59 protein-coding genes (2 of these 59 only partly in view) are annotated in these 55,553 nt (G+C 59.0%); 38 read left to right on the forward strand and 21 right to left on the reverse strand.

Annotated features, from left to right (window positions below):
- From pdxA to ACTJK5_RS07105, 3 genes are all read left to right on the forward strand, one after another.
- Positions 1 to 696: the 3' portion of a 4-hydroxythreonine-4-phosphate dehydrogenase PdxA gene (gene pdxA, locus ACTJK5_RS07095; RefSeq protein ID WP_440612574.1), read on the forward strand. 321 nt of this gene lie to the left of the window's left edge; the window shows 696 of its 1,017 coding nt (coding positions 322-1,017); its start codon lies off the left edge, out of view; its stop codon occupies positions 694 to 696.
- On the forward strand, positions 696 to 1,526 hold the full coding sequence (rsmA, locus tag ACTJK5_RS07100; RefSeq protein WP_440612072.1) for a 16S rRNA (adenine(1518)-N(6)/adenine(1519)-N(6))-dimethyltransferase RsmA: 831 nt from the start codon (positions 696 to 698) through the stop codon (positions 1,524 to 1,526). Before pdxA ends, rsmA begins: the two co-directional genes overlap by 1 nt.
- A gap of 122 nt (positions 1,527 to 1,648) precedes the next feature.
- Complete coding sequence (locus ACTJK5_RS07105) at positions 1,649 to 2,212, forward strand: alpha/beta hydrolase (RefSeq protein WP_440612073.1); 564 nt, start codon at positions 1,649 to 1,651, stop codon at positions 2,210 to 2,212.
- On the opposite strand, the gene gmk is transcribed toward ACTJK5_RS07105, so the two are convergent.
- The 7 genes from gmk to fabD form a co-directional block, all read right to left on the reverse strand.
- Positions 2,213 to 2,875, reverse strand: coding sequence for a guanylate kinase (gene gmk, locus ACTJK5_RS07110; RefSeq protein ID WP_062425619.1), 663 nt, complete (start codon positions 2,873 to 2,875; stop codon positions 2,213 to 2,215). It lies immediately after the preceding gene.
- A 5-nt stretch (positions 2,876 to 2,880) separates the two neighbouring features.
- Positions 2,881 to 3,768, reverse strand: coding sequence for a YicC/YloC family endoribonuclease (locus ACTJK5_RS07115; protein ID WP_274103756.1), 888 nt, complete (start codon positions 3,766 to 3,768; stop codon positions 2,881 to 2,883).
- 54 nt (positions 3,769 to 3,822) lie between these two features.
- A complete protein-coding gene (gene mltG, locus ACTJK5_RS07120; protein WP_062425621.1) occupies positions 3,823 to 5,040 on the reverse strand; it encodes an endolytic transglycosylase MltG in 1,218 nt (405 codons plus the stop codon).
- Between the two features lie 309 nt (positions 5,041 to 5,349).
- Positions 5,350 to 6,612 (reverse strand): beta-ketoacyl-ACP synthase II, encoded by a 1,263-nt coding sequence (fabF, locus tag ACTJK5_RS07125; RefSeq protein WP_062425622.1) that lies wholly within the window; start codon positions 6,610 to 6,612, stop codon positions 5,350 to 5,352.
- A gap of 165 nt (positions 6,613 to 6,777) precedes the next feature.
- A complete protein-coding gene (locus tag ACTJK5_RS07130) occupies positions 6,778 to 7,014 on the reverse strand; it encodes an acyl carrier protein (protein WP_027675866.1) in 237 nt (78 codons plus the stop codon).
- Positions 7,015 to 7,397: 383 nt separating this feature from the next.
- The gene (gene fabG / locus ACTJK5_RS07135) at positions 7,398 to 8,135 is read right to left on the reverse strand and encodes a 3-oxoacyl-[acyl-carrier-protein] reductase (RefSeq protein WP_440612074.1); all 738 of its coding nucleotides are present in this window, start codon (positions 8,133 to 8,135) and stop codon (positions 7,398 to 7,400) included.
- A 31-nt stretch (positions 8,136 to 8,166) separates the two neighbouring features.
- A complete protein-coding gene (fabD, locus tag ACTJK5_RS07140; RefSeq protein WP_440612075.1) occupies positions 8,167 to 9,111 on the reverse strand; it encodes an ACP S-malonyltransferase in 945 nt (314 codons plus the stop codon).
- A 226-nt stretch (positions 9,112 to 9,337) separates the two neighbouring features.
- Here fabD and ACTJK5_RS07145 point away from each other — a divergent pair, with 226 nt between their 5' ends.
- The 5 genes from ACTJK5_RS07145 to rplI all read left to right on the forward strand — a co-directional run bounded on the left by ACTJK5_RS07145 (position 9,338) and on the right by rplI (position 13,125).
- Positions 9,338 to 10,381, forward strand: coding sequence for an aldo/keto reductase (locus tag ACTJK5_RS07145; protein WP_440612076.1), 1,044 nt, complete (start codon positions 9,338 to 9,340; stop codon positions 10,379 to 10,381).
- Positions 10,382 to 10,669: 288 nt separating this feature from the next.
- On the forward strand, positions 10,670 to 11,107 hold the full coding sequence (gene rpsF, locus ACTJK5_RS07150) for a 30S ribosomal protein S6 (RefSeq protein WP_062425625.1): 438 nt from the start codon (positions 10,670 to 10,672) through the stop codon (positions 11,105 to 11,107).
- An 11-nt stretch (positions 11,108 to 11,118) separates the two neighbouring features.
- On the forward strand, positions 11,119 to 11,367 hold the full coding sequence (gene rpsR, locus ACTJK5_RS07155; RefSeq protein ID WP_003502063.1) for a 30S ribosomal protein S18: 249 nt from the start codon (positions 11,119 to 11,121) through the stop codon (positions 11,365 to 11,367).
- A 189-nt stretch (positions 11,368 to 11,556) separates the two neighbouring features.
- On the forward strand, positions 11,557 to 12,534 hold the full coding sequence (locus ACTJK5_RS07160; RefSeq protein ID WP_312805040.1) for a DUF2232 domain-containing protein: 978 nt from the start codon (positions 11,557 to 11,559) through the stop codon (positions 12,532 to 12,534).
- Positions 12,535 to 12,549: 15 nt separating this feature from the next.
- Positions 12,550 to 13,125, forward strand: coding sequence for a 50S ribosomal protein L9 (gene rplI / locus ACTJK5_RS07165; protein ID WP_062425627.1), 576 nt, complete (start codon positions 12,550 to 12,552; stop codon positions 13,123 to 13,125).
- A 76-nt stretch (positions 13,126 to 13,201) separates the two neighbouring features.
- On the opposite strand, the gene ACTJK5_RS07170 is transcribed toward rplI, so the two are convergent.
- Entirely contained in the window at positions 13,202 to 14,125 is a 924-nt protein-coding gene (locus ACTJK5_RS07170; RefSeq protein WP_112359600.1) for an EamA family transporter, read from the reverse strand.
- A gap of 317 nt (positions 14,126 to 14,442) precedes the next feature.
- On the opposite strand from ACTJK5_RS07170, the gene ACTJK5_RS07175 reads away from it, so the two are divergent.
- Positions 14,443 to 14,955: an ArsR/SmtB family transcription factor gene (locus tag ACTJK5_RS07175; protein WP_440612610.1), complete on the forward strand. Its 513-nt coding sequence runs from the start codon at positions 14,443 to 14,445 to the stop codon at positions 14,953 to 14,955.
- A gap of 69 nt (positions 14,956 to 15,024) precedes the next feature.
- Here the strand turns inward: ACTJK5_RS07175 and ACTJK5_RS07180 are convergent, their stop codons facing one another.
- Genes ACTJK5_RS07180 through ACTJK5_RS07190 form a run of 3 tightly spaced genes read right to left on the reverse strand, consistent with a single transcriptional unit; the run spans position 15,025 to position 18,269 of the window.
- Positions 15,025 to 16,092: an HlyD family secretion protein gene (locus ACTJK5_RS07180; RefSeq protein WP_112359598.1), complete on the reverse strand. Its 1,068-nt coding sequence runs from the start codon at positions 16,090 to 16,092 to the stop codon at positions 15,025 to 15,027.
- Between the two features lie 18 nt (positions 16,093 to 16,110).
- The gene (locus tag ACTJK5_RS07185) at positions 16,111 to 17,817 is read right to left on the reverse strand and encodes an MFS transporter (protein WP_425532532.1); all 1,707 of its coding nucleotides are present in this window, start codon (positions 17,815 to 17,817) and stop codon (positions 16,111 to 16,113) included.
- Positions 17,814 to 18,269, reverse strand: coding sequence for a MarR family winged helix-turn-helix transcriptional regulator (locus ACTJK5_RS07190; RefSeq protein ID WP_062437939.1), 456 nt, complete (start codon positions 18,267 to 18,269; stop codon positions 17,814 to 17,816). Before ACTJK5_RS07190 ends, ACTJK5_RS07185 begins: the two co-directional genes overlap by 4 nt.
- Positions 18,270 to 18,589: 320 nt before the next feature.
- Here ACTJK5_RS07190 and ACTJK5_RS07195 point away from each other — a divergent pair, with 320 nt between their 5' ends.
- Positions 18,590 to 20,086, forward strand: a complete 1,497-nt coding sequence (locus tag ACTJK5_RS07195) for a replicative DNA helicase (RefSeq protein ID WP_062425631.1) — start codon at positions 18,590 to 18,592, stop codon at positions 20,084 to 20,086.
- A 65-nt stretch (positions 20,087 to 20,151) separates the two neighbouring features.
- Here ACTJK5_RS07195 and ACTJK5_RS07200 read toward each other — a convergent pair whose 3' ends face one another.
- The 3 genes from ACTJK5_RS07200 to ACTJK5_RS07210 form a co-directional block, all read right to left on the reverse strand.
- Positions 20,152 to 20,454 carry an AzlD family protein gene (locus ACTJK5_RS07200; RefSeq protein ID WP_335322694.1) on the reverse strand — a complete coding sequence of 101 codons (303 nt, stop codon included), beginning with the start codon at positions 20,452 to 20,454 and terminating at the stop codon, positions 20,152 to 20,154.
- Positions 20,451 to 21,161, reverse strand: a complete 711-nt coding sequence (locus ACTJK5_RS07205; protein WP_335322695.1) for an AzlC family ABC transporter permease — start codon at positions 21,159 to 21,161, stop codon at positions 20,451 to 20,453. Before ACTJK5_RS07205 ends, ACTJK5_RS07200 begins: the two co-directional genes overlap by 4 nt.
- Positions 21,162 to 21,235: 74 nt before the next feature.
- On the reverse strand, positions 21,236 to 22,093 hold the full coding sequence (locus ACTJK5_RS07210; protein WP_335322696.1) for an AraC family transcriptional regulator: 858 nt from the start codon (positions 22,091 to 22,093) through the stop codon (positions 21,236 to 21,238).
- Positions 22,094 to 22,172: 79 nt separating this feature from the next.
- Here ACTJK5_RS07210 and alr point away from each other — a divergent pair, with 79 nt between their 5' ends.
- The 5 genes from alr to ACTJK5_RS07235 all read left to right on the forward strand — a co-directional run bounded on the left by alr (position 22,173) and on the right by ACTJK5_RS07235 (position 28,046).
- Complete coding sequence (gene alr / locus ACTJK5_RS07215) at positions 22,173 to 23,348, forward strand: alanine racemase (RefSeq protein WP_335322697.1); 1,176 nt, start codon at positions 22,173 to 22,175, stop codon at positions 23,346 to 23,348.
- A 111-nt stretch (positions 23,349 to 23,459) separates the two neighbouring features.
- The gene (gene radA, locus ACTJK5_RS07220; protein WP_062437950.1) at positions 23,460 to 24,863 is read left to right on the forward strand and encodes a DNA repair protein RadA; all 1,404 of its coding nucleotides are present in this window, start codon (positions 23,460 to 23,462) and stop codon (positions 24,861 to 24,863) included.
- A gap of 93 nt (positions 24,864 to 24,956) precedes the next feature.
- Positions 24,957 to 25,544: a CvpA family protein gene (locus tag ACTJK5_RS07225; RefSeq protein WP_062425636.1), complete on the forward strand. Its 588-nt coding sequence runs from the start codon at positions 24,957 to 24,959 to the stop codon at positions 25,542 to 25,544.
- A gap of 138 nt (positions 25,545 to 25,682) precedes the next feature.
- Positions 25,683 to 27,176: an amidophosphoribosyltransferase gene (purF, locus tag ACTJK5_RS07230; protein ID WP_062425637.1), complete on the forward strand. Its 1,494-nt coding sequence runs from the start codon at positions 25,683 to 25,685 to the stop codon at positions 27,174 to 27,176.
- Positions 27,177 to 27,305: 129 nt separating this feature from the next.
- On the forward strand, positions 27,306 to 28,046 hold the full coding sequence (locus ACTJK5_RS07235; RefSeq protein WP_113260786.1) for an SDR family NAD(P)-dependent oxidoreductase: 741 nt from the start codon (positions 27,306 to 27,308) through the stop codon (positions 28,044 to 28,046).
- Here the strand turns inward: ACTJK5_RS07235 and ACTJK5_RS07240 are convergent.
- Positions 28,024 to 28,257, reverse strand: coding sequence for a hypothetical protein (locus tag ACTJK5_RS07240; RefSeq protein WP_162741857.1), 234 nt, complete (start codon positions 28,255 to 28,257; stop codon positions 28,024 to 28,026). The genes ACTJK5_RS07235 and ACTJK5_RS07240 overlap by 23 nt on opposite strands.
- Between ACTJK5_RS07240 and cysS the strand changes: the two genes are divergently transcribed.
- From cysS to rarD, 6 genes are all read left to right on the forward strand, one after another.
- A complete protein-coding gene (gene cysS / locus ACTJK5_RS07245; RefSeq protein ID WP_113260787.1) occupies positions 28,256 to 29,641 on the forward strand; it encodes a cysteine--tRNA ligase in 1,386 nt (461 codons plus the stop codon). The genes ACTJK5_RS07240 and cysS overlap by 2 nt on opposite strands.
- Before the next feature lie 46 nt (positions 29,642 to 29,687).
- The gene (locus ACTJK5_RS07250) at positions 29,688 to 29,843 is read left to right on the forward strand and encodes a DUF559 domain-containing protein (RefSeq protein ID WP_113260846.1); all 156 of its coding nucleotides are present in this window, start codon (positions 29,688 to 29,690) and stop codon (positions 29,841 to 29,843) included.
- Complete coding sequence (locus ACTJK5_RS07255; RefSeq protein ID WP_112359593.1) at positions 29,840 to 30,313, forward strand: GFA family protein; 474 nt, start codon at positions 29,840 to 29,842, stop codon at positions 30,311 to 30,313. Before ACTJK5_RS07250 ends, ACTJK5_RS07255 begins: the two co-directional genes overlap by 4 nt.
- Positions 30,313 to 30,783: a GFA family protein gene (locus ACTJK5_RS07260; protein WP_113260788.1), complete on the forward strand. Its 471-nt coding sequence runs from the start codon at positions 30,313 to 30,315 to the stop codon at positions 30,781 to 30,783. The genes ACTJK5_RS07255 and ACTJK5_RS07260 overlap by 1 nt, the downstream gene beginning before the upstream one ends.
- An 18-nt stretch (positions 30,784 to 30,801) precedes the next feature.
- On the forward strand, positions 30,802 to 31,758 hold the full coding sequence (pip, locus tag ACTJK5_RS07265; protein WP_113260789.1) for a prolyl aminopeptidase: 957 nt from the start codon (positions 30,802 to 30,804) through the stop codon (positions 31,756 to 31,758).
- A 344-nt stretch (positions 31,759 to 32,102) separates the two neighbouring features.
- Entirely contained in the window at positions 32,103 to 33,017 is a 915-nt protein-coding gene (rarD, locus tag ACTJK5_RS07270; protein WP_440612077.1) for an EamA family transporter RarD, read from the forward strand.
- A gap of 16 nt (positions 33,018 to 33,033) precedes the next feature.
- Here rarD and ACTJK5_RS07275 read toward each other — a convergent pair whose 3' ends face one another.
- Entirely contained in the window at positions 33,034 to 33,654 is a 621-nt protein-coding gene (locus tag ACTJK5_RS07275) for a TIGR00730 family Rossman fold protein (protein WP_112519243.1), read from the reverse strand.
- A 155-nt stretch (positions 33,655 to 33,809) separates the two neighbouring features.
- Here ACTJK5_RS07275 and ACTJK5_RS07280 point away from each other — a divergent pair, with 155 nt between their 5' ends.
- The 5 genes from ACTJK5_RS07280 to ACTJK5_RS07300 all read left to right on the forward strand — a co-directional run bounded on the left by ACTJK5_RS07280 (position 33,810) and on the right by ACTJK5_RS07300 (position 40,033).
- Complete coding sequence (locus tag ACTJK5_RS07280) at positions 33,810 to 35,861, forward strand: LysM peptidoglycan-binding domain-containing protein (RefSeq protein WP_440612078.1); 2,052 nt, start codon at positions 33,810 to 33,812, stop codon at positions 35,859 to 35,861.
- Between the two features lie 116 nt (positions 35,862 to 35,977).
- Complete coding sequence (locus tag ACTJK5_RS07285) at positions 35,978 to 37,864, forward strand: ABCB family ABC transporter ATP-binding protein/permease (protein ID WP_440612079.1); 1,887 nt, start codon at positions 35,978 to 35,980, stop codon at positions 37,862 to 37,864.
- 247 nt (positions 37,865 to 38,111) lie between these two features.
- Positions 38,112 to 38,810: a phosphatidylserine decarboxylase gene (locus tag ACTJK5_RS07290; protein ID WP_062437972.1), complete on the forward strand. Its 699-nt coding sequence runs from the start codon at positions 38,112 to 38,114 to the stop codon at positions 38,808 to 38,810.
- Positions 38,811 to 38,833: 23 nt separating this feature from the next.
- Entirely contained in the window at positions 38,834 to 39,694 is an 861-nt protein-coding gene (gene pssA / locus ACTJK5_RS07295; RefSeq protein WP_062425647.1) for a CDP-diacylglycerol--serine O-phosphatidyltransferase, read from the forward strand.
- Between the two features lie 204 nt (positions 39,695 to 39,898).
- Positions 39,899 to 40,033: a hypothetical protein gene (locus tag ACTJK5_RS07300; protein WP_272865808.1), complete on the forward strand. Its 135-nt coding sequence runs from the start codon at positions 39,899 to 39,901 to the stop codon at positions 40,031 to 40,033.
- 112 nt (positions 40,034 to 40,145) lie between these two features.
- Here the strand turns inward: ACTJK5_RS07300 and ACTJK5_RS07305 are convergent, their stop codons facing one another.
- Positions 40,146 to 40,901 (reverse strand): SOS response-associated peptidase, encoded by a 756-nt coding sequence (locus ACTJK5_RS07305; RefSeq protein ID WP_113272211.1) that lies wholly within the window; start codon positions 40,899 to 40,901, stop codon positions 40,146 to 40,148.
- Positions 40,902 to 40,905: 4 nt separating this feature from the next.
- Complete coding sequence (locus ACTJK5_RS07310; RefSeq protein ID WP_113265987.1) at positions 40,906 to 41,229, reverse strand: YnfA family protein; 324 nt, start codon at positions 41,227 to 41,229, stop codon at positions 40,906 to 40,908.
- Between the two features lie 148 nt (positions 41,230 to 41,377).
- Here ACTJK5_RS07310 and ACTJK5_RS07315 point away from each other — a divergent pair, with 148 nt between their 5' ends.
- From ACTJK5_RS07315 to ACTJK5_RS07360, 10 genes are all read left to right on the forward strand, one after another.
- Positions 41,378 to 42,058 (forward strand): glutathione S-transferase family protein, encoded by a 681-nt coding sequence (locus tag ACTJK5_RS07315; RefSeq protein ID WP_113272210.1) that lies wholly within the window; start codon positions 41,378 to 41,380, stop codon positions 42,056 to 42,058.
- A gap of 36 nt (positions 42,059 to 42,094) precedes the next feature.
- Positions 42,095 to 42,517, forward strand: coding sequence for an NUDIX hydrolase (locus ACTJK5_RS07320; RefSeq protein WP_440612080.1), 423 nt, complete (start codon positions 42,095 to 42,097; stop codon positions 42,515 to 42,517).
- Between the two features lie 58 nt (positions 42,518 to 42,575).
- The gene (locus tag ACTJK5_RS07325) at positions 42,576 to 43,001 is read left to right on the forward strand and encodes a TIGR02301 family protein (protein ID WP_113272208.1); all 426 of its coding nucleotides are present in this window, start codon (positions 42,576 to 42,578) and stop codon (positions 42,999 to 43,001) included.
- A 105-nt stretch (positions 43,002 to 43,106) separates the two neighbouring features.
- Entirely contained in the window at positions 43,107 to 43,364 is a 258-nt protein-coding gene (locus ACTJK5_RS07330) for a hypothetical protein (protein ID WP_062425653.1), read from the forward strand.
- Between the two features lie 14 nt (positions 43,365 to 43,378).
- Positions 43,379 to 44,128 (forward strand): hypothetical protein, encoded by a 750-nt coding sequence (locus ACTJK5_RS07335; RefSeq protein ID WP_440612081.1) that lies wholly within the window; start codon positions 43,379 to 43,381, stop codon positions 44,126 to 44,128.
- Between the two features lie 191 nt (positions 44,129 to 44,319).
- Positions 44,320 to 45,168 carry a CAF17-like 4Fe-4S cluster assembly/insertion protein YgfZ gene (gene ygfZ / locus ACTJK5_RS07340; RefSeq protein ID WP_440612082.1) on the forward strand — a complete coding sequence of 283 codons (849 nt, stop codon included), beginning with the start codon at positions 44,320 to 44,322 and terminating at the stop codon, positions 45,166 to 45,168.
- A gap of 3 nt (positions 45,169 to 45,171) precedes the next feature.
- Complete coding sequence (locus ACTJK5_RS07345) at positions 45,172 to 45,783, forward strand: YfbR-like 5'-deoxynucleotidase (RefSeq protein ID WP_440612083.1); 612 nt, start codon at positions 45,172 to 45,174, stop codon at positions 45,781 to 45,783.
- On the forward strand, positions 45,780 to 46,310 hold the full coding sequence (locus ACTJK5_RS07350; protein ID WP_440612084.1) for a tyrosine phosphatase family protein: 531 nt from the start codon (positions 45,780 to 45,782) through the stop codon (positions 46,308 to 46,310). Before ACTJK5_RS07345 ends, ACTJK5_RS07350 begins: the two co-directional genes overlap by 4 nt.
- Positions 46,311 to 46,375: 65 nt before the next feature.
- Positions 46,376 to 47,212, forward strand: a complete 837-nt coding sequence (locus tag ACTJK5_RS07355) for a mechanosensitive ion channel family protein (RefSeq protein WP_440612085.1) — start codon at positions 46,376 to 46,378, stop codon at positions 47,210 to 47,212.
- A gap of 64 nt (positions 47,213 to 47,276) precedes the next feature.
- The gene (locus tag ACTJK5_RS07360) at positions 47,277 to 48,218 is read left to right on the forward strand and encodes a bifunctional helix-turn-helix transcriptional regulator/GNAT family N-acetyltransferase (protein WP_440612086.1); all 942 of its coding nucleotides are present in this window, start codon (positions 47,277 to 47,279) and stop codon (positions 48,216 to 48,218) included.
- 143 nt (positions 48,219 to 48,361) lie between these two features.
- Here ACTJK5_RS07360 and ACTJK5_RS07365 read toward each other — a convergent pair whose 3' ends face one another.
- From ACTJK5_RS07365 to ACTJK5_RS07375, 3 genes are all read right to left on the reverse strand, one after another.
- Positions 48,362 to 49,180 carry an ABC transporter permease gene (locus ACTJK5_RS07365; RefSeq protein WP_062437994.1) on the reverse strand — a complete coding sequence of 273 codons (819 nt, stop codon included), beginning with the start codon at positions 49,178 to 49,180 and terminating at the stop codon, positions 48,362 to 48,364.
- Entirely contained in the window at positions 49,177 to 49,965 is a 789-nt protein-coding gene (locus ACTJK5_RS07370) for an ABC transporter ATP-binding protein (RefSeq protein ID WP_162692916.1), read from the reverse strand. Before ACTJK5_RS07370 ends, ACTJK5_RS07365 begins: the two co-directional genes overlap by 4 nt.
- A gap of 249 nt (positions 49,966 to 50,214) precedes the next feature.
- Complete coding sequence (locus ACTJK5_RS07375; protein ID WP_440612087.1) at positions 50,215 to 51,255, reverse strand: ABC transporter substrate-binding protein; 1,041 nt, start codon at positions 51,253 to 51,255, stop codon at positions 50,215 to 50,217.
- Between the two features lie 284 nt (positions 51,256 to 51,539).
- On the opposite strand from ACTJK5_RS07375, the gene ACTJK5_RS07380 reads away from it, so the two are divergent.
- Together ACTJK5_RS07380 and ACTJK5_RS07385 are read left to right on the forward strand one after the other, a co-directional pair.
- The gene (locus ACTJK5_RS07380; protein WP_440612088.1) at positions 51,540 to 53,105 is read left to right on the forward strand and encodes a VOC family protein; all 1,566 of its coding nucleotides are present in this window, start codon (positions 51,540 to 51,542) and stop codon (positions 53,103 to 53,105) included.
- Between the two features lie 98 nt (positions 53,106 to 53,203).
- A protein-coding gene (locus ACTJK5_RS07385; protein WP_440612089.1) for a DUF2339 domain-containing protein crosses the window boundary here: on the forward strand, positions 53,204 to 55,553 show its 5' portion. The gene runs 446 nt beyond the window's last position; 2,350 of the gene's 2,796 nt are visible here — the first part of the coding sequence; its start codon is at positions 53,204 to 53,206; the stop codon falls past the right edge of the window.

Consider the following 55,553-nt stretch of genomic DNA (forward strand, 5'->3'; position numbering starts at 1 on the left):
GTCTCGTTGACGATGGCGAGAAAGGCGGCTGCCGTCGTTACCAATCCGATCGCCAAAGCCGTGCTTTACGAAGCCGGCTTCGGCTTCCCCGGCCACACAGAATTCCTTGCGGATCTCGCGCTCAAGCACACAGGCCAGGCAGCGCGACCGGTCATGATGATCGCCGGGCCAAAGCTGCGTGTCGTGCCTGTGACGATCCACATTCCCATCAAGGATGTGGCATCTGCTCTGACGGAGGAGCTCATCATCGATACATGCCGGATCGTTGCCAACGACCTGAAGAGCAAGTTCGGCATGGATGCGCCAAGACTGGCAGTCGCTGGGCTAAACCCACATGCGGGCGAAGACGGTGCGATCGGCACGGAAGATCGCGATATCATCCATCCGGCGACCATGCAGTTGCGCAAGGATGGCATCGACGCATTCGGCCCTCTGCCGGCCGACACCATGTTCCATGATGCCGCGCGCAAGCGTTATGACGTTGCGATCTGCATGTATCACGATCAGGGCCTGATTCCGGCTAAGGCACTCGGCTTCGATGACTCGGTCAATGTGACGCTCGGCCTGCCCTTCATCCGCACGTCACCCGATCATGGCACCGCCTTCGGTATTGCCGGACAGGGTATCGCCAACTGCTCAAGCCTTGTGGCGGCGTTGAAAATGGCGGCCGACATCGCTGTACGGCAGGTTTTCTGATGGCAGCAATCGATGGTCTTCCGCCGCTGCGCGACGTCATCCAGCGCCACGGCCTTGATGCGAAGAAGTCGCTCGGTCAGAACTTCCTTTTCGACCTTAATCTGACGCAGAAGATTGCGCGGACCGCCGGTCCTCTGGACGGCGTTACGGTCTTTGAGGTCGGGCCTGGTCCAGGTGGCTTGACCCGGGCCATTCTCTCGCTTGGCGCAAAGAAGGTGATTGCCGTAGAGCGAGACAGCCGCTGTCTTCCGGCACTGGCGGAAATTGCCGATCATTATCCCGGACGGCTGGACGTGATCGAAGGCGACGCGCTCAAGACCGATTTCGAGGCCCTTGTTCCCAAGGGCGAACCGGTCCGCATTATCGCCAACCTCCCCTATAATGTCGGCACCCAGCTTCTGGTCAACTGGCTTCTGCCGAAGGAGTGGCCACCATTCTGGCTCTCCATGACGCTGATGTTCCAGAAGGAAGTCGGACAGCGCATTGTTGCCGAAGAAGGCGATAACCACTATGGCCGCCTGGGTGTGCTCACGGGCTGGCGCACCGTGCCGGAAATGGCTTTCGACGTGCCGCCACAAGCCTTCAGCCCACCCCCGAAAGTCACCTCGACCGTCGTGCATCTCCTGCCCAAGGAAAAGCCGCTGGCCTGCGATGTTGAGAAGCTTGAGAAGGTCACGGAGGCCGCTTTCGGCCAACGCCGCAAGATGCTGCGCCAGAGCGTGAAAAGCATCGGCGGAGAAGCCCTGCTTGAAAAGGTGGGCATCGACCCAACGAGACGCGCCGAGACGCTGTCGGTCGAAGAGTTCGTGCGGCTGGCGAACAGCTTGTAATCCTGCTACGGGCATTACCAAGCAGACATTGATCTTGTTTTAGACCCTGCCGAGAGGGCCGCCATGAACGATGCCGGTTTCCAATATGAGCTTGCTCTCCCATCAGGAACCGCAACTGCGTCGTGGTGCTTCTCCATGGGTCAGGACGGGATGAGAACGACCTCCTGGCCTTCGGCCGGGCGGTGTTTCCCAATGCCGTTCTTTATACCCTGCGCGGCGCCGTATCCTGGGAAAATGGTTATGCATTTTTCCGCAGAAAGCCCGACCGGCAAATCGACGTGGATGATCTGAAAGCGCAGGCGACTAGGCTCTGCATGTTCATGGATTTTGTCATCCGTCAGACAGGCGAGATGCCGTTTCTCGTCGGCTATTCAAATGGTGCGATCATGGCGGCTGAGGTGCTGTGCCAGAATGGCAGCCTGGCGCGGGGAGCCATCCTCTTGCGGCCGCTCTCGCCTAGAAGACATGAAGAACTTCCTAGCCTCTCCGGCTTTCCCGTCCTACTGCTTACAGCGAGGCAAGATGAAAGGCGGGCGGAGAACGACGCGCGTGATCTGGCCGACCAGTTCACTAGTGCTGGCGCGGATGTTCGTCTCGAAATGCTCGAGGGTGGTCACGGCTGGGCGGAAGACGCAGCCGATGAGAAGCTGTCGCGTCAGTGGCTGGCAACCAAAGAACCGGGCTGATTAAAGCTGCGGCTCTTCCTCCAACAATCCCCTGACGAAATCGAACATACCGTGGCGACGGTTGCGGCGGACACGTTCGGCCTTGACGATGGCTTCGACAGCCGAAAAGGCGGCCTGGAGATCGTCATTGAGGATCACATAGTCATAGTCGCGCCAATGCTCGATCTCGGCGCGGGAATTGGCAAGGCGTGTGCGGATCACCTCTTCGGTGTCTTCGGCGCGGCGATGCAGGCGCGACTGCAGTTCGGTCATGGTCGGCGGCAAAATGAAGATCGACACCACATCTGCCTGCATCTTGTCCTGAAGCTGTTCTGCGCCCTGCCAATCGATATCGAAGAGCATGTCGCGACCTTCAGACATGGCCTGCTCAACCGGCGCGCGCGGCGTTCCGTAGAAATTGCCGTGTACTTCCGCCCATTCCAGCAGTTGATCGCTGTCTCGCAACACCTCGAATTCACGCTTGGTGATGAAGTGATAATGAATGCCTTCGATCTCGCTCTGCCGGCGCTGGCGCGTCGTGACACTCACCGACAGGCTGATATTCTTGTCCCGATCCAGCAGGTTTCTGGCGATGGTGGACTTGCCCGCACCCGATGGCGAAGACATGACCAGCATCAACCCTCTGCGGGCGATATGAACGGGGGAGCTATCTGCTGGTACCATGGAGCCTACTCCAGATTTTGAACCTGTTCGCGGAATTGGTCGATCACGACTTTCAATTCGATACCAGCAGCGGTTACAGCACTGGCATTGGATTTGGAACAGATCGTATTCGACTCCCGGTTAAATTCCTGTGCAAGAAAATCGAGCTTGCGCCCGACAGGCCCGCCGGTGGCGAGAAGTTCACGCGCCGCTGACACATGCGAGGTCAGCCGGTCAATCTCCTCGCGCAGATCCGCCTTGGTGGCCAGCAATGCGGCTTCCGCATAAAGGCGCTCGCGATCAAGACCTCCATTGCCATCGCCGATCAAGGCGATCTGCGCTTCCAGCCTCGCCCGGATGTGCTCCGGCTGGCGGGAGGGATCGGCTTCGATGATAGATGTCAGCTGTTCGATACGGTCGATATGGGTGGAAAGCAGCGTGTAGAGCGATGCACCTTCCCTTTCACGCATGGCTTTCAACGAAGCGACGGCCGCGGAGAATCCGTCGACGATATCGGCGTTGCGGGCAGCTTGCGCATCTTCCGTTTCCTCTGGCTCGCGAAACTCAACGAGACCGCGCACCGACAGCAACGTATCAAAGCTGAGCGGCGCGTCGCTGACCGCATTTCCCAGTTCCTGCTTCAAGGCAAGGACCGCATCCAGCGCGTCACGGTTGACGACGGCCTCAAGCTTGGTCTCTGATGCAGAGACCGAGAGCCCGGCCTGAATGTTACCGCGCGACAGGCTTTTCGATGCGATGTCACGCAGCGCCGTCTCGAGTGCCTCCATGCCCGATGGCAGGCGCAGCCTTAGATCCAGCCCCTTGCCATTGACGGAGCGCAACTCCCAGGCCCAGCGATATCGTCCGGAGGAGCCTTCGCTGCGCGCGAAGCCCGTCATGGATTGCAATGTCATTCGAATGTCCCCCAGGGGCTTGAGTGCGGCCACGCAGCCGCAGCCATCCCTCTATTAATTCGCCGGTTTCTCTGCCTGATTGCCGCCTGGCTGACCGTCGACAACGGTTTCGGAGTTTCCGCCGCTAGCAGCCTTTTCGGCTTCGATCTTTCTCCAGCGGCGGACATTGGCGTTGTGCTCGTCCAGCGTCTTGGCAAAGACGTGGCCGCCGGTGCCATCGGCTACAAAGTAGAGATCGTCTGTCCGCCAGGGATTGGCCGTTGCCTCAAGCGCTGCCCGACCGGGATTGGCGATCGGGTGCGGCGGCAGGCCGCGGATGATATAGGTGTTGAACGGCGTCTCTTTTTGCAGATCCGACTGATAGATCGGCCGGTCGGATGGTTTGCCCTCACCACCGAACAGACCGTAGATGATCGTCGGGTCGGATTGCAGACGCATGTTCTTCTTCATCCGGTTATAGAAGACGGAAGCAACATGGCCGCGCTCATCATCCTTGCCGGTTTCCTTTTCAACGATAGAAGCGAGTGTGACGAATTCCTCGACGGTCTTCAGCGGCAGGTCCGGGTCGCGCCGCTGCCACAGCATGTCGACGAGCTTTGTCTGGGCCGCGCGCATCTGGCGCACGATTTCTTCCCGCTTGGTGCCGCGGGTAAAGGGGTAGGTGTCCGGACGCAGGCTGCCTTCCGGTGGCAATTCGGTCGGAAGATCACCTTCGAGCACAGGGTCGGATTCAAGGCGCGCGAACATCTGTTTGACCGTCAGGCCTTCCGGGAAAGCAACTGTGTAGAGGATCGACTTGCCCGATTCCAGCAAGGACAGAATATCCTTCATCGATGCATGGGCCTTGATCTCATATTCGCCAGGCTTCGGCGTCTGACCGGCTTCCATGTAACGATCTGCCATCAGGCGGAAGATGCGTCCGTTGGAAATGGCGTCGCTTCGCTCCAGCGTATTGGCAATCTCCGCCAGACCGGCGCCATTGCGCACCGTGATGGTGGTGTTGGTCGGCAACGGGCCAGGCTCATGAAACGAGTGGATCATGTAGTAGAAGCCCGCGATACCCACCACGGTGACGGCCACGATCAGCGTCATCAAAAAATTCAGGAAGATCACTGTCTGGCTGTGGGCCTTGCGCGAGCGCTTCGGCGGCTCAGGCACTTTTTCAGGTCTCAGAGCCTCGGTCGGCGATTTAGGAATGATCGGTCCACCCTTGCTCTCATAGGAGCTGTCGCGGTCGTAGGGCGGCTGATTGTTCTCTCTGTTATCGCTCACCGGCGGTCCTTTTCAGTTCGGCATTACAACGGCTTATTTGAGCAGGCAATGCGGCAAAAACAGGTTCGGCAGGCTATTCTGCACTCTCAACCGGTGGAGGAATCAAACACATCTTCGTTGACGAAGCGAGGTTCCTCCACCGTTCCAGTTCATCGAAAACGGACGCGCTCGCATCCTTGGTTTCGAAGAGCTGGCAGATCAGGCAATCCCGGCATCTCGCCGGGAAAGCTGAAAACGTTCTGATCGATTCTTGGAAGGGCGGCAAGTGGCCGCCCCATGCTGACAGACTTAGAGGGTCAGTCCAGACACTCAGCCTTCGTAACGGCGCAGGACCAGAGATGCATTCGTGCCGCCAAATCCGAAGGAGTTCGAAAGCGCCACATTGACGTCGCGCTTGCGCGCCTTGTGCGGCACCAGATCGATCGCGGTCTCGACATCGGGATTGTCGAGATTGAGCGTCGGCGGGACGATGTTGTCGCGGATGGCGAGCGTCGCGAAGATCGCTTCGATCGCGCCTGCTGCACCGAGAAGATGGCCTGTCGCCGACTTGGTGGACGACATGGAAATCTTTGAGGCAGAGTCACCCACCAGACGCTCGACCGCGCCAAGCTCGATCGTGTCGGCCATGGTGGAGGTGCCGTGGGCGTTGATGTAGTCGATGTCGGCTGGCGTCAGGCCGGCACGCTTGAGCGCCATGGCCATGCAGCGATAGGCACCTTCGCCGTCCTCGGAAGGAGCGGTGATGTGGTATGCATCGCCGGAGAGGCCATAGCCGACGACTTCGGCATAGATCTTTGCGCCACGTGCCTTTGCATGTTCCAGCTCTTCGAGAACGACAATGCCGGCGCCCTCGCCCATCACGAAACCGTCACGGTCGCGGTCATAGGGGCGCGATGCCTTCTGCGGATCATCATTGTGCTGGGTGGACAGCGCCTTGCAGGCGGCAAAGCCAGCGAGCGAAATACGGCAAACGGGCGATTCAGCACCACCTGCAACCATCACATCGGCGTCGCCAAGCGCGATCAAACGGGAAGCATCACCAATGGCGTGCGCACCGGTGGAGCATGCCGTGACGACCGAATGGTTCGGGCCGCGCAGCTTGTGCCTGATGGACACCTGGCCGGAAACGAGATTGATCAGACGACCGGGAATGAAAAAGGGCGAGACGCGGCGCGGGCCTTTATCGCGAAGCGTGTAGCCTGCTTCCACGATGCCTTCGAGGCCACCGATACCGGAGCCGATCAGCACACCGGTCATGATCTGGTCTTCGTCAGTTGCAGGATGCCAGTTGGCGTCGTTCAGCGCCATCTCGGCGGCGGCCATGCCATAGATGATGAAGGGATCGACCTTGCGCTGTTCCTTCGGCTCCATCCAGTCATCGGCATTGAAGGTGCCATCGGTGCCGTCACCGACAGGAATGCGGCAGGCAATTTTCGCGGGCAGATCTTCGACTTCGAATTCCGTGACGAGACGGGCGCCATTCTGACCGGCCAAAAGCCGCTCCCAGGTCACTTCCGTTCCACAGCCAAGGGGAGATACCATGCCGGTACCCGTGATAACGACACGTCTCAAAGTCAATTGTGCGCCCTCATAGTCCAATCATAGGTGTTTGGTATATGTCATCTTGCGTGCGACAAGCTTCATCCGGCCCAAAGAGACCGCATGATAAAATATTGGCCCGGACAGGCCGGGCCACATCGGGAAGGCTTTTAGGCCTTCCCTTGATCCATTCAAAGATTAGGCCTGAGCCTTTTCGATGAACTTGACAGCGTCGCCAACAGTCAGGATCGAGTCAGCTGCGTCGTCTGGAATTTCAACGCCGAATTCTTCTTCGAACGCCATAACCAGTTCAACGGTGTCGAGCGAGTCAGCGCCCAGGTCGTCGATGAAGCTTGCGCCTTCAACGACTTTGTCGGCGTCAACGCCAAGATGATCAACTACAATTTTCTTTACGCGTTCTGCGATATCGCTCATGTCGGTTTCCTCGACCTTTACTTTGAAAGGAATGCCCCTTCAGGCACCCTGCCCTGTTAAAACCCCCAAGCGCCCCATTAAGGCAGGCACCGTGGGCAAACCCGTTCAACCCGGTCAAGCTAACATCGTCGCAAGAAATCGCAACGGTCGCCTGTCACTCCGGGACGACTGTTCACAGTCTTCGCCCGCTTAACATGCTTTCCTGCGGGAAAAAAGCCTTAAAATAGCGCTAACACACGCGCTCTACAGGCAATTTTCTTTTCGATACATGTCAGAAGTCGAAGTGTGCAAGCGCCACCACAGCAAGATGCAAGGCGCTTTCACCTGTTGGATCGTCCAATCACCCCTCACGAAAATCGCAGCGGATTTTCATGCAGGATGGATCAGATCATGGCCATGCCGCCATTTACGTGCAGAGTCTGACCGGTCATGTAACCGGCCTCGTTAGAGGCAAGATAAAGCACGGCAGAAGCGATTTCAGCGCCCGTACCCATACGCTTCATCGGGATCGCTCCCATGATGCCTTCCTTCTGCTTGTCGTTCAGCTTGCCGGTCATCGCGCTTTCGATGAAGCCCGGTGCCACACAGTTGACGGTCACGTTGCGCACAGCGATTTCCTGCGCGAGCGACTTGGAAAAGCCGATCATGCCGGCCTTGGAGGCACAGTAATTCGTCTGGCCCGCATTGCCGGTGACGCCGACGATGGAGGTGATGTTGATGATGCGGCCGAAACGGCGGCGCATCATCGGGTGGGTCAGCTCACGTGTCAGGCGGAACATGGACGTCAGATTGACCTCGAGAACATTGTCCCAGTCCTCATCGCTCATGCGAACGAAAAGACCATCCTTGGTGATGCCGGCATTGTTGACGAGGATGTCGACGCCTTCGAGTTCGGCTTCGGCCTTCTCGCCAAGTGCCTTTACCTCTGCGCGGTCAGCGAGGTTGGCCGGGAAAATCTTGACGCGCTCGCCAAGCTCGGAGGCCAATGCCTCGAGCTTTTCGACGCGGGTGCCGTGAAGGCCAACGGTTGCGCCCTGCGCGTGGAGCATACGGGCGATCTCTTCGCCGATGCCGCCGGTCGCGCCGGTAACGAGAGCCTTGCGGCCAGTCAGATCAAACATGCTGTTCGTCCTTTTATTTTTTCTCTTGAACTCAGCCGAGAAGCGTCTGAAGTGCGGCTTCGATATCCGCAGGGGAATTGACGGCAACGCCGTTGACGGTCTTGTCGATGCGGCGAGCGAGACCCGTCAGAACCTTGCCGGAGCCGATCTCGTAAAGTGTCGTCACATCATTTGCGGCAAACCACTCGACCGTTTCGCGCCAGCGAACCTGGCCTGTCACCTGCTCGACCAGCAGCGCGGCAATCTCCTCGGCATCCGACACAGGTGCTGCGCGCACATTGGCGACAACCGGAACGACCGGATTGTTCTTCTGGACCGAAGCCAGCGCTTCGCGCATCGCCTCTGCGGCAGGCGCCATCAGGGCCGAATGGAATGGTGCGGAGACCGGCAGCATGATGGCGCGCTTGGCGCCCTTCTCCGAGGCAAGGGCTGCTGCCTTTTCCACCGGTGCCTTCGCGCCGGAAATGACCAACTGGCCGCCGCCATTGTCATTGGCAATCTGGCAGACGCCGCCGCTCGCCGCTTCGGCGCAAATGGCCTCCACATCGCCATGCTCAAGGCCGATGATCGCCGCCATGGCGCCCTGACCTACGGGAACGGCAGCCTGCATGGCATTGCCACGGATGCGCAAAAGACGGGCGGTATCGGCCAGCGAGAAGGTACCAGCTGCACAAAGCGCCGAATATTCGCCAAGCGAATGGCCGGCAACATAGGACACTTTTTCAGCGAGCTTCAGGCCACGCGCTTCCAGGACGCGCATCACGGCGACGGAAACCGCCATCAGCGCCGGCTGTGCATTGGCGGTCAGCGTCAGCGTCTCTTCCGGACCATTCCACATGATGTCGGACAGTTTCTGGCCCAGCGCTTCATCGACTTCCTCGAAAACGGCGCGGGCTTCTGCAAAATTCTCCGCCAGATCCTTGCCCATGCCGACAGCCTGGCTGCCCTGACCGGGAAATGTGAATGCGATAGCCATGGAATGCGGTCCTTCTTTTTGGGCCTGTTCTCGGGCCTTCCCTTCCATTGTGGGGCTTTCCATTCACATTCCAGCCCGCAAAGTCAAGGCTTTGCGCCGCTTGCGACGCCTTTGCCACCTGTTTCGCCGTCCTCTTCCACAGAGATTGAGACGGAATGTTTTTTCTTGCGCTGCGGCAATTCCGCATTACTTTCTGCCCACCTTCCAAGCAAAACGAGACATTTCCATGAAACAGAACACGTTGGGACGCACGGGCATTTCCGTGTCGGAAATCTGCCTTGGCACGATGACATGGGGCACGCAGAACACCGAGGCCGAGGCCCATGAGCAGATGGACTACGCACTCGAGAACGGCGTGAACTTCTTCGACACAGCCGAGCTCTACCCGACGACGCCGGTCTCTGCCGAAACCCAAGGGCGCACGGAAGACTATATCGGGACATGGTTCGAGAAGACCGGCAAGCGCAGCGACGTGGTTCTTGCCACCAAGGTTGCCGGCTCCGGCCGCGACTACATTCGCGGTGGGCGCGATATCGATGCCGCAGCCATTCGCGAAGCGGTCGACACCAGCCTCAATCGCCTGAAGACCGATTACATCGACCTCTACCAGATCCACTGGCCGAACCGCGGCACCTATCATTTCCGAGGGGCCTGGAGCTTCGATGCGTCCAAGCAGAACAAGGAAAAGACGCTCGAAGAATTCAACGAGAAGCTCGAAACACTGGGCGAGTTGGTAAAGGTCGGAAAGATCCGCGCCATCGGTCTTTCCAATGAAAGCGCCTGGGGCACGCAGAAATATATCGATATCGCGGAAGCCAAGGGGCTCCCACGCGTCGCCTCCATTCAAAACGAGTACAATCTTCTCTATCGCAGCTTCGACCTCGATCTTGCCGAAGTGGCCCACCACGAAGATGTCGGCCTGCTTGCCTATTCGCCGCTCGCGGGTGGCATCCTCACCGGCAAGTATCAGAACGGTGCGCGCCCGGAAGGATCGCGCGGGTCGATCAATCACGACATCGGCGGACGGCTTCAGCCTCTGCAGGAAGCGCCGGTGAAGGCCTATCTGGAACTTGCCTATGAGGCTGGTATCGATCCTGCCCAGCTCGCGATTGCCTTTTGCCTTACGCGCCCCTTCATGGCATCCGTCATTATCGGTGCAACGACGATGGAGCAGTTGAAGACGGATATCGCCGCGGCCGATGTCACACTCTCCGACGAGGTGCTGAAGGGCATAGCCGATATCCATCGTCAGTACCCGATGGCAATCTGATCGAGGCCCTTAAACCAGGCTTTTTCGGGCAGCGCGCTTGCATTCGCAGCAAAATTCAGTATAAGCGCGCTGTTCACAACACCCGGTCTTATGGCTGGTGGCTGAACGGAGGGCTGGTTTCGGTCTCGAAACAGCAGGAACCATAAGGTTTTTCCGGCCTCCCGTGTCTCCGCTCTCGACCGTCTCGAACAACGCTTTTCTTGCCTCCGGTTTTCCGATCAAGAGCAGTCGTTGAGGCTTAGCGCCGTTGCCGGGTGATGAATGAAACGCAAGAAAGGCAAAGCTTAAATGGCTCTTTACGAACACATCTTCCTTGCCCGGCAGGATATCACTGCCCAGCAGGTCGACGCACTTGTCGAACAGTACAAGGGCGTTATCGAATCGTTCGGCGGTAAAGTCGGACGCATCGAGAACTGGGGTCTGAAGTCCCTCACCTACCGCATCAAGAAGAACCGCAAGGCTCACTACGCTCTGATGGACATCGACGCTCCGGCGGCTGCTATCCACGAAATCGAGCGCCAGATGCGCATCAACGAAGACGTTCTTCGTTACATGACCATCGCTGTGGAAGCTCACGAAGAAGGCCCATCTGCCATGTTGCAGAAGCGCGACCGTGACGACCGCCCACGCCGCGACGGCGACCGTCCTGACCGTGGCGACCGTGGTCCCCGTGATGGCGCACCGCGCGAAGACCGTCCGCGCCGTCCGCGCGAAGACCGTGCATAAGGAGAAACATAATGGCTGACGCATCCTCTTCCCAGGCACGCCGCCCCTTCCACCGCCGTCGCAAGACGTGCCCCTTCTCCGGCGCAAACGCTCCGAAGATCGACTACAAGGACGTTCGTCTCCTGCAGCGCTACATTTCCGAGCGCGGCAAGATCGTTCCTTCGCGCATCACCGCCGTTTCTCAGAAGAAGCAGCGCGAACTCGCTCAGGCGATCAAGCGTGCACGCTTCCTCGGCCTGCTGCCTTACGTTGTAGCGTAATTTGCCTTTCGAGGTCGCGGTTTCACGCGACCTCGTTCTTCCTCTCGAAGCAGCCAACTCTCAGTCAGCCTCTTCAAGAGCTCCAATTCCTTCCGCGTTGGGCGCGGATCGACTGACACCAAACCCCATGTTGGGGACGACGTTCAAACGAACGGTCCTCTAACTGCTAAGACAAGCAGGACAGCGACGTTGAGACAATTGAACCAGACAGTGCTGATCGCCGGCATTCTTGCCGGCATATGCGCCGCGTTTCTAACGCTTGGCGCAACGGCACAGTCGTCGATGTCCTTCCTTCTCTATGCGGCTTCCGCCATGCCGGTCCTCGTTGCCGGTCTCGGCTGGGGCAATGCCGCGGCCATCGTCGCCGTTCTCTCCGCAGGCTTCCTCGGCGCCCTTGCCGTCTCCCCGCTTTTTGCCGTGACGATCGCGATCTTTACACTGATCCCGGCTGGCTGGCTGTCTCACCTCGCAAACCTCGCGCGGCCTGCCGCTGAAATCGGCGGCCCGGAAGACCTGATGGCCTGGTACCCGCTGTCCGGCATCGTTCTGCATCTTTGCGGCCTGATCACGGTCTCGGTCATCATTCTCGGCGCGATGATCGGCTATGGTCCTGAACTCGTTTCGCAAATGGTCGACCTGATGATGGCCTCGGTCCAGGCAAGCGAATCGACCTTCAAGCCAGATCCGGCAGCCCTTTCGCAAACAAAGTCGCTTCTGGTTCTGATGCTGCCGATGATCCAGGGCGGCCTCTGGGTTATGCTTTTGTTTGCGGCCTACTATTTCGCAAGTCGCATGGTGCGCTCCTTCGGCAAGGGTCTTCGCCCGCGCGAAGATATCGCAGCCGCACTTCGCATGCATCGCAACGCGATCTTCATTTTCCTTGGAGGCATCGTCCTGACTTTCTTTGGCGGTGTTCCCGCCATGGTCGGTGCGGTTCTCTGCGGTACATTCGGCGCGGGATTCATCATGGCGGGTTACGCCTCGCTGCATCACCGTTCAAAGGGCAAGGACTGGCGGCTGCCGGTTCTCATCCTCGCATACCTTTCAGCGATCTTCATGTTTCCGCTGTTCCTCATCCTCCTCCTGGGTCTCAGCGACGTGCGCAGCACGATCTCTCTGACACCTGCGCGGAACTCCGATAAATCGAACGAAACCAACTCCAAATAAGAAAGGATCAAGAAGATGGAAGTCATTCTTCTCGAGCGTATCGCAAAGCTTGGCCAGATGGGCGAAACCGTAAAGGTTCGCGACGGCTACGCACGTAACTTCCTGCTGCCGCAGGGCAAGGCACTGCGCGCCAACGCTGCCAACAAGACCCGTTTTGAAACCGAGCGCGCAACGCTCGAAGCCCGTAACCTCGAGCGCAAGTCCGAAGCCCAGAAGGTTGCCGACGCACTCGAAGGCAAGAGCTTCATCGTTGTTCGTTCCGCTGGCGAAACCGGTCAGCTCTACGGTTCTGTTGCTGCCCGTGACGTCGTTGAAATCCTCGGCGCTGAAGGCTTCAACGTTGGCCGTAACCAGGTCGAACTCAACACGCCGATCAAGACCATTGGTCTGCACAACGTCACGCTTCACCTGCACTCGGAAGTCGAGCTTCAGGTTGAACTGAACGTTGCCCGTTCGGCGGAAGAAGCTGAGCGTCAGGCCAAGGGTGAAAACCTCACCTCCGCTGACGCCATCTACGGCGTTGACGAAGATGCACTTCGTCCGGAAGACTTCTTCGATCCGGAAGCTGACCGCGACGGCGACGACGACTAATATCTTGAGGCCTTTTGGCTCAAAGACAAAACCCCGGATGGCGACATCCGGGGTTTTTGTTTGGGCGTTGCGAAAACTATTCGCCCGTGGCTTTCGCCGCTGTCCTTACTCTGGTCGGCATCCGTGACGGCAGCGTCATGGCGATGACGCCAGCCAGAATACACACGAGCCCGATCATCGTGCTCACCTGCAGTTGCTCACCAAGGAAAACCACGCCGATCGCCACGCCCACGGGCACGCGCACATAGGCCTGCGCCGTCGTTCCGAGAGATCCAAGCGTGCGGACGAGGCGGAAGTAGATGGTAAAAGCGAGCGCGGTGGAGAATATCGAGAGCCCGATCAGGGCCGCAATCGAACGCGTTGAGGGTGCAAGCTCCCATGGGCGGTCTACCACCAGGCTGACAGGAATGAGAATGATCGCCCCGCAGATCAGCGAGGCTGCAGCGGGGATCATCGAATCGATGCCCTTGAAGTTCTTCCCGAAAATTGCCGCGCCTGCATAGAATGCGGTGGCAAGAATGACAGCCATTTGTGCCAGCACCACATCGCCCAGACCATTCAGCGCCTGAACGCCGATCATGACCACGGTTCCGATAAGACCGATCATGACGCCGAAGAGCTTCCGGCCATTCACCACCTCATGCCGGGTGATGATCGCCGTCAGCAGAAAGGTGAAGACCGGCGTCAGCGAGTTGAGAATGACTGCAAGCCCGGCATCGATGTAATGCTCTGCCCAGGCGATCAGCGTGAATGGAAGGACGCTGTTCAGCACCGCCTGGATGGCAAACATCTTCCACAGCGCTGGATCCTTCGGCAGCCGCAAGCCTCGCCAGAGAATGATGACGGTGAGGATGCTGCCGGCTATCGCGGTGCGAGCCGCAATCAGCGTCAGCGGCGGGATCGTCTCTATGCCGATCTTGATGAAAGTGTAGGAACTGCCCCACAGGCACCCCAGCAACACAAGCAGGGCAAGTTCGGGCAGCAGCTTTTTGTCGGTCATTCTGTCAGTCTCTCCGTCGAAGCGATCCCTCTTTATAGAGTTGCGCTGCGATGGGAAGCTTCGGTATCGGCCGAACAATGGCCCGCTGACGAAGGCGTGCTCGGATGATAGTGTTTCTCCCATGACCGGTATCGCCTCCCCCAACACCATTGCCGCCATCGCCAACCTGATTGGCGATACCACGCGCGCAAACATGCTCTGCGCCCTTATGGGTGGGCAAGCGCTGACAGCAGGTGAGTTGTCCCGGGGTGCGGGTGTAACACCGCAGACAGGCAGCGAGCATCTGGCGAAAATGGTGGACCAATCTGCTGACGACTGTGAAACAAGGCCGCCATCGCTACTACCGGCTTGCGTCTGCACAGGTTGCCCATGGTATCGATGCGCTGATGTCGATTGCCGCAGCCGGGCCGAAACGGCATCATCCCGTCGGGCCGAAGGAAAAGGACATGCGGCTTGCCCGCAGTTGCTACGACCACATTGCAGGCCGGCTCGCGGTGGTAATGGCCGACAGTCTCAGCGGCAGGGGACACATTCTGCTTTCCGACGAAGGTGCACTGGTGACGGAACAGGGCAAGGCCTTCCTGGTGGATTTCGGCATCGATCTCAACGATGGCACCCGGTCGAAGCGACCGCTTTGCCGCACGTGCCTGGACTGGAGCGAGAGACGGCACCACATTGCGGGACACGTCGGTACTGCACTTTTTCAGCGCACGCTTGAACTTGGTTGGGTGACGCGCCGGACCGATAGCCGCGCATTGAGGATCACGCCTGCCGGCGAAAAAGGGTTTCGAGACATCTTCTGCCTGCCCGCTGAGTGGCGGGAAGGCTGAGCGGACGCGACCAGATCAACAACATAAAGCCCTCCAACTCTCGATTTGAGATGAAAGGCTTGCCGAAGACTACTTGGCCGCCGTTTGTTCAGCTACCGGCGGCTTGCTCGTATCGACGCGCACCACCACCGACAGTCCGGGAGACAGTTCCGTCGCGGCCGGCTGATCCGGATCGATCGACACGCGTACGCCGATTCTCTGCGCGATCTTGACGAAATTGCCCGTGGCATTGTCCGGCTTGATCACCGCAAATTCTGAACCCGCGGCGGGCGAGAAACGCTCGACCCTGCCCTTCAATTTGCGATGATGCAGCGCATCGACAGAAATCGAGACAGGCTGCCCTACCTCCATGCCCGCAAGCTGGGTTTCCTTGAAATTGGCAACGACCCAGACCTCATGCGGCACGACCGCCATCAATTGGCTGCCAGCGGCGACATATTGGCCGACACGCGCGCCAACCTCGCCCAGTTCGCCATCGCGCGGCGCCTTGATCTCCGTATTTTGCAGATCGATCCGGGCGAGTTCAACTGCGGCTTGCGCATTGGCGACGGCGGCCTGAAGCGAGCTGCGGTTGACGATGATGGTCTGTAAATCCTGACGCGCGACCTCGAGTGCTGCCTTGGCCTGCGACAGCCCGGCACGGGACTTTTCGAGATTGGCTTGCGCTTCTTCCTGAAGACTTGAAGTGCCGACACCGCTACGGATCAGGTTGTCCTGACGGTCGGCAGCAAGCTGCGCCTGTTTCAAGGACGCTTCGGCACTATCCACCGCGGCCTGGCTGGACGCGATATTGGCGCGGGCAGCGTTTTCCTGCTGGCGGGAATTATCCGAGGCTGCCGTCTGGCCGGCGAGTGTGGCTTCGGCCTGGGCCAGTCTTTGGCGGAAGATGCGGTCATCGATCTTGACCAGCAGGTCACCCTGCTTGACCTCCTGATAATCCTTGACCGGCACATCCACGACATAGCCGCTGACCTGTGGGCTCATCGTGGTGACGTAACCGCGCACATAGGCATTGTCGGTCATTTCGACATGGCTCGAAAAAGGTGGCAGGCGCCAGGCATAGAGAACCAGCGCGACCCCGGCGATGCCGCCGAGAAGAACGATAAGAGTAACGGGTGTGAAAATCTTTTTTAGCATTTTGGGGTCTCTGAAGGATCAGGATTGGGAAACGGCGGCGGCGCTCTCGCCGCCCGTCATCAATGGTTTGATACGCAGCCACGCCAGGTGAAGGAGCAGCATCACGAGAGCGACGGCGGCGCAGACGGCGATCAGCAGGAATGTGTCGTTGTAAGCCAGGATATAAGCCTCTCTCGACACCTGCTGGGCAAGAAGGGTCACGCCCTCCGCTCGCAGAAGCGTCGGATCGGTCAGCACATGGCTGTAGGCGCCGGAAAGCTGGCTGATGCGCTGCGCGACCTGCGGATTTTGCAGAAGAATGCTCTCCACCAGAATATTGGAGTGGAATTTTTCCCTTAGTGTCACGAAGGAGCCCAGTAGCCCTGTCGTCAACATCGATCCGGTAATCTGGGTGAACAGGAAGATGGTGATGAAATTGACCAGATAGGGCGGGCCTTTCGCCAGTGCGGCACCAAAGCCCTTCGCCATCACCGGCGGCAGGAACATGGCAGCACCGAAGGCGATCATCGCCTGGCTCAGATACATTTGTTCGGGACGCGTCAGGTTCGTCGATGTGCTGTCCATGAAGGCGCCAACCGCTATACAGGACAGCGCGATAACGTGCGCAGTCTCGACATATTTCGTCAGCATCAGCAAAGCACAGGTCGCGCCGCCAAGGACGGTTGCCAGAATGATGAGACCGTAAAGGCCCGTGGTCTGGTCATTGAGGATGCCAAGCTGCTGATAGAGGCTGACAGCTGTGGAGGATTGTTCCGACGAGACGGCGCGATAGACCAGCAGGACTGCGATAAGATGCAGATTGGTGCGCGAGAAGATCCAGCGCAGATCGAGCATCGGGTTCTTCCGCGGCAATTCGATCATCGTCATCACGGTCAACAGGGTGATTGAGGTTGCCAGCAGAACGCCAAGCCACCAGGTCTCGAACCACCAGTAAAAACGGCCGAGCGTCAGGAACACGGCAAGGCAGCCAAGTCCACCGGCAAACAGCAGGTAGCTTAAGATATCCAGGCGCTCGATGACCTTGACCCGGGGTGGTGCTGTCAATGGCAGAAGATAGATGATGGGCAGAACCGCAAGCGCTAGACCCACTTCCATGCTGTAGAGCGCGTGCCAGCCATCGATCTGCAAAAGAGGTGGCGAGACGATACGAGCAAGAGGTGCCGCCAGAAGCGTTCCCGTCAGGGCGATGCTGAGGCCTAGAGTGAGCTTACGCTGCACGGGGAAGGCTTCGAGAATATAGAGGAAGCCGAGAGATGACAGAGGTGCGGCCGCCATGCCGCTGACGAAGCGCACGACGATGGCGGAGTGCAAATCCGTGACGAAGAGATTGAGACAGGAGGCTAGGACGAAAGCGATGATGCTGATTTCCGCGAACGGCCGCAGGCCATATTGCTGGCGCACCTTGAAGAGCGCGATCGAGAAGGTGGCATAAGGCGCCATATAGGCGGCCGACAACCCCGCGACCTCCGCCACCGTACCGGAAAACTCGCCCTGCAGCTGATACAGATTGGCCATGACGATGTTCATGCCCATGCCCTGGGTGATGAAGAAGGCAAGACCGGCAGCGATATACATCAGCTTTTCGCGAAGCGGCTTTTCCGCAGGCTGCGCTGGCGGCACCGGTGCAGCGTCCTCCGGCGCAGGTGCTATCGCTACCGGCGAAGCGGCTTGCTCGCCTGCTTCATCCAAAGGCGCGTCGCGCGTGCTCGTTATGGCAGTGCTCACGGCGTCACCTCTTCTTCCGAGAGTTTCTGTAGATTGCCCGTCAGGCGTCTTACCACGTTGAGCGCCACGCGGATCTCATCGGTCGAGATATCCAGCGCGATCTCGGCTCGCATGGCTTTTGCCTGCGCATCCACATCTTCGAATGTCTGCAGTCCGGCGGGTGTCATGTGAATTCGTTTCGCCCTCCGGTCGATCTCATCAGAACGCCGTTCGATGAGCTTTTGTTTCTCCATGGCATCCAATAGCCGCACGAGCGTCGGCGTTTCGATTTCCAACTCCTCGGCAAGCTCCTTTTGCGTCAACGAACCCCTTCTCGACAGCGCAAACAATGTTCGCGCACGCGCCAGCGTCAAGCCTTTCTCAGCAACGCGGGCGTCGAAGAACGAGCGGAGCTTGCGATTGAAGGCCGCCATCTCATCGAAAAGCTGTTCTTTCTCGGTAATGCGGGACAACGTAATTAGACCTTATAATTAGGTAGCTACTTATTTTGTTCCTATCTATTTTGATCCTTGCTAAATTTCAAGTGTCTTTGGTGGATTGGAGCCATGCCTTAAAATCATGGCGGAGCATGCCTGATTCGCTCGCTACCTGAGACGTCAGCCGAATCATCCTGTGGATTAATGGGGACAACCCGTTATGTTGGGTCCCCCGCCTCTCTTTAGGTAAGGTGAGGTGTAAGTGTTGCCTTCAGGTCATTGACGGCAACGCCTCCAGGCTTCAAACCGGCAGGCTTGCAGAACAGAAGATAAGGCTAAAGGGAGATCACGAGACCATGAATGACGCCGTGAGAAAGATCACCCCAGCGCCCGCCGCCGAACCGCTTTACCGCGAGGCGCCCAACAACATTGAGGCCGAGCAGGCGCTGCTGGGCGCCATCCTCGTCAACAACGACGCCTATTATCGCGTGTCGGACTTTTTGAAGCCGGTGCATCTTTATGAGCCCCTGCACCGCAAGATTTTCGAAGTGGCGGGCGATATCATCCGCATGGGAAAGACGGCCAACCCCGTCACCATCAAAACCTTCCTTCCAGCAGACGATAAGGTCGGCGACCTCACCGTTGCCCAATATCTTGCGCGTCTTGCTGCCGAAGCGGTTTCGATCATCAATGCCGAGGATTACGGCCGGGCGATCTATGACCTGGCGCTTCGCCGCGCGCTGATTCAAATCGGTGAGGATGTCGTCAACATCGCCTATGACGCGCCGCTCGACATGCCGCCGCAGGCGCAAATCGAAGACACCGAGCGCCGCCTTTTCGAACTTGCCGAAACCGGGCGCTATGATGGCGGCTTCCAGTCCTTCAACGATGCGGTGGCGCTCGCGATCGACATGGCCGGCGCTGCCTTCGAGCGCGACGGCAATCTGTCCGGTATTTCCACCGGCATCCATTCGCTCGATGCCCGCATGGGCGGCCTGCAGCGTTCGGACTTGATCGTGCTTGCCGGACGTCCAGGCATGGGCAAGACCTCGCTTGCCACCAACATCGCCTATAACATTGCAGCCGCCTACGAGCAGGAAGTGCAGCCGGACGGCACCTACAAGGCCAAGAATGGCGGCGTCGTCGGCTTCTACTCGCTCGAAATGTCGTCCGAACAGCTCGCAACCCGTATCATTTCGGAGCAGACGGAGGTCTCATCCTCGAAAATCCGCCGTGGTGACATCACCGAAGCCGATTTCGAAAAGCTCGTCGCCTGCAGCCAGATGATGCAGAAGGTACCGCTTTATATCGACCAGACCGGTGGTATCTCGATTGCGCAGCTTGCCGCGCGCGCGCGCCGCCTGAAGCGTCAGCGCGGTCTTGATGTTTTGGTGGTCGACTACGTTCAGCTGATGACCGGCTCCGGCAAGGGCGGTGAAAACCGCGTGCAGGAAATCACCCAGATCACCACCGGCCTGAAAGCGCTCGGCAAGGAACTCAACGTTCCGATCATCGCGCTCTCACAGCTCTCCCGTGCGGTGGAAAGCCGCGAAGACAAGCGCCCGCAGCTCTCCGACCTTCGTGAATCGGGTTCCATCGAGCAGGACGCCGACGTGGTGCTCTTCGTGTTCCGTGAGGAATACTATGTGAAGAACATGGAACCGCGCGATCCCGCAGACCCGAAATATGCCGAGTGGGAATCGCTGTTCGACAAGGTCAAGGGCACGGCCGACGTCATCATCGCCAAACAGCGTCACGGACCGACCGGCACGGTGAAGCTCGCCTTCCAGGCGGAATTCACACGCTTTGCGGATCTGGCCGATCCATCCTTCAGCCAGTATGAAGAGCACTGATAGTCCCCGCCTCATGTGTCAGCAAAGATGAGGCGGAGTCTTTTCAAGGGGATAGCGGCGGCGGTTCAGAAACCGATTCCGCGCAAAACCGCCACGGTTACCACACCAGCCGTTGCGGCTGACAGAAGCGAAAGGCGGGTCGCAGCGAGCGCGGTGACAACGCAGCTGATGGTTTCGGCAAGGCCGCTCGTCAATGCTGTTGGGGTGACGACGGCCATCAGGACCGCGGGCGGCACGGCGTTGAGCGAGCGTTTGGCCCGATCCGTCATCTGGACATGGCGGATGAGAAGGAGACCGCCGAAACGTGTTGCGAGTGTCGCGACGGCCATGGCGAGGATGGTCAGCAGCGTGTTGGCGTCGATGCTCATTGGGGCATCTCCGCCTCATCCTTGGCGAAGGCGGCAACGGCCAGTCCTGCAAGAGCACCGGCAGCGATATACCATGCGCCGGGTACGTATCTATGGGTGACGAAGGCGGACGTCGCACTCGCCAGAAGAACGAAGCCCGTTTGCCTGCCTTTCCAAAATCCCATCAGAAGCACGATAAAGACCGCAGGGAATGCAAAATCGAGGCCGATGATGGTCGTGTCTCCCATGACGGAGCCGAGCAGAGCGCCTGCCAGCGTTGACAGGTTCCAGACGACATAGATCGAGAGAGCAGCAGCGGCGAAAAATGCCGGACGGAGCGTGCTCGTCATGCTGCGAAATTCCGCCAACGCCCAGGATTCGTCCGTCAGGACCGGCATGGCAAGCCAGCGCTGCCAGGGCTTGAAGCCCTCCATCTTCACGCCGATCGAAGCGCTCATCAATATGTGTCTGAGATTGACGAGGAGTGCCGCAAAACCGAGCGCTCCCCAGCTTGCTGGGTGGGTCCACAGGTCCATGGCGACGAATTGCGAACCGCCGGCGAAAACGAGGAGTGACATCAGGCAGGCTTCCAGCGGCGACAGGCCTTTGCTGACGGCGATTGCGCCGAAGACAACGCCAATCGGCACCATGGCGACCAGCAGCGGGGACGCAGCTTTGAGGCCGGCGATTAATTCCTGGCGTCCCTCAGGTTTGGCTTTGCTCGACATGTCATTCTCCTTTTTCAGGAGATGCATCTAGGGAACAGCGGGTCGGCCCGTATTGAACGAAAATGATCTGCAGGTCATGCGGCGCGGAATTGACCCGGCGTTACGCCCGTGCGGGCCTTGAAGTGGCGCGTAAAATGCGCCTGATCGGCAAACCCGCATTCGAGCGCAACCGAAGCCGGGCTTTCTCCCTGACGCAACAGATGCCTTGCTCGGCGGATGCGGATATCAGTGAGATAGGCATGCGGCGTGATGTGGAATTCGCGGCGGAAGGCGCGGATCAAATGCGCACGGCTGAGACCCGCCATACCCGCCAATTCCTCAAGCCCGACATCCGTATCGAAGTTGTCGTTGAGATATTCACGCGCCTGATAGACCGCGGTTTTCTCGCGTGTCTGGACGGGCAAGATGATGGCGCTGCCGTGCCGGGAAAACAGTTCTGCCAGAACCGAGAACATGCCTTCATCCGCCTCCAGTGCCCCTGCCCCGTTTTCCAACCCGCGATGGGCAATCTGGAAGGCCTGCGCCATCTTGGGATCATGCGGCAGGAAGCTTGGGAAGGACGGCGTGCCGTGAAAGGCGCGACCCGTCATGTCTTCGATGACCTCAGACAAAAGCGCGATATCTGGATAGATCATGCGGTATCGATAACCGTCACCGCCGGGGGCACCGTCGTGTATCTGGCCGGGATCGATCAGGTAGAGATGACCGGGGCCGGTGCGCTCCGTCGTGCCCTTGATGGTCGAAATCTGCGAACCGTTTTCGATGGCGCCGATGGAAAATGTATCATGCGCATGCGGCGAAAACTCATGCGTCAGGAACGTCGCCGTCATGCACTCCATGCCTTTGAAACGCTTGTCCCGCCAGAACCTGGTGGTTTCTGCGCGCGAAAGCGGCATGTGGTCGGTGGCCTGTTCCTGCGAAACATTGTGCATAGCTCGGGTTTAGACCAATCCGTCATGACCGTCTTGAACAAAAGTGATAGACCACGCAGACATTCAAAAGGTGCAGACCATGACAGACGACCTCGATGACAGCTTCTCCGAAATGGATGCGGATGCATTCGAAAGCGCACCCCTTCGACTGACCGTCGATCTCGCCGCACTTGCGGATAACTTTCGTGACATGCAGCGCCGTTCCGGCAAGGCACGCGCCGCCGCCGTGGTGAAGGCGGATGCCTACGGCATGGGGATCGAGGATTGTGGCGGAACGCTTTATCACGCCGGTGCCCGGGATTTCTTCGTCGCCAGTGTGTTGGAGGGCGTGACGCTTCGTCCTCATGCGCCGGAAGCGCGCATCTTCGTTCTTTCCGGCATCTGGCCGGGCCAGGAGCGCGATGTCTTCGCCCATGATCTCGTGCCAGTCGTTGCCTCTGAAGAGCAGCTCTCCTTCTGGACGAGCGCTCTGGCGGAGCGCGGTGATCATCCGTTTGCGCTGCATGTCGATACGGGTTTCAACCGGCTTGGGCTTCCACTCGAAGACGCGCTTTATCTCGCCGATGACCCGACACGTCCGGCAAGCTTCGACCCCGTGTTGGTCATGTCTCATCTTGCCAGCGCCGACACCCCCTCTTCGCCAATGAACAAGGCGCAACTTGAGTCATTCCGAAGAGTTAGCGCGGCTTTCGAAGGTATCGAATCAAGCCTTTCAGCCTCTGCCGGAATCTTCCTCGGCCCGGACTACCACTTCGATCTGACGCGTCCGGGTATCTCGCTTTACGGCGGCGAAGCGGTCAACGACATGAAGAACCCCATGCGCCCGGTCGCCAAGGCGGAGGCGCGGATCATCCAGATTCGCGAGGCCGGTGAAGGGCAGACGGTGAGTTATGGCGGCACCTATCAGTTGAAGCGTGCGAGCCGTCTGGCGATCGCGGCCGTGGGTTATGCCGATGGCTATTCGCGATCGCTCTCCGGCTCCGGCATTCCGCTGCGCGAGATGGGCCGCGGCGGCGCGGAAGGATTCATCAATGGCTATCGCGTTCCGGTCGCCGGCCGCATCACCATGGACCTCACCATTTTCGACGTCACCGACGTGCCGGAACGTGCCATTCGCGCAGGCGACTATATCGAGCTCTTCGGGCCGAACGTGCCCGTCGATGAAGTGGCGCGGGCCGCGGGCACCATCGGCTACGAGATGCTGACAAGCCTCGGGCTTCGGTATGAGCGGCAATATCTGATCGGCGACGAGTAACGATTTCCACCTCTTGGAAAGCTCGAACGATCCGTGCTAGATGAGAACAAAACGGGATCGAAATTCTTCGCGACCCCGCTGGTTCATCTCTTAAGAAAAAGACTGACATTCATGGCCAAAGCCAAGACACAATTCGTCTGCCAGAACTGCGGCACGGTGCACACCCGTTGGGCCGGAAAATGCGAGGGCTGCGGCGAGTGGAACACCATCGTCGAAGAAGACCCCATGGGCGGAATTGGCGGCGGCCCCGGCAAGACGCCGAAGAAGGGCCGTCCCGTCACCCTCACCTCGCTTTCCGGTGAAATCGAGGAGGCACCGCGCATTCCGACCGGCATGAGCGAACTGGATCGTGCGACCGGCGGGGGCTTCGTGCGCGGATCGGCGGTGTTGATCGGTGGCGATCCGGGCATCGGAAAATCGACCCTTCTGATGCAGGCTGCGGCGGCACTCTCCCGGCAAGGTCATCGTGTCGTTTACGTCTCGGGCGAAGAGGCTGTGGCACAGGTGCGCTTGCGGGCGCAGCGTCTTGGTGCGGCGGACACCGACGTGTTGCTGGCGGCTGAAACCAACGTCGAAGATATTCTGGCGACGATTTCCGAGGGCAAACGGCCCGATCTCGTCATCATCGATTCCATTCAAACGCTGTGGAGCGACACCGCCGATTCAGCGCCTGGAACTGTCACGCAGGTGCGCACCGGCGTTCAGGCGATGATCCGGTTTGCCAAGCAGACGGGTGCCACCATGGTGCTGGTCGGCCATGTGACGAAGGAAGGCCAGATCGCCGGTCCGCGCGTGGTGGAGCACATGGTGGATGCCGTGCTCTATTTCGAGGGCGATCGTGGGCATCATTACCGCATCCTTCGTACCGTCAAGAACCGTTTCGGGCCGACCGATGAAATCGGTGTCTTTGAAATGTCGGACAGGGGTCTGCGCGAGGTCTCCAATCCATCGGAACTTTTCCTTGGAGAGCGCAACGAAAAGTCCCCGGGTGCGGCTGTTTTCGCCGGTATGGAAGGCACGCGGCCAGTGTTGGTGGAGGTTCAGGCCCTAGTGGCGGCCACTTCGCTTGGCACACCGCGTCGTGCTGTGGTGGGATGGGACTCCTCACGCCTTGCCATGATTCTTGCCGTGCTCGAGGCCCATTGCGGCGTGAAGCTTGGCCAGCACGATGTCTATCTCAACATCGCCGGTGGCTACCGGATTTCGGAGCCCGCAGCAGACATGGCGATTGCTTCTGCACTGGTTTCCTCGCTTGCCGGTCTTGCCCTGCCTGCCGATTGCGTCTATTTCGGCGAAATCAGCCTGTCGGGCGCAGTGCGGCCGGTTTCCCAAACGGCGCAGCGGTTGAAGGAAGCCGAGAAACTTGGATTTTCCGCCGCATTTCTGCCTTCCGCGTCGGCAGAACTCCCGAAGGGCTCAAAGGGGCGCTGGACGGAGATTGAAAGCCTCCCCGATCTCGTGGCGCGCATTGCCGGCTCGGGCAACCGCTTCAGACAGGCTGAGGAAGACGAATAATGATCCTTTCGCTGGTTACCCGGCTAGTGTAAGAGGATCGCAAATTGGCACAGCGGCGCCCTGTTTGGGTGCTGCGACCTCCGGAGTTGGTAAATGCCCATTACGATTTTCGACGGTATCGTTCTTGCCGTTGTGCTTTTCTCCGCCGTTCTCGCCATGGTGCGCGGGTTCTCGCGTGAAATTCTGTCCATCGCAAGTTGGGTTGGCTCCGTTGCAGCTGCTTATTATCTCTACCCGCTGCTGCTTCCCTATGCGCGCAACTATACCGATGACGACAAGATCGCTATTGCCGGTTCGGCCGGTCTGGTCTTTCTCGTTGCGCTGATCATCATTTCCTTCATCACGTCGCGCGTCGCCGACTTCATCATCGACAGCCGCATTGGTGCGCTGGATCGCACACTCGGTTTTCTCTTCGGTGCAGCGCGCGGCCTGCTTCTGCTCGTCGTCGCGGTCGCCTTCTGGAACTGGCTGGTCGATGTCAGAACCCAGCCCGAATGGGTGACGCAGGCTAAGTCCAAGCCGTTCCTGGATGGTTTGGTCGGAAAGCTTGAGGCGGTTCTGCCGGATGATATCGAGCCTCAAATCCGCGCTCGAATTCTTGGCAAAAAGACAGAGACAACACCTGAGCAGGCGCCCGCGGAAGACGCACCGGCGACCACGACACCGGTACCAGCGAATTGATGCGATAGCGCGCCTTGCAATAGATGCAAGGCGCGCTATTTGTGCTAGATACTTCGACATAGGCAGCAGACAGGCCAAACCGGCAAAGCAATTCGTCGGGGCGGTTTTTGTTTTTGGCAGTAAGCAAAGGCAAGCCAGATGAATGAGCCGCTTTCGCATTCCACCTTCAATGACATTATCGATGGCGATACGCTGCATGAGGAATGCGGTGTGTTCGGCATCCTCGGTCACGCGGATGCGGCGGCCCTGACGGCACTCGGCCTGCATGCTCTCCAGCATCGCGGTCAGGAAGCGGCCGGTATCGTTTCCTTCGATGGCAAGCGCTTCCATCAGGAACGGCATATGGGTCTGGTGGGCGATCACTACACCAACCCCATGACACTTGCCCGCCTGCCTGGCTCGATCTCTATTGGTCACACCCGCTACTCCACCACCGGTGAAGTGGCGATGCGCAACGTTCAGCCCCTGTTTGCCGAATTGGAAGAAGGCGGTATCGCCATTGCCCACAACGGCAACTTCACCAACGGCCTGACGCTTCGCCGTCAGATCATCGCAACGGGGGCGATCTGCCAGTCCACGTCCGATACCGAAGTCGTGCTGCATCTCATTGCGCGCTCGCGCCACTCCTCCACCGCCGACCGCTTCATCGACGCGATCCGCCAGATGGAAGGCGGCTATTCGATGCTTGCGATGACCCGCACCAAGCTGATTGCTGCGCGCGACCCCACGGGCATTCGCCCGCTCGTCATGGGCGATCTCGACGGCAAGCCGATCTTCTGTTCGGAGACCTGTGCGCTCGACATTATCGGCGCGAAATTCGTGCGTGACGTGGAGAACGGCGAAGTCATCATCTGCGAAATCCAGCCAGATGGCTCGATCAGCATCGATGCGCGCAAGCCGAACAAGCCGCAGCCTGAGCGCCTCTGCCTGTTCGAATATGTCTATTTCGCGCGTCCCGATTCGGTCGTCGGCGGTCGTAACGTCTACACGACGCGCAAGAACATGGGCATGAACCTCGCCAAGGAAGCACCGCTTGAGGCCGACGTCGTCGTGCCGGTGCCGGATGGCGGCACACCTGCAGCGCTTGGTTTTGCGCAGGAAAGCGGCATTCCGTTTGAATACGGGATCATCCGCAACCACTATGTCGGTCGTACCTTCATCGAGCCGACACAGCAGATCCGCGCTTTCGGCGTGAAGCTGAAGCATTCCGCCAACCGGGCGATGATCGAGGGCAAGCGCGTCGTTCTGGTGGATGATTCGATCGTTCGCGGCACGACATCGGTCAAGATCGTACAGATGATCCGTGAAGCGGGCGCCAAGGAAGTCCACATCCGCGTCGCCAGCCCTATGATTTTTCATCCCGATTTCTACGGTATCGACACGCCGGATGCCGACAAGCTTCTCGCCAACCAGTGTGCTGACGTGGATGCGATGGCGAAATATATCGGTGCGGACTCGCTCGCCTTCCTGTCGATCAACGGGCTCTACCGCGCGGTTGGCGGCGAGGACCGCAACCCTGCCCGGCCGCAGTTCACCGACCATTACTTCACCGGCGAATATCCGACCCGCCTGCTCGACAAGAACGGCGAGTCGATGGGCAGCAAGATTTCCATGCTCGCCAGCAACGGCTGATCGCTTCAAGCCCGCATCGAAACTGCGGGCTTTTCTCTGCGGCCACCTGCGACCTTGAAGCCGCTTGCCGGACATGTCCTCCCTCAGTAAGAGAGAGCGGACGACCGAACGACATTCAGGGGGGGGACCATGACCATCGACCTTAAAGGCCGGATCGCACTCGTGACCGGCGCTTCACGCGGCATCGGCTATTTCACCGCGGTCGAACTGGCGAAAGCCGGCGCCCATGTCATTGCCTGTGCGCGCACCGTCGGTGGCCTCGAAGATCTGGACGACGCCATCAAGGCGGTCGGTGGAACGGCAACGCTCGTTCCCTTCGATCTCGCCGACATGAAGGCGATCGACGCGCTCGGCGCCTCTATCCACGAACGTTGGGGCAAGCTGGATATTCTGGTCGCCAATGCCGGGATGCTTGGCGTCATTTCACCTGTCGGCCATATCGAGGCCAAGGTGTTCGAAAAGGTGATGAACATCAACGTCACCGCGACATGGCGCCTGATCCGCTCGGTCGAGCCGCTTCTGTTGAAATCCGATGCCGGGCGTGCGCTGATCCTGTCGTCCGGCGCGGCCCATTCCTGTCGTCCGTTCTGGGGCGTTTACTCCACCTCAAAGGCTGCCGTCGAAGCGCTGGCACGCACCTGGGCTGCCGAAACCGAGCAGACGCATCTGCGCATCAACAGCATCAATCCGGGCGCGACGCGCACGGCAATGCGGGCTCAGGCGATGCCCGGCGAAGATCCCGACACCCTGCCCCATCCATCGGAAGTGGCCCAAGCCATCGTTCCGCTTGCTTCGCCGGAGCTTACAGAGACCGGCAAGATCTATGTGGTTCGCGACCGGAAATTCGTCAGCTATCGCGCACCGGAATGACTTGCGACCCAGCGTAAATCTGAAAGCGATGCTCTTGACCGACAACGGGCATCGTTTCATAAAGCAAGCCATGAAAATAACGATCTGCCGCTGCTGCTGAGTTGAATTTTGCTGGTTTAACACCCGGCCAGATCGTTTTCGTCTCCTGAAAGGTCAAAGCAGACAAACGCTCCGGTGGGGTCAATCTCCGATACCCGAAGGAAATACGCATGTCCTTGCGCCTGAAGCTCTACAACACGCTGACCCGCGAAAAATCCGAATTTCAGCCGATCGATGCGAAGAATGTGCGCATGTATGTCTGCGGCCCGACGGTCTATGACTACGCCCATATTGGTAACGCCCGCCCTGTCATCGTCTTCGACGTGCTTTATCGCCTGTTGCGACATGTCTATGGCGAAAACGGCGTCACCTATGCGCGCAACATCACCGATGTGGACGACAAGATCAACGCGCGGGCGCTTCGCGATTACCCGGACCTGCCGCTGAACGACGCGATCCACGCGGTGACGGAAAAGACCGCCAACCAGTTTCATCAGGATGTCGCAGCCCTTGGCTGCCTTGAGCCGACGGTGGAGCCGCGCGCAACCGATAACATTGCCCAGATGATCGACATCATCGAGAAGCTGATCGCGCGTGGTCACGCCTATGTGGCAGCGGGCGAAGTGCTGTTTGATACAAAATCCATGAGCGACTACGGCCAGCTTTCCAAGCGCCCTTTGGACGAACAACAGGCCGGCGCACGCATCGCGGTCGATGCGCACAAGAAGAACCCCGGCGACTTCGTGCTGTGGAAGCTTTCAAGCCATAACGAACCCGGCTGGGAAAGCCCGTGGGGTCGCGGCCGCCCTGGCTGGCATATCGAATGCTCGGCCATGTCGGGACGCTATCTTGGCGAGGTCTTCGACATTCACGGCGGCGGCCTCGACCTGATCTTTCCCCATCATGAAAACGAGATCGCGCAATCGCGCTGCGCTCACGGAACGCATGTGATGGCCAACGTCTGGATGCATAACGGCTTCGTGCAGGTCGAAGGCCGCAAGATGTCGAAGTCCGACGGCAATTTCGTTACCATCTATGATCTCCTGCACACCGAAGCCTTTGGCGGGCGCAAGTGGCCCGGCGAGGTTCTGCGGCTGGCAATGCTGATGACGCATTACCGTGAGCCGATCGACTTCTCGGTGAAGCGTCTGGAGGAAGCCGAGCGGCTGCTGGCGAAGTGGCCTGCTGCGGAAGTGGGCGACGCCGATATCGACCAGAGCGTGCTCGACGCGCTTGTGGACGATCTGAATACCGTCGCCGCCGTCCAGGCGCTGCATGCTCTGGCCCAGGCCGCCAATGCAGATCCGGAAAAGCTTCCCGTGTTTGCGGCAAGTGCGGCACTTCTTGGCGTGCTGCCGAAGAAGACGGAAGTGGATGAGGCAATTGCTGCCGCTGTGGATTCTTTGGTGGCTATGCGGTTGGAGATGCTGAAGGCGAAGAATTTTGCCGAGGCGGATCGGATCAGGGACGAGTTGTCGGCCAAGGGCATTCAGTTGAAGGACGGCAAGGACAAGGAGACGGGGGAACGGGTGACGACTTGGGAGTTGAAGCGGTAGGGTTTCAAACTGCCGGTCTTACTTTTCATTCGCAGCTTACCCCCCTCTGCCCTGTCGGGCAGGTCGCTACGACCGGCAAAGAACCGAAACTCTCAAGCAAAACGGCTGGACCGTCATCCGCTCCTGGAACGATGACGTCCTCCACCAGATAGACGATGTGTGCCTCAACATCCTGCGATCTATACCAAAGGAGCCATCATGACCACTCACACCGGCGGATGCCAATGCGGCGCGATACGGTTTCGAGCAGAAGGCGTTTTGAAGGATAGCTCGATCTGCCATTGTCGCATGTGCCAGAAAGCGTTCGGGGCCTATTATGCCCCACTCGTTTCTGTGCGTGGTGTGGAATTTCATTGGACACGCGGTCAGCCGAAGCGGTTCCAATCCTCCAACCATGTGAGGCGGGGCTTTTGCGGTGACTGCGGGACGCCGCTGACCTATGAGGCGCCGGATGGTATGGCGATTGCGGCGGGTGCCTTCGATGATCCAGCGGCGCTACCGCCCGTCATCCAATGGGGCGTCGAGAACAAGATCGGCTTTGTCGATCATCTTCACACTCTTCCGCAAGAAGAAACCGAGGCGGATTTGACGTCTGCAAGTTTCATCGCCGGCCTTGTATCCTATCAGCATCCGGATCACGATACAGTGGAGTGGCCAGAGGAGAAGGGTTGATGAGCGAGGCAGGATATTCCGGTGGGTGCCAGTGCGGGGCAGTCCGCTTTCATGCGGGCAAGCTTGGCCGGCCGTCGATTTGCCATTGCCGCATGTGCCAGAAGCATTTCGGCAATTTCTTCGGCGCGCTGGTCACGGCTGATCAGGCGCACCTCACATGGACCCGCGGCCAGCCCAGCCTTTTTCGCTCCTCCACCAAGATTTATCGCGGCTTCTGCAACAAATGCGGCACGCCGCTGACCTATCATTATCCGGGCGGCGTCGAGATCGCCATTGGCGCCTTCGATCACCCCGATCAGATCGAGCCACAGGTGCAGGTGAACGCGCATATGCAGATGCCTTGGATCAAGGCGCTGTTCGACAAGCCGGAGATCAAGCAGAGCGTCGACGAAAGCACGATCATATCCTATCAGCATCCGGACCACGACACCGCGGTCTGGCCACCCGAAGACGAAGCAAACAAGGCATAGCATCAAGGACTGAATTCCATGACTGAAATACTGCGTGGCCTGTATCCGGAGATCGAACCCTACGAGACCGGCTTTCTCGATGTCGGCGATGGTCACACGATTTACTGGGAGCGCGTCGGCACCAAGGGCGGCAAGCCTGCGGTCTTCCTTCATGGTGGCCCAGGTGGCGGCGTCAACCCGACGCAGCGCCGCGTCTTCGATCCCGCTCTCTATGACGTGGTGTTGTTCGACCAGCGCGGCTGCGGACGCTCGACGCCGCATGCGAGCCTCGAAGCCAATACAACCTGGCACCTGGTCGCGGACATTGAAAAGCTGCGCCAGAAATTCGGCTATGACAAATGGCAGGTCTTCGGTGGCTCCTGGGGCTCGACGCTGGCCCTCGCCTATGCCGAGACCCATCCCGAGCATGTCAGCGAGTTGATCGTGCGCGGCATCTATCTGCTGACCAAGCGGGAACTGGACTGGTACTACCAGTTTGGCGTTTCGGAAATGTATCCCGAGCGCTGGGAAACCTTCATCGCGCCTATCCCCGAGGCGGATCGCGGGCAGATGATGGCGAGCTATTATCGCTATCTCACTGGTACGGACGAAAAGAAGAAGCTGGAATGTGCCAAGGCCTGGAGCCAATGGGAAGGTGCGACGATCGCGCTCGTGACCGATCCGGCGCGCGTGGATCAATTCGGTGAAGATCACTACGCCATCGCCTTTGCCCGTATCGAAACCCACTTCTTCGTCAATGCCGGCTGGCTCGACGACGGACAGTTGCTGCGCGATGCCCAAAAGCTGAAAGACATTCCGGGCGTCATCGTTCACGGTCGCTATGATATGCCCTGCCCGGCAAAGACGGCGTGGGACTTGTCCAAGGCGTGGCCGAAGGCCGACCTCCACATCATCGAAGCCGCAGGTCACGCGATGACCGAGCCTGGCATTCTCGATCAACTCATCCGGGCAACGGATCGCTTCGCTGGAAAGTAAGACCAGCCCTGCCGTCGCTTGATGTTCAGCCTTGAGCGTCACGCGACTGCGATAAAATTGAGCAAAATCCGGAGGTGTTTCAGCTTCTTACGGCCATCACCTCTCAGACTGATTCATCTCGCGTAGGCTTGCTGTTTGAGCATTTGCAGCTTTTCTACAGCATCGGCCCGAAAATCGGAATCGATTTTCGGAAAGCACGATGCGTAGATTCAAAAAGTTAGAGCGTCCTTTGTGCGTCCCAAAGGACGCACGGCGCTCTAACCAAAGCTTCACGGAAATGAATTGGTACATCACGCCAAAGGGGAATACTGCGGAGAGACCCCGATCATATTGGCAGTATTCCCATGGCAATGAACCCCACCATTCAGGCTCCCCAGGCGGGCGATAGCGTCCGTGGCTTCGTCTACGCACTGACGGCCTATCTTCTGTGGGGTTTCCTGCCCTTCTACATGAAGGCCGTAGCGCATATCTCGCCGCTCGAGGTCATCGTTCACCGCGTCGTCTGGTCGGTGCCGATTGCAGCCATCGTGCTGATCGTTCTCGGTCGAACCGCCGAAATCCGTCAGGCGCTGACCACGCCTCGCATGCTTGCCATGGCCTGCCTCACCGCTTCGCTGATCAGCGTCAACTGGGGCATCTACATCTGGGCTATCGGCTCGGGTCACGCGCTGGACGCCGCACTCGGCTACTTCATCAATCCGCTCTTCAGCATTCTTCTCGGCGCCTTGATCCTGAAGGAGAAGCTCAGTCGCATGCAGATCGCTGCCATTTCGCTGGTTGCGATTGCCGTGGCGCTTTTGACATGGAATGCCGGTGGCCTGCCTTGGGTGGCGCTTGCGCTGACAGTATCCTGGGGCTTTTACGCCTTCTTCCGCAAGACGCTGCCGATCGGGCCGACGCAGGGCTTCCTCTTGGAGGTGCTGCTGCTCACTCCGCCCGCCCTTGCCTTCATCGTCTATCTGGCCTTCACCGGGCATGGACATTTTTTCGCGGGCACAGCCCAGGATAGCTGGCTTCTGGCGGCAAGCGGACTCATCACCGCCGTTCCTCTGATCTTCTATGGCAATGGTGCCAAGCTCTTGAAGCTCTCCACCATCGGCATCATGCAGTATATCGCACCATCGATGATCTTTGTCATCGCGGTTTTCGTCTTCAAGGAGCCGTTCGACATGGTGCGCATGATCGCCTTTACGATGATCTGGGCGGCACTGGCGGTCTATACCCTGCCGAGCCTGATGAAAGGCAGAGCTGCCGGATGACCGGCAGCTTTAAGCTTTAAAGCTTCGCAATCACCGAAGGGTCGCCTTCCGGATTTTGCTGTGACACGGCACGCTCGATGATGGCTGGTACGATATCGTCGATCCGGTCGATCACCAGCGGGTTCAGCAAATGAGCGCGGTGGATGAAGCCCTGGTCGCGCATATGGCGGATCAGCTCCAGCATAGGGTCCCAGAAACCGTTGATATTGGCGAAGACCATGGGCTTGGCGTGACGACCAAGCTGCGCCCAGGTCATGATCTCGACGATCTCTTCCACGGTGCCGATACCGCCGGGCAAAGTGACGAAGGCATCCGCGCGCTCGAACATCATGTGCTTGCGCTCATGCATGTCCTTGGTGATCACAAGTTCGTTCAATTGGCCAAGAGAATGGCGTGTCGCTTCCATATCCACGAGAAACTCGGGTATGATGCCCGTTACTTCGCCGCCGCTTGATAGAACGCCGCTCGCGACCGCACCCATGATGCCCTTGGTGCCGCCACCATAGACGAGGCGAATGCCGTTTTCGGCAAGGGATTTCCCAAGGTTGCGGCCTGCTTCCATGTAGGCGGGATCGCGCCCGGGCTGAGAGCCGCAATAGACGCAGATGGATCGAATCGAATGGTTTTCATGTGTCATGGCCGGCACCGAACTACGCAGGGACAATTCCGTCAAGAAATTTTGGGGGAAGATACGACAAACGCGGCGCTTTGGCGGAGGTGACGCTTGTATGAAAAGCGCTAAAACGCTAGCAATCCACGATAATATTGCGAAGAATGATCTGGAGACACATAATGAAAAATAAAAGAGCTGGATTGTTGGCGCTTGTCGTGCTCGGCATTGCCACGCTGCTCATGGTCTTCTTCGTTCTTCCTCGCATGTCCGGTGATGACAAGCCGATCGGTGACGCCATCAACGAAGCCAGCAATGCCGTCAAGAACAGCGTTGAGATGGGCAGTGAAAAGGCGGGCGATCTTCTGTCGGATGCCGCCAAGGACACGACCAATATTGCCGAAAAGGTTGGCCGCCTGGCGGAATCCGCCAACAAGTCCATCAAGGACATGAGCAACCTCTTTGCCGACAGCAAGGTGCCCTCCAATGAAGAGTTTGCTGCCGCCCGCAAGCAGGTCGAGGACTCGCTTCGCGAGTTGGAAAACATCGACATTCCAGAATCGCTCGACGAGACGACCTCGCGTCTGATCACCACTGCGCGTACGGCAGCCGAGCGGACCACGGCCTATCTTCGCAGCTTGCCGACAGGTGCCGCAGCGGCCGCAGCACAAGTCCGCCGTCTTGCTGGCGTGTTCGCCGGGACGGATGATGGCGCTCCTCGGACAGAGGTGCCTGCCGCCGCCCCTCAGCCGGCCCAGACGCCTGCACAGCCCGCAACACCATCGGCACCGGCAACCACGGGCGATGCGGCCCAGCTTCCGACTTTCGACGTTTTGCGCGTCGAGCCAGATGGTTCGGCGGTGATTGCCGGCAAAGCGCAACCGGGTTCACAGCTTGAAATCGTCAACAAGGGTGAGGTTATCGCCAAGACACCGGTTGAGGGCAGCGGCGATTTCGCAGCCGTTCTCGACAATCCACTCCCCCCCGGTGACCATGAACTGGTGCTGCGCGCAACCGGCAAGGACGGCAAAGTCTCCGAGTCCAGTGAAGTGGCGACCGTGTCCGTTCCTGCCCAAAAGAATGGCGATCTGCTTGCCATGGTCACGACACCTGGCAAGGCCAGCCGCGTCCTGACCATGCCGGAAGCAGCTCCGCCTGCCCTGCAAGCGCAGGCCATACCACCTGCTGCAAACGGCACACAAACGCCTGCGAGTGCTGCGCAGAGCGGCAATGCAGCGTCAGCCAACGCCACACCTGAAACTGCGTCAGTGCGCGTCACCGCCGTCGAGTTCGACGGCTCGAAAATTTATATCGCCGGCTCTGCACCCGCGGGCACGACGATCCGCGCCCTGGTGGACGATACCAGTGTTGGCGAAAGCAAGGCAGAAGCCTCCGGCAGTTTTGTCGTTGAAGGCGACATCCAGCTTTCGGTCGGCAGCCACATCATCACGGCGGAAGCGCTCGATGCGTCCGGCAAGGTGACGGTGCGTGTCCGCGTGCCGTTCTCCCGCCCGGAGACGGATCAGGCCACGGTTGCCATGCAGCCATCCGGCGCACCTGCCGCCCAGCAGAACGCGACGGCATCCGGTAAAGCTCCGGCCGCGGTCACCGATCAGGCTGCGTTCGAAGCGCTGCGCTCGGAAGTGTCGAAGGCCTTTGGTATCTTGTCCGGTCTCTTTAGGGACGGCAAGACACCGACGCTGGACGAGGTCGCGGCAGCAAAATCTGCAACGGTTATCGCGCTCCGTTCGCTTTCGGAATTCCGCACCGCGGCGTCTGCCGATCCGGCCTTTACCGCATTCGTTGCCGGCATCTCTCACAAGGCGCGTTCCCTGCTCTCGCTCGTTGAAGCGCTGCCAAGCGATGTCGCGGCTGTCGGCAAGGCCATTTCAGGCCTGACAGCTCGTTTCGAGGAGCTGAATGCAGCAGCCCCCACAACATCTGCGCCGGCGAATGCTGGCACTCCGGCTACCGATGCGTCCGGCACAAAGACCTTCGAACAGGCGCCGCTTGCGCATAGCGACAGCGCGGTGATCATTCGTCGCGGCGATACGCTGTGGCAGATTTCGCGCCGCGTCTATGGCCAGGGCGTGCGTTACACCACCATCTACCTTGCCAATCAGCAGCAAATCCAGAACCCGGATCTGATCGAGCCAGGCCAGATTTTCGACGTACCGGAAAAGGCGCTACCAAATGCCGAAGAGATCCACCGCAACCGGTTGAAGACGCGGTAAGAATAGGACCCAAGGCATTGCAAATGCCCTGTGAGGACACTATCTAATTTAGACAACGGCGGCTCATCAGGGCCGCCGTCTTGCTGTCTGCATCCCGGCAGACGCCGGAGCAGAGCATGACCGACAAGAAGAAGACGATTTCAGCGGATTCCAGCAATCCGATGCAGACCATTGTCAACCTGTGGCCCTATATGTGGCCCGAGGGCAGACCCGATCTGAAGATGCGGGTGGTCTGGGCCACCTTCTTCCTGCTCGTTGCCAAGCTGGTGCTGATCTCCGTTCCCTATTTCTTCAAATGGGCGACCGATGCACTGAATGGCAAGGTCGATATGGCGGGACTCCTGCCCGTCTTCCTGCTGGGTGCGGTCGCGCTGGTCATCGCCTATAACATTACCCGCATTATCCAGATCGGCTTCAACCAGCTTCGGGATTCACTCTTTGCCAGCGTTGGTCAGCACGCGGTGCGCCAGCTTGCCTACAAGACCTTCGTGCACATGCACCAGCTATCGCTGCGCTTTCATCTCGAGCGCAAGACGGGCGGCCTTTCGCGCATCATCGAGCGTGGCACGAAGGGCATCGAAACCATCGTCCGTTTCACTATCCTCAACACCGCCCCGACATTCATCGAATTCCTGCTGACGGCGGCGATTTTCTGGGTGTCCTACGGTTTCTGGTATGTCTTCGTCACCGTCGTGACCGTCTGGGCCTATATCTGGTTTACGGTCAAAGCCAGCAACTGGCGCATTTCCATTCGCCGGTCGATGAATGACAGCGATACCGACGCCAACACCAAGGCGATCGACTCGCTTCTCAACTTCGAAACGGTAAAATATTTCGGCAATGAGGGCATGGAAGCCCAGCGCTTCGATGCCTCCATGGCGCGTTACGAGAAGTCCGCCGTCGCCATTTGGACGTCGCTCGGCTGGCTCAACTTCGGCCAGGGCGTCATCTTCGGTCTTGGTTCGCTCGTCATGATGGTGATGTCGGCGCTTGCGGTTCAGCGCGGCGAACAGACCATCGGCGACTTCGTCTTCATCAATGCGCTTCTTCTCCAGCTTTCCGTGCCGCTCAACTTCATTGGCTTCGTCTATCGCGAAATCCGCCAGGGTCTGACGGATATCGAGCAGATGTTCGATCTTCTGGAAGTCGAGGCTGAAGTGGTGGATGCACCCGATGCCAAGCCACTCCAAATCGGCGCGGGCGCTGTCAGCTTTAAGGACGTGCAGTTTTCCTACGATCCTGAGCGTCCGATCCTCAAGGGCATCTCCTTCGATGTGCCGGCGGGCAAGACGATCGCGATTGTCGGACCGTCAGGAGCGGGGAAATCGACGATCTCGCGCCTGCTCTATCGTTTCTACGATATCCAAGGCGGTTCGATCACCATTGACGGCCAGGACATTCGCGACGTGACGCAGAAGAGCCTGCGCGCGGTGGTCGGCATGGTCCCGCAGGACACGGTGCTGTTCAACGACACTCTGGCCTACAACATTCGCTACGGCCGCCCCGACGCACCTGACGCCGATGTCACGGCCGCCGCCAATGCGGCGCAGATCAGCGGCTTCATCAGCAAGTTACCGGACGGGTTTCAGACCATGGTCGGCGAACGCGGCCTGAAGCTTTCCGGCGGCGAGAAACAGCGTGTTGCGATTGCTCGCACCATATTGAAGGCACCGCCGATCCTCATCCTCGACGAGGCAACATCGGCCCTCGATACCCATACAGAACAGGAAATTCAGAGCGCGCTGGATGTGGTCTCGCAAAACCGCACCACGCTGGTGATCGCTCACCGCCTCTCCACCGTCATCGGTGCGGACGAGATCATCGTTCTGAAGGATGGAAACATCGCCGAGCGGGGCACCCATTCGTCATTGATGCTGGCCGGTGGCCTCTACGCCTCGATGTGGAGCCGTCAGCGCGAAGCGATCCAGGCCGAGGAACGGCTTCGGGAAGTTCGCGAGAAGGACGACCTTGGCGTCGTGGATCGCGGCGAACCCGCGCATTGACCTCGGTATAAACCGGCCCAGCCGCTGCGCACCATTGCTCGTGACGCGGTTTGCCTGTAGTCACCTATGCGTGTTTTGTCGCCTTGAGACGTGAATATTGTCGAGAAACGACTATATGGTGCATGTCTTGCAGGAACGAGCCAAGTTTTCGCCCTCGGGCGTGCAGGCAAATCGAGGTCCCAGTGGGAGCGCCCTTCGTGGCGCATATCGCAAAGGCCGATAAAGAAACTTCGGAGAAGAAAGACCAATGAACCTGTTCGATACCATTCGTAACACCCTCGTTCCGATCCACAAGGAAGGCTACATTTTTGTCGCCGCCTTCTTCGTGGCATCGCTGGTGCTCGGCTGGATCGCCGAACCTCTGTTCTGGATCGGCATGGTTCTGACCGCCTGGTGCGCCTACTTCTTCCGCGATCCTGAACGCGTCACGCCTCAGGATGACGAGCTGATCATCAGCCCGGCCGATGGCACCGTATCGGCGATCCAGACTGTGGTTCCGCCACTGGAACTGGAACTCGGCAAGGAGCCGATGGTGCGCGTTTCAGTGTTCATGAACGTGTTCAACTGCCACGTGAACCGCTCGCCGGTGCGTGGACGCATCGTCAATGTTGCCTATCGCCCGGGCCTTTTCCTCAATGCCGATCTCGACAAGGCATCCGAAGACAATGAGCGCAACGGTCTCGTGATCGAAACCGCGCATGGCCGCGTCGGCGTCGTGCAGATCGCCGGCATGGTCGCGCGTCGCATCGTCTGCTGGGTGAAGCCGAACGAACCGGTCGATGCCGGTGAGCGCTTCGGTCTCATCCGCTTCGGTTCCCGCCTCGATATTTTCCTGCCGGAAGGTTTCTCTCCGCGGGTGTCCGTCGGTCAGACGGCGATTGCCGGTGAAACCGTTCTCGCCGAATTCGGCTCAGCCAAGGGAGCCGTCATCAGCCGCCGCGGCTGATGACACACTAGGGAGAGCGTTCGATGGACGAGCCAGCGCCGCAGCCAGGCATTAACGGCAAGCATGAGGTCAGCCAGGATAGCGGACGAGGCCCGCGGCTTCGCGAAATTCCGCTTCGTCTCGTCATCCCAAACCTTGTCACCGTGCTGGCGATCTGCGCGGGCCTCAGCGGTGTTCGCCTTGCCTTTGAAGGCCGCTTCGAGCTTGCTGTTGCCATGGTGCTGCTCGCCGCCTTCCTCGACGGCATTGACGGACGCTTGGCGCGCATGATGAAGGCGACGTCCAAGTTTGGCGCGCAGATGGATTCGCTGGCCGATATCGTCAATTTCGGCGTTGCCCCTGCTCTCGTCGTCTATGCCTATCTCCTTGATCAGGCCCGCTCGCTTGGCTGGATTGCAGCCCTCATCTACGTCATCGCGGCCGGACTGCGCCTGGCGCGCTTCAATGTGATGATCGAGCGCGAGGTCAAGGCGCCCTGGCAGAACGAGTTCTTCGTCGGCGTCCCCGCACCCATGGGTGCGATGCTGGTGCTGCTTCCCGTCTATATCGGTTTTATCGGCGTCGAGCCGAGCAGGACATTCGCTCACATCGCTGCCGCCTACACGGTGCTGATCGGTTATCTGCTGATCAGCCGCCTCCCCGTCTGGTCGGGTAAATCGGAAAGCCGTATCCGTCGCGATCTCGTGCTTCCAGCGATTCTGATCGTGGTGCTCTATGTGGCGCTCTTGATGAGCTTCACCTGGGAAATCCTGATCCTCACCGTGCTCGCCTATCTGACCTTCCTGCCCTTCAGTGCTCGTATCTGGCACAAGCGCTATGGAACGTTGACGATCGAAGAGCATGACCATGGTGACAGCGGCGACGGTCTCGACCGCGGCATCTGATTTTTGACGAGACTGGATCATTCTTGCCGTCGCAACGGATGGTTTAACGTGCGTCTTTTTTCAGGCGATCCCGAACACGAAATGTCGCAGTCTGCAATTTTCAATTGATTGAATCCGCCTCGAATTCGTCACGATTGACCCCGAGAGAGCTTGTCAGAAAGGCCGACGAATCATGGGCCTGACAAGCGATCTGCGGAGGGTGGAATGACTGAAACGAAGAAAATCGAGATGCCGGCAAAGCCGGATTTGAAGGCTCATTATCAGCCGCTTGGCCTGAAGGCTGTGGCAGCTGCCGCCATGATGGTGGCGCGCAAACCCAAGCAGGCAAAGACTGCCTGATCTCTTTCATAGTCAGCAGGCAATGTGGGCCTGCCGACTTTGCAAGTGGCGCTTCTGGGCGCCATTTTCATTTTTGACGTCAGGGCGCCATCTGCAATAAGCGGGTCCGTCGTTAAAACAACGACAGTTGCCCGCTCTTCTCTTTCACCGGAGCAAGAGGTGCTGCCTCCTCTACCGGTGCGATGAGATCAGGACCGACATTGGCGACCTTGTTCACCTTATCCGACACCGGGATCATTTCGAAGAAGTCCTCATCCGCTGCCCGCATCAGGCTCGAAACCTCGCGTGGCTCCTGCGTCTTGCAATCCAGCCACCGGCTGAAATCCTCCGGCGCAATCACCACCGGCATCCGGTCATGGACACGCGACATCGCCGCGTTGGCGGCGGTGGTGAGGATCGCGCCCGTATCGACTTCCGATCCATCGGCGGAGGACCATGTCTCCATCAATCCGGCAAAGGCGACAACGCCGCCGCGCTTTGGTCTGATGTAATAGGCCTGCGGCTTCCCGCCATCTTCTTTGGCCGGTCGCTTCCATTCGTAAAATCCGCTTGCCGGGATCAGGATGCGGCGGTGGCGCATGGCAGCGCGGAAGGAGGCCTTGCCGATGGCTGTTTCGGAGCGGGCATTAATCAGAAGCGGGAAGGTCTTGGGGTCTTTCACCCAACCCGGCATAAAGCCCCAGCGCACGAGCATGGCCTGACGGTTCGGCAGATTGCTTCCCAACTCCTGCCGTTCACCCTCGACGATGATGAGGATCGGCTGCGTCGGCGCGATGTTGAAACGCGGCGGAAAGTCCTCCAGCCCTATCAGGTCGAGACAGTCGGCAATCTCTTCCGGCATGGCCTTCAAAACGAAGCGACCGCACATAAGCTTATCCTCTCGGCGCAAACAGAATGAGCGAGGCGCCAGCCAGGCAAACCACGCCGCCCGCCAGATCCCAACGATCAGGCGCATGACGTTCCACGATCCAAAGCCACAGCAAAGACGCCACGATATAAATCCCGCCATAGGCAGCATAGGCCCGGCCAGCGGCCTCGGTCGGCACAAGCGTCAAAAGCCAGGCGAAAGCCGCAAGCGACACCATCCCAGGTATCAACCACGCCACCGATTTGCCCATGCGCAGCCACGCCCAAAAGGCAAAGCAGCCGGCAATTTCAGCAAGCGCTGCCATTGCGTAGACGAGAGGGAGTTTCATGCCTGTTTCCTGAACCTGCTTCCGGCAACATCTCGGTGGACTGTTCGAATCCGTCGGCGCATCATAGCGAAAAGCATGACCTTGGTGCATTTTCCTTCAGCCTTCCGAGCATCCAGCCACAGTTTCCTTCACCTCAAGGAGAGGTTACATGACCCTGAAGCTCTATATGCATCCCCTCTCGTCCTTCTGCCACAAGGTGCTTGTGGCGCTTTATGAAAACGTCACATCTTTTGAGTCGGTTATCGTCGATTTCTCCAATTCTGATTCAAGAGCGGCGTTCTTCGAGAAATCGCCGATGGGGAAGATGCCCGTGTTGCAGGATGTGGAATCCAACGTAATCCTGCCGGAAAGCAGCATCATCATCGAGTATATCAACACCCACTATCCGGGTCATTGCGGCCTCCTGCCGCAAGACGCGGAAGAACAGCTCCAAGTGCGGCTCTGGGATCGGTTTTTCGACCTCTACATCCACCAGCCTATGCAACGTATTGTTGGGGAACGTCTGCGTCCCGAAGGTTCTCTCGACCCGCATGGCGTGTCCGAAGCGCATGCGACCATCGACAAGGCCTACGGCGTTCTCGAGCAGCACCTTGCAGGCCGCCAATGGGTTGCGAGCACGACGTTTTCGATGGCGGATTGCGCGGCCGTCCCGGCGCTCTTCTACGGGTCGATCGTTCATCCGTTCAATGATGACCTTAGAAACACCAGCGACTACTTCGAGCGGCTGGTTTCGCGGCTCTCCGTCAAGCGGGTCATTGATGAGGCGCGCCCCTATTTTCAGTATTTTCCCTATCGGGAGACGATGCCGCCACGTTTCCTGCAAGGTTGACTGCATAATAAGAAGCAGATTCTTGAAGGAAACCGCATGCTTCGTCCCCAGCCCGCATCTTCCGCCATCATCAAGCGTGGCGACCGATTGTTGCTGGTGCGTCGTATCAACCCGCCATCGCAGGATATGTTCGCCTTTCCTGGCGGCCGCGGCGAGCCTGGCGAGACACCGGCGGATACTGCCCTTCGCGAGTTGCAGGAGGAGACCGGGATCGTCGCCCGTCATCCACAGCTTTTCGCCACCTATGATCTGCCGTCGCGCGACAGCGCGGGGCAATTGACCAGCCACTTCCTGCTGTCGGTATTCTTGGTAGAAGCGGATGAGCAGGCCGCGGCCCTTGCTGCGGACGATGCAGCCGATGCCGGATGGTTTACGCTGGAGCAAATACGCCGCCTTCCCGCACCCGAAAGTGTCGTCGAATGCGCCGAACGCCTTTTAGGCCAGTTGCATGAACAGTAGAATCACAGCTATCTGGGCGAGGTGTGTCACGAGTCGATATTGGGTTGTGCGTAAAGTCATGGGTCGACGGGTTTGTTATTTGTCAGCACTGTTGGTGAGCGTGGCCATGCCCGTTGCCTCCTATGCTGCCAGTCAAAAGCCACCGCAGCCTCCTGCCCCGCCACCTCAGGAAAGCAAGCCAGCACCCTATGACGACAAGCTGGCGCGGTTGTCGGAAATTCTGGGTGCGGTGCAATATCTGCGCACGCTCTGCCCCTCCACGGGACCGCAGGAATGGCGCAAGGCGATGGGCGATATTCTGGCGGCGGACACCGCAAACGAGCCGCAGCGCAAGCAGCGGATGACCGCCGCGTTCAACCGCGGATATCGCACCTTTGCCGCCGTCCATACCAGTTGCACACCTGCCGCACTCTTGGCAGAAGAGAAATACCGTAACGAAGGCGCAACACTCGCACAAGAAATCACGTCCCGCTTCGGAAATTAGAGGATTGTTAACCTCTTTTCGCCGTGGGGCGTGCCGTTTTGATAAAAGACTGTTAGAGTTGTTAACAGGGTGGTAACGACTTGAACGCCCTGTCGAGGATGAAATATGCAAACGAGCCGTAACGAAATCCACGATATGATCGCGCATGAAAAGATGCAGGTCGCTCTGGAACATCAAAACGAAGCCTGGGCCGATGGTATGGCCGATGGCATCGAGCCGGAGATCATCGCAGATGCCGCTATTGCCTTGGCCATGCGCGAAACCATTCGCATGCATGGCGAAGCCGGCGCAGAGGCCATGCTCGAATCACTGCGCCAGCGCATGCTCGCTGGCGAATTTTCCCCGCAGCGGATCATCCAGTAAGCGGGAGTTTATCGATGCTGTTTTTCCGTCATGACACCGCGCGGTCTTCCGCCGCGTTTGCTGCTGTTTTTTCTGTCGTGGTTTCCGCCACAGCCCTGCCGCACTCGGCCTTTGCTCTCTCTGAGCTGAAGCCCGGCCCAGCCGGCCAGACCGAGCAGGCCCAGGCATCCGACGCGCCCAAGGCGTCGGAACCGGCGCAGGTCGATGAAGGGCCTGATGGCATTCCGATGCCGGATCCGTTGGTGAACCGCCAGGGCGGACAACAGCAGGCCGCGCCGGAGCAGAACGATGCGCCGCAGATTTCCGCACAGATCGAGCATGATATCAGCAAGGCGCCGGAGCCTGTGCGTCGTCTGCGTCAGTTGATCATTGACGCGGCCTCCACCGGTGACATCGAAAAGCTGCGCCCACTGATCAATGCCGGTCCGAACCAGACACGCGTTGACGGCGAAGGAAACGATCCGATCGCTGCGCTGAAAAGCTTCTCCGGCGATCCGGAAGGGCTGGAAGTGCTGGCGATCATCCTCGACCTGCTCTCCACCGGCTATGCCCGTGTGGATGCTGGCACGCCGGATGAGATGTATGTCTTCCCCTACTTCGCTGGCAAGTCGCTCACCACGCTGACCAAGCCGGAAAAGGTGGACCTGCTACGCATCATCACCGCCGGGGATCTGGCCGACATGCAGGAATACGGCAATTACAGCTTCTATCGCATCGGCATTTCACCCGACGGACAGTGGAAGTTTTTCGGCGCTGGCGACTGATCGGGCGTCCAACCGGACTCAGGCGCTTGCCCTTGCGCAGCAAAAATCCTAACTCTAGAGCGTCCCCTTTTCGTGCTTTCGGGTCAACAAGGGACGCTCTCAGTTTTTGAAGCCACGCAGCGTGCTTTCGCGAAGATCGATCCCGATTTCAAGCCGATGCTGTGGGGTGAACCCAGCCGAACGGTAGTGCCATGTCCTGCGCCTTTTTAGCCACCCGTCGTTTTATCCGCATCGGCGGCGAAGCCGCGTCCGACTTTCTGCAAAATCTGATCACGACAGATCTGGAATTGCTTGGACCGACAGAAGCGCGCGCAGGCGCCCTGTTGACTCCGCAGGGGAAGATTCTGTTCGACTTTCTGGTTTCGCGCGACGGGACGGATTATCGCCTGGAGACGAGTGCGGACCAACAGGAAGCACTGCTGCGCCGTCTCACCATGTACAAGCTGCGCGCCGCAGTCGATCTCAAAGCCGAAGACATCGACGGTGTCAGTGTCTACTGGGACGAAGAGGCACCGAAGCACGGTGTCACCGACGGTCGCTTTGCCACGGCCGGCGTAACGCTCTATCGCGTGCCTGGACAATCCGCCGATGGCGACGTTTCTGGTTATGAAGCCCTGCGCATCGCCAATGGAATCGCAGAGTCCGGGAGCGACTACACGCTTCAGGATGCCTTTCCGCATGATGTGCTGATGGATGTGAATGACGGTGTGTCCTTCAGAAAAGGCTGCTTTGTCGGACAGGAAGTCGTCTCGCGGATGAAACATCGCGGCACGGCGCGCCGACGCGTCGTCCTCGTCTCTGCGGCGAGCGCCCTTCCGCCTTCCGGCACCGAGATCATGGCAGGCGGCAAACCGATAGGCGCCCTCGGCACCGTCATAGGCAACCAGGGCCTTGCCATCATCCGTGTCGACAGGGCTGCGGACGCCATGGCATCGGGCAGTGCGACGACCGCTGGAGACACGTCGGTCACCGTCGCTCTGCCGGCCTGGACCGGCCTGAGCTTTCCTTCCGTCGATCCGCTTGCCGGCGCCGAGGATTAAGCGGTGGCACCTTCCAAGGCTCCGCGTGCATGGCAACGCATGCTGTCCGGCAGGCGTCTCGACCTTCTCGATCCCTCTCCTCTTGATGTCGAACTTGCCGATATCGCTCATGGTCTGGCGCGCGTGGCGCGTTGGAACGGTCAGACGCGTGGCGACCATGCATTCTCCGTGGCGCAGCATAGCCTCATCGTCGAAGCGATTTTCTGTCATCTGAACGCCTCCGCTTCGCCGGACGACATCCTGATGGCGCTGCTGCACGATGCGCCGGAATATGTGATCGGCGACATGATCTCTCCTTTCAAATCCGTCGTCGGCGGTGGCTACAAGAGTGTGGAAGCCCGGCTGGAAGCCGCCATCCACCTGCGCTTTTCGCTGCCGCCTCACCCCACACGAGAGCTGAAAGACCGCATCAAGAAGGCGGACACGGTCGCGGCCTTCTTCGAGGCGACGGAGCTTGCGGGCTTTTCGCTCGCGGAAGCCCAGAAGTTCTTCGGCCTGCCGCGCGGCATCAGCCGTGACATGATCGCGATCGATCCGGTTCCGGCACTTGAGGCGCAACGCCGTTTCATCGAACGCTTCGAGGCCATCGAAGCACTGCGCAAGGCTTCACCATGACTGCAATCGTCGTCTCGCCTCTGTCCCGCATCGGAGAAATGGCCGTGCGCCACAAGGCGCGTGAAATGATCACTCTGATTGCGAGGGAGCAGGCCTTTCATCGCCCAGCCGTGATAGCTGCCGAGCGGCATCTGACGCTGCAGATGAACGACATCGCCTTCAAGGGGAACGATACGCTGATCGCGCCGGATGATGCCCATGTTCTGCGGCTGATCGAATTTGCCCGGGAATGGGATCAGTCAGTGCCGCTTCTGATCCATTGCTGGATGGGCGTGTCCCGCTCGCCTGCAGCGGCCGTTGTTGCCGCACTTGCGCTCTATCCGGATCAGGATGAAACGGCGCTGGCACGGCGGCTTCGAACCGTGTCGCCTTATGCCACGCCCAATGCCCGCATCATCGAAATCGGCGACAGGCTGCTTGACCGAAAAGGTCGATTGGTGAGCGCAATCAAGGCGATCGGCCGTGGTGCCGATACCGATGGGAACGTCCCCTTCGTCCTGCCGCTGACCGATATGGGCCCGATTTAGCGGGAACCCGAGCCGGGACCCATCGTTACCAATCCTGAAACCGCAAGATCATCAAGGGACGATCCATGGAACAACAGGCAACGGATATCATCGTGGCATCGCAGGCCGCGCTCAGGCAGGCGAGCGCCTTGGCGGTGCAATATTCCTTCTCCGTCATCGGCGCACTTATTCTTCTCATCATTGGCTGGCTGGCCGCGGCATTTCTTCAGCGCTGGGCGTTTCAGGGTCTTTCCCGCATTCGCGGCTTCGACGCGACGCTTGCCGGCTTCTTCGCAGGCGCCATCCGCTATGTGGTGCTCATTCTGGTCATGGTCATGGTGCTTGGCCAGTTCGGGGTGCAGACGGCTTCCATCCTCGCAGCACTCGGTGCCGCGGGTCTTGCCATCGGCCTGGCACTGCAGGGCACGTTGCAGAATATTGCAGCTGGCATCATGCTGCTTGTCCTTCGTCCGTTTCGCGTCGGCGAGTATATCGAAACGAGTGCGGTCTCCGGCACCATCATCGAAATCGGCCTCTTTGCAACTGAGCTGAAGACCAGCGACGGCCTCTATCGCCTGGCGCCGAATTCGACGCTGTGGAACGTGCCAATCACTAATCACAGCCGTTTCCCAACCCGTCGCCACGAATTGAGCGTGACGGTACCAAAGGGTGAGAGCATTGCCGAGACGCAGGACATGCTGCTTCAAATTGCTCGGGGTGACAGCCGCGTGCTGCTAGACCCGGCACCCGCCACCTTCGTCGATACAGCCAGTGCCGATAGCGCGACCGTCAAATTGCGTTACTGGGCTCAGAGCTCAAACTGGTTTGCGACAACACGCGATATGACGAAGGCATTGAAGCTCGCTTTCGATGAGCGCGCTGCAAAGGTCGAGGCGGAAGAAACCTCTGCTCCCACATCCTGAGCCTTGACACTCCGCAGACAATCAGAATAAGGTTGCATATTGCAACTAATCCCGGTTTTCTGCCATGGCGTCATCCGAACTGATTGTCGATGAGATCCGTATCCACTCCCGCAAGATGGTGCGGGAGCTTGGTTTTACCGGTCGGGGCTTTGCAGGTACCGACCTGTCACCGTCATCCGTTCACGCTCTTCTGGAGATCGAAAAAGGCGATGTGGCAGCGCGTGACATTGGCGATGCTCTGCATATGGATAAATCGAGCGTCAGCAGAATGCTTCGCAAGCTGATCGATGCGGGCTGGGTAGCAGAAGATCCCGGCGAGACTGACAATCGGGTCAAACGTCTCTCACTGACATCGGCCGGAAAAAGCCAGGTTGGCCAGATCAATTATTTTGCCCGGCAACAAGTGCGGACGGCGATCGAGCGACTAACCCCGGAGCAGCGCCACATCGTCTCGAATGGCTTGCGCCTTTACGGCGAAGCGCTGGCCCAGACAAAAACGCCCGCCGCCATTTCCATACAGTCGGGTTACAGGCCGGGGATCATGGCGCGCATCACGGAATTACACGCGCTTTTTTACGCCAGAACAGCGGGCTTTGGACAGGTATTCGAGTCTGTGGTCGCCGGCGGTCTGGCGGAGTTCGGATATCGTCTCGGCAACCCGAAAAACGCTATCTGGACGGCCATACGAGACGGCCAGATCATCGGTTCTATCGCGATCGATGGTGAAGATATGGGGGCGGGAAAAGCGCATTTGCGCTGGTTCATCGTCGATGATTCAGTGCGAGGCAGCGGCATTGGAAAACAGCTTCTCGACACCGCTCTCGCCTTTGTGGACGCTCAGAGCTTTACAGAGACGCATCTTTGGACCTTTTCCGGCCTGGAGGCTGCCCGCCATCTCTATGAGAGCCGCAGCTTCAGTCTTGCCGAGGAGCGCCCTGGATCGCAATGGGGCAGCAAAGTTTTGGAGCAGCGTTTCGTCAGACCAGCGAAACCTGAGAGAGGTTAACCTTAAGCGTCCCGCGATCTTTCAGATTTGCTCCCACGCATTAGGTTCTTCTTCTGCCGCATGTCGCTATCGCAAAACCGCTGAACACTTTGCGCGGACGATGCTTTACCACCGCCCGCCCGCGCCTCTTCTCTCTTCCTGCCTCACTGCCCCATGGTGGAGCGGTGCGCCCAGCCAGTCATGCGTTTTTCCACCCAAGCCATGATGGCATACATGACGATGCCTTCGACCGCGAGCATGAGCAGACCGGCGAACACCAATGGTACGTTGAACTGGCTCTGGGCCGAACTCATCATGTTGCCAAGGCCGTAGTTGGACGCCACAGTCTCCGACACAACAGAGCCGACGAAGGCAAGCGTGATGGCGATTTTCAGTGAGCCGAAGAAATAGGGCATGCAGCGCGGAATGCCGACTTTCAACATGATGTCCATCTTCTTGGCACCGAGGGCGCGCAGCACATCCTCGGTTTCTGGCTCGATGGTGGCAAGACCGGTCGCGACATTGACGACGATGGGGAAGAAGGAAATCAGGAAGGCCGTCAACACGGCTGGCACCGTTCCGATGCCGAACCAGATGACAAGAACGGGAACCAGCGCCACTTTGGGGATGGCATTGAAGCCGATCATCAATGGATAGAGGCCTGCATAGATGGTTTTCGACCAACCGATGAAGAGGCCGATGCCAAGGCCCGCGACCACTGCGATGGCAAAGCCGAGCGTCGTGGTATAGAGCGTCTGCAGCGAGTTTTTCCAGATCGGCGACCAGTATTGGACCACGGCCTGCCCGACCCGTGTCGGCGACGGTAGCACGGTCTGCGGCATCTTCAGCGCATAGACCAGCAACTCCCAGGCGACGAAGAGCGCCAGCGTATAGAGCCATGGCGCTGCCTTGACCCAATTGACGCGGGCGATCAATGGCTTTGGTGGCGTTGCCACGACCTGGCCTTCGACAACCGCACTCATGCCGCTACCCTCGCCTGAGCGATTTCGCCGTGCAGTTCCTGAACCATGTCGTTGAAGCCTTTTTCATACATGAGGGACAGTTGGCGTGGGCGCTCGAATGGTACGCGGTGTTCCGCCAGCACCCTGCCCGGCCTTGCGCTCATCACGAAAATCTTGTCGGCTAGGAAGACTGCCTCGCGCAGATCATGGGTGACGAGAATGATCGTCACGCGCTGGACCGCATGAAGATCGCGGATGACGCACCACAGTTCCTCGCGGGTGAAGGCATCGAGAGCGCCGAACGGCTCGTCCAACATCAAAAGTTCCGGCTCATGGATGAGCGCGCGGCAAAGATTGGCGCGCTGCTGCATACCGCCGGAAAGCTGCCATGGGTACTTGGATCCGAAGCCTTTCAGCCCGACGATCTCCAGCAGCCGTTCGGCTTTGGCGACATACTCCGCCTTATGGGCGCGCAGCCTGCGGCGGTGCTTCTCGACGATCTCAAGCGGCAGAAGGATGTTTTCGAGCGTGGTGCGCCACGGCAGCATGGTGGGGTTCTGGAAGGCCATGCCGACGATGGAGACCGGTTCGGTCACCTGCTTACCGCCGACGATCACATTGCCACGCTGGGGAATGTGCAGCCCGGTCACGAGTTTCATCAGCGTCGATTTTCCGCAGCCCGATGGGCCGACCACGGCTGCGAATTCTCCGCGATCCACCGTCAGCGTCAGGTTCGAAACGGCAAGCGTTCCCGAAGCGCCGCCATAGCGCATGTCGACGCCGTCGATTTCCACCAGATGAGCCATATCTCCAAGTTCCTGTTATATTTCAAAATGCGTGATGGCCGCCCATGCGAGGGACGAACTACATGGAGCGATCGGCCCCATGGATGGATGCTCCGGGTCGCGCCCGAGCATGACGAACGTTAAGTCGTCTTCTTCTAAAGCGCGCCGCGATCTTTCAGAGTTTCTGCTCGCGCTTTAGTCCTTGTTCATCGCATGTAGTCATCGCAAAACCGCTGCACAGTTTTGCGATGACCATGCTCTAGGCCGCCGTTATGGCAGCATGCGCTCTTCCTTGGGCGGCAGGTAGCTTGCGTCGAAAACCTGTTCAGCCTTGACGTTGCCCTTGAGGCCGATTGAAACCTTCAGCGTCTCCATGGACGCCGCAAGGCGTGCCGGATCGACGCCACCCATGCCGTTTTCGATCACGTAGGGCGTCTTGATGTTCATCGAATTTGCCATATTGAGGCGCTGCAATTCGATGTCAGGGTTCAGCGTTTCGTTACGCTTCAGAACTGCAGCAACGCCTTCTTCCGGGTTCTTGACGGCATCGGCAAAGCCCTTGGCAAGCGCCTTGAGGAAACCTTTCACTGCTTGCGGATTTTCTTTAGCAAAATCAGTGTTTACCAGCACGGCGTTGCCATACAGATTCAAGCCATGCTCCGCCATCAGGATCGTGGCGATATCGTCGTCGGCGATGCCTTGCGCCTTCAGGTTCAGAATCACCGAGAAAGCGAAGCCGAAGACGGCATCGACATCACCTTTTGCCAGCATCGGTTCGCGCACCGGGAAGCCGATGGATTGGATGGTGATCTTGCTGTCGTCGATCTTGGCAACTTCCTTGAACGCCTTCCACTGGGCGAAGGCGCCATCCGGCGGTGGTGCACCAAGCTTCTTGCCTTCCAGCGACTTCGGGTCTTCCGTGACGCCCAAGGACTTGCGACCGACAACTGCGAAGGTCGGCCGCTCATAGACCATGTAAACGGCCTTCACCTTCTGTGTCGGATCTTCGTCTAGAAACTTCATGACGGAATTGATATCGCCGAAGCCCATCTGGTAGGCGCCGGTTGCAACCCTTGGAATGGCTTCGACTGAGCCGTTGCCGCTATCGATCGTGACATCCAGGCCCTCCGCCTTGAAATATCCCTTATCGAGCGCGAGCAGAAAGCCTGCGGACGGGCCTTCGAATTTCCAGTCGAGCGTGAATTTGATCGGCGTATCGGCGAAAGCTGCAATGGGTGCGACGGAGATGCCGGCGAACATGGAAATAGCGGCTAAAGCCGCTGTCTTTGAAAACAGCCTTCGCGTGAACATTCAGAAATTTTCCTCTGGAGGTTTTTTTGTGTCGTTGCCGTCATACAAACCAATTTCATTCCTTATGGCAAGAACTAATAGCTCATAAATTACGCAAATTTTATTTTGACTATTTTTTCTCCATTTAGGGCTTTTACTGGATGCATCATGCCAATTGAATAGGCGAAACATGGATGTCGTACTGGCAGTGCTAAGGATATGAACACATCGTTCTTCCGCTCATGGATTGCGAAATCCACCGAGACGATGAAGATGGCAGCATCAACGACAGTCCGGAGAGACGCATGACATCGGCCCTTGGCATCCACCACATCACCATGATCACGCGGAAGGTTCAGGCAAATGTTGATTTCTATGCGGGTTTCCTCGGACTGCGACTTGTCAAGCGAACAGCCGGCTTCGAAGACGCCATGCAACTCCACCTGCTTTACGGCGACTATGCCGCCTCCCCCGGATCACTGATGACCTTTCTTGTCTGGGAGGATGGCGGACAGGGGCGCGTCGGCTACGGACAGACGCTGGAGGTGTCTCTTGCCATCGATCCCGCGAGCATCGGCTTCTGGCTCACGCGCGCCTTGCAGGCGGGCGTCCATACCGAGGGACCGATGGAGGAGTTCGGCGAGCCTGTCATCCGGCTGAAGGATCCGGACGGCATCATCATCAAGCTTGTCGGCACCGGCGCCTTTCCTGAAGCCCAGCCGCATGATGCGCCCGGCATTCCGCTGGAACACGCCATCCGTCGCATTCGTGGCGCTACCGTCCTCAGCGAGGTACCGGAAGAGACCGAAAGCTTCCTCTCCAACTATTTCGGATACGCGCGCCAGGACAAACAGGGCGCAATCCGCCGCATGTCGTCCGATGCCGGCGACATTATCGACGTCCGCGATGCAACGGGCTTCTGGTCCAGTGCGCCGGGCACAGGCACTGTGGACCACATCGCCTTTCGCGCCAAGGACATGGATGAACTGGACGAGACGCTCAAGCAGCTGAAGTCCCTGAACTCTTCCACCACCAATGCACATGACCGAAAATATTTTCACTCGCTCTATGTCCGCGAGCCGGGCGGCGTGCTGATCGAGATGGCGACCGACGCGCCGGGCATGACCATCGACGAGCCGCTGGAAACGCTCGGCGAGGAACTGTTCATTCCGCCGCTTTTCATGCGTGATGAGGAGGACGTTCGCGTGGCGCTGCCGCAATTTTCCATGCCGGGGGAGGAGCGTGTAATCTACCGCGACCTGCCCTTCATCCACCGTTTCCACACGCCGACGGAGCCCGATGGCAGTACCATTGTCCTGCTTCACGGTTCGGGCGGCAGCGAGACCAGCTTGATGGCACTGGCACATCGGGCCAACCCCAACGCCACGCTGCTCGGCGTTCGCGGCCGGAGCACTGAAGAAGATATGGCGCGCTGGTTCCGGCGCTTTGGCGATCTCAATTTCGACCAGAAGGATATTGCTGCTGAAGCCGAAGCCTTCGCCGCCTTCATGGAAGGCGCGGTCCAGTCGTATGGCATTGATCGCGCCAAGCTGCGCTTCATCGGCCATTCCAATGGCGCCAACTTCCTTGCAGCCTTCTTCGCGCTCCACTCCGATTGGGCGGCCGATGCCTTGCTGCTTCGACCGATGCCGGTTCTGGAGCATTGGCCGGCTGTCGATTTCGCCTCCAAACACTTCCTGCTGGCTGCCGGGGAGACCGATCGCCATCGCGACAAGGCTCAGGCGCTTGCCGACATTCTGAAAGGCAGCGGCGCCGAGGTGGAGGTCAGGGTTCTGCCGAACAATCACGACCTTGGATTTGACGACGTCGAACTGGCCAAGGGATGGATCGCGGCGCGCGCGGCCAATTAGCCGCCAAGAACGACCGCGGCGGGAACCAAAAGACGCCAAGACGCTTGCAGATACCGCAATAAAAGGCTTTAAAAAACAGAGCTATACGCGGAGTGCTTATGACATCTTTCCTGCTGCTTCTTATCGTCGGCTATGTTGTTGCGTTTTTCTACACGCTGAGCGCCAGCATCAAGAACTCCCGACGCCTCGCAGAGCTTGAAAAGGAAGTGTCCAGCCTCAAGGCCCAGATGGCGGCGGGTGTCGTGCCGGTTGCCATGTCTGCCGACGCTCAAGATGAGTTGAAGGAAGCAACGGACGCAGCCGCTGAAAGGGCGACGCCACCGACTTCGCAGGCTGAAACTGAAACTGCTGAAGCGAAGCAAAACGTCATACAGCCGCCGCTGCCAATTCCGTCAGAGGCAGAGCACCTTAAGCAAGAAGACGTGGTTTCCGTCCACGCTACAGCCACCCAGGCGACCCCGAAGGAAAGCTTCGAAAGCAGACTTGGTGCGCGTTGGGCTGTCTGGCTCGGCGGCATAACGCTTGGTCTCGGCGGCATATTGCTGGTCAAATACTCTATCGAAAACGGTCTGCTGAGCCCCGCTGTGCGGCTTGCCATGGCGGCCCTCTTCGGTCTTCTGCTTGCTGGTGCCGGCGAAGCCATCCGCCGCCGGGCCGTGCCCGGCATCGCGGCTGCCTATTCCAACGCCATGATCCCCGGCGTGCTGACAGCGGCCGCTTCGCTCACCCTCTTCGGTGTGGTCTTTGCCGCCTATGGCATCTACGAGTATATCGGACCGACGATGGCTTTCGTCCTGCTTGCGCTGGTGGCTTTCGCCACATTGGGACTGTCGCTGCTGCACGGTCAGGCGCTCGCAGGGCTCGGGCTCTTCGGCTCGATGATCACGCCCGCTCTTATTGTTACCGAGACGCCGAACATCTGGGCGCTCTTCGGCTTCCTCACCGTCTCATGGGTGGCAACGGCGCTTGCGGCGCGATACCAACGATGGAAGGTCGTGCCCGCTCTTGGCAATATCGGCCTTGGCCTCTGGGCTGTCGGCTATACCATGGCGTCGAACACGGTTCTCGCAGAGCCTGTCATGTTTGCCCTTCTTGCGATGATCGCGGGCTTGATCTGGATCTGGCCTGGCAAAGTCTACGAGCATGTCGCAGATGAAAAACCGCCTGTGACCGAGGGCGATGTTGCAAAACCCGCAAACCATATTCTCGCGTTCCTGGCAAGACCGCCGCTCGCGATCAATCTCACCGCCTCGCTTGCAATCGTTCTCACCGCACTTGCCATGCTGGCGAGCAGCGCCGGCATCAGCATGCACCCGGCTTTCGTCGTTGCCGTGCTCATCATCGGGCTTGCGGCGCTGGGTGCTGGCCGCCTCAATGCGGTGTGGCCCGCCATCTTCGCTTCGCTCGCAGCACTTGGCTGCGCCAACATCCTGGCGCAAAACAACCTCGAATTCCTGTCGACCTTCGGCAGCGTCGCAACACCTGCCTCGATCGCCGTCGATCACAGTCTTCAGGCTTCGATCACCCGCATCATGGGCATCGTCTTCCTGCTGTTTGCCGTGGAAGCCATACGGCGCAGAACACCGAGGGATAAGGGTTTCGGTACACTCTGGGCGTTGATCGGCTCCATCGTTCCCGTCGGACTCGGCGTCATCAGTTTCGTGGAATACGGCAATCTGACGCGGGACTGGCTGCACGCGGCCTATGGCTTGGCGATCGGTCTTGTTCTCTTTGGCGCTGCCTATCGTTTCGACAGAAGCTCTGAGCCTGCCTTCCAGCGGCCCGTCAATATTCTCGTTGTCGGCTCGTTCCTCGGCTTTCTGTTGACGATCCATGCCCTGACGAACGGGCTGGCGACCACCATCCTTATCCCGCTTCTCGGCTTTATCTACGTTCTCGGAACGCGGCATCGTTCCTGGCCGGCTCTCGCCTGGGTCATGGCACTTGCACTTGTGATCGTGCTTGGCAGGATTGCCTGGGAGCCGACGATCGTCGGTCCGCCGAACCTCGGTACAACGCCCGTCTTCAATGCGCTTCTTGCAGGCTATGGCATTCCTGCCCTGCTTGCCGTGGTCTCGGCATGGCTGTTGCGCCACTCACCTGATCTCCGCATCCGAAACTTCCTGCAAGCTCTTGCAAGCCTGATGGTGTTGTTGACGCTGGCAATCCTCGTGCGGCACGCGATGAATGGCGGCGTGTTGAACGACGCGGTGCCGACACTGGGCGAACAATCGATCTACACGCTGCTGACGATCGGCATGTCCGGTGTGCTGATGACGCTCGACATGAAAAGCCCAAGCCCGATCTTCCGCTACGGCTCGATGCTCGCCGGCTGCCTTGCCATGGTCAATGTGCTGACTGCCCATTTCTTCGTGCTGAACCCATACTTTACCGGCGAGAACACCGGACGCTGGCCATTCTTCAACCTGCTTCTCATCGGCTATCTGC

Source organism: Agrobacterium sp. 22094, from assembly GCF_052046015.1.
GTDB lineage: Bacteria > Pseudomonadota > Alphaproteobacteria > Rhizobiales > Rhizobiaceae > Agrobacterium > Agrobacterium cavarae.

Excerpts from the sequence above, each read along its gene's own strand:
- rsmA (WP_440612072.1), top strand. The coding sequence starts at position 696 with ATGGCAGCAATCGATGGTCTTCCGCCGCTGCGCGACGTCATCCAGCGC.
- gmk (WP_062425619.1), bottom strand. The coding sequence starts at position 2,875 with ATGGTACCAGCAGATAGCTCCCCCGTTCATATCGCCCGCAGAGGGTTG.
- ACTJK5_RS07115 (WP_274103756.1), bottom strand. The coding sequence starts at position 3,768 with ATGACATTGCAATCCATGACGGGCTTCGCGCGCAGCGAAGGCTCCTCC.
- ACTJK5_RS07130 (WP_027675866.1), bottom strand. The coding sequence starts at position 7,014 with ATGAGCGATATCGCAGAACGCGTAAAGAAAATTGTAGTTGATCATCTT.
- fabG (WP_440612074.1), bottom strand. The coding sequence starts at position 8,135 with ATGTTTGATCTGACTGGCCGCAAGGCTCTCGTTACCGGCGCGACCGGC.
- fabD (WP_440612075.1), bottom strand. The coding sequence starts at position 9,111 with ATGGCTATCGCATTCACATTTCCCGGTCAGGGCAGCCAGGCTGTCGGC.
- ACTJK5_RS07145 (WP_440612076.1), top strand. The coding sequence starts at position 9,338 with ATGAAACAGAACACGTTGGGACGCACGGGCATTTCCGTGTCGGAAATC.
- rpsF (WP_062425625.1), top strand. The coding sequence starts at position 10,670 with ATGGCTCTTTACGAACACATCTTCCTTGCCCGGCAGGATATCACTGCC.
- rpsR (WP_003502063.1), top strand. The coding sequence starts at position 11,119 with ATGGCTGACGCATCCTCTTCCCAGGCACGCCGCCCCTTCCACCGCCGT.
- rplI (WP_062425627.1), top strand. The coding sequence starts at position 12,550 with ATGGAAGTCATTCTTCTCGAGCGTATCGCAAAGCTTGGCCAGATGGGC.
- ACTJK5_RS07170 (WP_112359600.1), bottom strand. The coding sequence starts at position 14,125 with ATGACCGACAAAAAGCTGCTGCCCGAACTTGCCCTGCTTGTGTTGCTG.
- ACTJK5_RS07180 (WP_112359598.1), bottom strand. The coding sequence starts at position 16,092 with ATGCTAAAAAAGATTTTCACACCCGTTACTCTTATCGTTCTTCTCGGC.
- ACTJK5_RS07195 (WP_062425631.1), top strand. The coding sequence starts at position 18,590 with ATGAATGACGCCGTGAGAAAGATCACCCCAGCGCCCGCCGCCGAACCG.
- ACTJK5_RS07200 (WP_335322694.1), bottom strand. The coding sequence starts at position 20,454 with ATGAGCATCGACGCCAACACGCTGCTGACCATCCTCGCCATGGCCGTC.
- ACTJK5_RS07205 (WP_335322695.1), bottom strand. The coding sequence starts at position 21,161 with ATGTCGAGCAAAGCCAAACCTGAGGGACGCCAGGAATTAATCGCCGGC.
- ACTJK5_RS07210 (WP_335322696.1), bottom strand. The coding sequence starts at position 22,093 with ATGCACAATGTTTCGCAGGAACAGGCCACCGACCACATGCCGCTTTCG.
- alr (WP_335322697.1), top strand. The coding sequence starts at position 22,173 with ATGACAGACGACCTCGATGACAGCTTCTCCGAAATGGATGCGGATGCA.
- radA (WP_062437950.1), top strand. The coding sequence starts at position 23,460 with ATGGCCAAAGCCAAGACACAATTCGTCTGCCAGAACTGCGGCACGGTG.
- ACTJK5_RS07225 (WP_062425636.1), top strand. The coding sequence starts at position 24,957 with ATGCCCATTACGATTTTCGACGGTATCGTTCTTGCCGTTGTGCTTTTC.
- purF (WP_062425637.1), top strand. The coding sequence starts at position 25,683 with ATGAATGAGCCGCTTTCGCATTCCACCTTCAATGACATTATCGATGGC.
- ACTJK5_RS07235 (WP_113260786.1), top strand. The coding sequence starts at position 27,306 with ATGACCATCGACCTTAAAGGCCGGATCGCACTCGTGACCGGCGCTTCA.
- cysS (WP_113260787.1), top strand. The coding sequence starts at position 28,256 with ATGTCCTTGCGCCTGAAGCTCTACAACACGCTGACCCGCGAAAAATCC.
- ACTJK5_RS07240 (WP_162741857.1), bottom strand. The coding sequence starts at position 28,257 with ATGCGTATTTCCTTCGGGTATCGGAGATTGACCCCACCGGAGCGTTTG.
- ACTJK5_RS07255 (WP_112359593.1), top strand. The coding sequence starts at position 29,840 with ATGACCACTCACACCGGCGGATGCCAATGCGGCGCGATACGGTTTCGA.
- ACTJK5_RS07260 (WP_113260788.1), top strand. The coding sequence starts at position 30,313 with ATGAGCGAGGCAGGATATTCCGGTGGGTGCCAGTGCGGGGCAGTCCGC.
- pip (WP_113260789.1), top strand. The coding sequence starts at position 30,802 with ATGACTGAAATACTGCGTGGCCTGTATCCGGAGATCGAACCCTACGAG.
- rarD (WP_440612077.1), top strand. The coding sequence starts at position 32,103 with ATGGCAATGAACCCCACCATTCAGGCTCCCCAGGCGGGCGATAGCGTC.
- ACTJK5_RS07275 (WP_112519243.1), bottom strand. The coding sequence starts at position 33,654 with ATGACACATGAAAACCATTCGATTCGATCCATCTGCGTCTATTGCGGC.
- ACTJK5_RS07280 (WP_440612078.1), top strand. The coding sequence starts at position 33,810 with ATGAAAAATAAAAGAGCTGGATTGTTGGCGCTTGTCGTGCTCGGCATT.
- ACTJK5_RS07285 (WP_440612079.1), top strand. The coding sequence starts at position 35,978 with ATGACCGACAAGAAGAAGACGATTTCAGCGGATTCCAGCAATCCGATG.
- ACTJK5_RS07290 (WP_062437972.1), top strand. The coding sequence starts at position 38,112 with ATGAACCTGTTCGATACCATTCGTAACACCCTCGTTCCGATCCACAAG.
- pssA (WP_062425647.1), top strand. The coding sequence starts at position 38,834 with ATGGACGAGCCAGCGCCGCAGCCAGGCATTAACGGCAAGCATGAGGTC.
- ACTJK5_RS07300 (WP_272865808.1), top strand. The coding sequence starts at position 39,899 with ATGACTGAAACGAAGAAAATCGAGATGCCGGCAAAGCCGGATTTGAAG.
- ACTJK5_RS07305 (WP_113272211.1), bottom strand. The coding sequence starts at position 40,901 with ATGTGCGGTCGCTTCGTTTTGAAGGCCATGCCGGAAGAGATTGCCGAC.
- ACTJK5_RS07310 (WP_113265987.1), bottom strand. The coding sequence starts at position 41,229 with ATGAAACTCCCTCTCGTCTACGCAATGGCAGCGCTTGCTGAAATTGCC.
- ACTJK5_RS07315 (WP_113272210.1), top strand. The coding sequence starts at position 41,378 with ATGACCCTGAAGCTCTATATGCATCCCCTCTCGTCCTTCTGCCACAAG.
- ACTJK5_RS07320 (WP_440612080.1), top strand. The coding sequence starts at position 42,095 with ATGCTTCGTCCCCAGCCCGCATCTTCCGCCATCATCAAGCGTGGCGAC.
- ACTJK5_RS07325 (WP_113272208.1), top strand. The coding sequence starts at position 42,576 with ATGGGTCGACGGGTTTGTTATTTGTCAGCACTGTTGGTGAGCGTGGCC.
- ACTJK5_RS07330 (WP_062425653.1), top strand. The coding sequence starts at position 43,107 with ATGCAAACGAGCCGTAACGAAATCCACGATATGATCGCGCATGAAAAG.
- ACTJK5_RS07335 (WP_440612081.1), top strand. The coding sequence starts at position 43,379 with ATGCTGTTTTTCCGTCATGACACCGCGCGGTCTTCCGCCGCGTTTGCT.
- ygfZ (WP_440612082.1), top strand. The coding sequence starts at position 44,320 with ATGTCCTGCGCCTTTTTAGCCACCCGTCGTTTTATCCGCATCGGCGGC.
- ACTJK5_RS07350 (WP_440612084.1), top strand. The coding sequence starts at position 45,780 with ATGACTGCAATCGTCGTCTCGCCTCTGTCCCGCATCGGAGAAATGGCC.
- ACTJK5_RS07355 (WP_440612085.1), top strand. The coding sequence starts at position 46,376 with ATGGAACAACAGGCAACGGATATCATCGTGGCATCGCAGGCCGCGCTC.
- ACTJK5_RS07360 (WP_440612086.1), top strand. The coding sequence starts at position 47,277 with ATGGCGTCATCCGAACTGATTGTCGATGAGATCCGTATCCACTCCCGC.
- ACTJK5_RS07365 (WP_062437994.1), bottom strand. The coding sequence starts at position 49,180 with ATGAGTGCGGTTGTCGAAGGCCAGGTCGTGGCAACGCCACCAAAGCCA.
- ACTJK5_RS07370 (WP_162692916.1), bottom strand. The coding sequence starts at position 49,965 with ATGGCTCATCTGGTGGAAATCGACGGCGTCGACATGCGCTATGGCGGC.
- ACTJK5_RS07375 (WP_440612087.1), bottom strand. The coding sequence starts at position 51,255 with ATGTTCACGCGAAGGCTGTTTTCAAAGACAGCGGCTTTAGCCGCTATT.
- ACTJK5_RS07380 (WP_440612088.1), top strand. The coding sequence starts at position 51,540 with ATGACATCGGCCCTTGGCATCCACCACATCACCATGATCACGCGGAAG.